Annotated in this window: 48 protein-coding genes and 1 tRNA gene (1 of these 49 running past the window's edge); 23 read left to right on the top strand and 26 right to left on the bottom strand. The window is 62.3% G+C overall.

The features are described 5' to 3' along the window. The first annotated feature begins 82 nt into the window (after positions 1–82). From ABFY71_RS10125 to ABFY71_RS10110, 4 genes are read left to right on the top strand one after another with little or no spacing between them, the layout of a single operon-like run. A complete protein-coding gene (locus ABFY71_RS10125) occupies positions 83–1,210 on the top strand; it encodes an MlaE family ABC transporter permease (RefSeq protein ID WP_347945858.1) in 1,128 nt (375 codons plus the stop codon). 2 nt (positions 1,211–1,212) lie between these two features. Next, positions 1,213–1,992: an ABC transporter ATP-binding protein gene (locus ABFY71_RS10120; protein WP_305578888.1), complete on the top strand. Its 780-nt coding sequence runs from the start codon at positions 1,213–1,215 to the stop codon at positions 1,990–1,992. Between the two features lie 3 nt (positions 1,993–1,995). Further along, positions 1,996–3,591 (top strand): MlaD family protein, encoded by a 1,596-nt coding sequence (locus tag ABFY71_RS10115; RefSeq protein ID WP_347945857.1) that lies wholly within the window; start codon positions 1,996–1,998, stop codon positions 3,589–3,591. A 5-nt stretch (positions 3,592–3,596) separates the two neighbouring features. Next, a complete protein-coding gene (locus tag ABFY71_RS10110) occupies positions 3,597–4,187 on the top strand; it encodes an ABC-type transport auxiliary lipoprotein family protein (protein ID WP_347945856.1) in 591 nt (196 codons plus the stop codon). 164 nt (positions 4,188–4,351) lie between these two features. Here ABFY71_RS10110 and ABFY71_RS10105 read toward each other — a convergent pair whose 3' ends face one another. Next, positions 4,352–5,242, bottom strand: coding sequence for a branched-chain amino acid aminotransferase (locus ABFY71_RS10105; protein ID WP_347945882.1), 891 nt, complete (start codon positions 5,240–5,242; stop codon positions 4,352–4,354). 134 nt (positions 5,243–5,376) lie between these two features. Between ABFY71_RS10105 and ABFY71_RS10100 the strand changes: the two genes are divergently transcribed. Then, complete coding sequence (locus ABFY71_RS10100; RefSeq protein ID WP_347945855.1) at positions 5,377–5,895, top strand: MarR family winged helix-turn-helix transcriptional regulator; 519 nt, start codon at positions 5,377–5,379, stop codon at positions 5,893–5,895. 324 nt (positions 5,896–6,219) lie between these two features. Here the strand turns inward: ABFY71_RS10100 and ABFY71_RS10095 are convergent, their stop codons facing one another. Further along, positions 6,220–6,564, bottom strand: a complete 345-nt coding sequence (locus ABFY71_RS10095; protein ID WP_347945854.1) for a hypothetical protein — start codon at positions 6,562–6,564, stop codon at positions 6,220–6,222. A gap of 260 nt (positions 6,565–6,824) precedes the next feature. Here ABFY71_RS10095 and ABFY71_RS10090 point away from each other — a divergent pair, with 260 nt between their 5' ends. The 4 genes from ABFY71_RS10090 to ABFY71_RS10075 all read left to right on the top strand — a co-directional run bounded on the left by ABFY71_RS10090 (position 6,825) and on the right by ABFY71_RS10075 (position 8,790). After that, complete coding sequence (locus ABFY71_RS10090) at positions 6,825–7,235, top strand: hypothetical protein (RefSeq protein ID WP_347945853.1); 411 nt, start codon at positions 6,825–6,827, stop codon at positions 7,233–7,235. 61 nt (positions 7,236–7,296) lie between these two features. Next, positions 7,297–7,683: an MliC family protein gene (locus ABFY71_RS10085; RefSeq protein WP_347945852.1), complete on the top strand. Its 387-nt coding sequence runs from the start codon at positions 7,297–7,299 to the stop codon at positions 7,681–7,683. Between the two features lie 4 nt (positions 7,684–7,687). Next, positions 7,688–8,275 carry a hypothetical protein gene (locus ABFY71_RS10080; RefSeq protein ID WP_347945851.1) on the top strand — a complete coding sequence of 196 codons (588 nt, stop codon included), beginning with the start codon at positions 7,688–7,690 and terminating at the stop codon, positions 8,273–8,275. 83 nt (positions 8,276–8,358) lie between these two features. Beyond that, complete coding sequence (locus tag ABFY71_RS10075) at positions 8,359–8,790, top strand: DUF3995 domain-containing protein (RefSeq protein ID WP_305581862.1); 432 nt, start codon at positions 8,359–8,361, stop codon at positions 8,788–8,790. Between the two features lie 57 nt (positions 8,791–8,847). Here ABFY71_RS10075 and ABFY71_RS10070 read toward each other — a convergent pair whose 3' ends face one another. From ABFY71_RS10070 to ABFY71_RS10035, 8 genes are all read right to left on the bottom strand, one after another. After that, positions 8,848–9,579 (bottom strand): metallophosphoesterase, encoded by a 732-nt coding sequence (locus ABFY71_RS10070; RefSeq protein WP_347945850.1) that lies wholly within the window; start codon positions 9,577–9,579, stop codon positions 8,848–8,850. Beyond that, the gene (gene glgX, locus ABFY71_RS10065; protein WP_347945849.1) at positions 9,576–11,585 is read right to left on the bottom strand and encodes a glycogen debranching protein GlgX; all 2,010 of its coding nucleotides are present in this window, start codon (positions 11,583–11,585) and stop codon (positions 9,576–9,578) included. The genes ABFY71_RS10070 and glgX overlap by 4 nt, the downstream gene beginning before the upstream one ends. Positions 11,586–11,598: 13 nt before the next feature. After that, on the bottom strand, positions 11,599–13,233 hold the full coding sequence (locus ABFY71_RS10060) for an alpha-D-glucose phosphate-specific phosphoglucomutase (protein ID WP_347945848.1): 1,635 nt from the start codon (positions 13,231–13,233) through the stop codon (positions 11,599–11,601). After that, positions 13,214–14,674: a glycogen synthase GlgA gene (glgA, locus tag ABFY71_RS10055; RefSeq protein ID WP_347945881.1), complete on the bottom strand. Its 1,461-nt coding sequence runs from the start codon at positions 14,672–14,674 to the stop codon at positions 13,214–13,216. Before glgA ends, ABFY71_RS10060 begins: the two co-directional genes overlap by 20 nt. Beyond that, positions 14,674–15,945: a glucose-1-phosphate adenylyltransferase gene (gene glgC, locus ABFY71_RS10050; protein WP_305581869.1), complete on the bottom strand. Its 1,272-nt coding sequence runs from the start codon at positions 15,943–15,945 to the stop codon at positions 14,674–14,676. The genes glgA and glgC overlap by 1 nt, the downstream gene beginning before the upstream one ends. A gap of 53 nt (positions 15,946–15,998) precedes the next feature. Next, the gene (glgB, locus tag ABFY71_RS10045; protein ID WP_347945847.1) at positions 15,999–18,194 is read right to left on the bottom strand and encodes a 1,4-alpha-glucan branching protein GlgB; all 2,196 of its coding nucleotides are present in this window, start codon (positions 18,192–18,194) and stop codon (positions 15,999–16,001) included. 106 nt (positions 18,195–18,300) lie between these two features. Then, positions 18,301–20,778 (bottom strand): glycogen/starch/alpha-glucan phosphorylase, encoded by a 2,478-nt coding sequence (locus tag ABFY71_RS10040; protein ID WP_347945846.1) that lies wholly within the window; start codon positions 20,776–20,778, stop codon positions 18,301–18,303. Positions 20,779–20,871: 93 nt separating this feature from the next. After that, positions 20,872–22,725 carry a monovalent cation:proton antiporter-2 (CPA2) family protein gene (locus ABFY71_RS10035; RefSeq protein WP_347945880.1) on the bottom strand — a complete coding sequence of 618 codons (1,854 nt, stop codon included), beginning with the start codon at positions 22,723–22,725 and terminating at the stop codon, positions 20,872–20,874. A gap of 197 nt (positions 22,726–22,922) precedes the next feature. Between ABFY71_RS10035 and ABFY71_RS10030 the strand changes: the two genes are divergently transcribed. The 3 genes from ABFY71_RS10030 (at position 22,923) to ABFY71_RS10020 (ending at position 26,435) form a co-directional block, all read left to right on the top strand. After that, positions 22,923–23,864: a nucleoside hydrolase gene (locus tag ABFY71_RS10030; protein WP_347945878.1), complete on the top strand. Its 942-nt coding sequence runs from the start codon at positions 22,923–22,925 to the stop codon at positions 23,862–23,864. 588 nt (positions 23,865–24,452) lie between these two features. Beyond that, positions 24,453–25,064 carry a LysE family translocator gene (locus ABFY71_RS10025; RefSeq protein ID WP_347945845.1) on the top strand — a complete coding sequence of 204 codons (612 nt, stop codon included), beginning with the start codon at positions 24,453–24,455 and terminating at the stop codon, positions 25,062–25,064. A 135-nt stretch (positions 25,065–25,199) separates the two neighbouring features. After that, positions 25,200–26,435: an MFS transporter gene (locus ABFY71_RS10020; RefSeq protein ID WP_347945844.1), complete on the top strand. Its 1,236-nt coding sequence runs from the start codon at positions 25,200–25,202 to the stop codon at positions 26,433–26,435. A gap of 96 nt (positions 26,436–26,531) precedes the next feature. Here the strand turns inward: ABFY71_RS10020 and ABFY71_RS10015 are convergent, their stop codons facing one another. From ABFY71_RS10015 to ABFY71_RS09960, 12 genes are all read right to left on the bottom strand, one after another. After that, the gene (locus ABFY71_RS10015; RefSeq protein ID WP_347945843.1) at positions 26,532–26,930 is read right to left on the bottom strand and encodes a GreA/GreB family elongation factor; all 399 of its coding nucleotides are present in this window, start codon (positions 26,928–26,930) and stop codon (positions 26,532–26,534) included. A 45-nt stretch (positions 26,931–26,975) separates the two neighbouring features. Continuing rightward, complete coding sequence (locus tag ABFY71_RS10010) at positions 26,976–27,503, bottom strand: GreA/GreB family elongation factor (protein ID WP_347945842.1); 528 nt, start codon at positions 27,501–27,503, stop codon at positions 26,976–26,978. 126 nt (positions 27,504–27,629) lie between these two features. Next, positions 27,630–28,034 (bottom strand): nucleoside diphosphate kinase regulator, encoded by a 405-nt coding sequence (rnk, locus tag ABFY71_RS10005; protein WP_347945841.1) that lies wholly within the window; start codon positions 28,032–28,034, stop codon positions 27,630–27,632. Positions 28,035–28,316: 282 nt separating this feature from the next. Continuing rightward, the gene (locus ABFY71_RS10000) at positions 28,317–29,582 is read right to left on the bottom strand and encodes an MFS transporter (RefSeq protein WP_347945840.1); all 1,266 of its coding nucleotides are present in this window, start codon (positions 29,580–29,582) and stop codon (positions 28,317–28,319) included. 145 nt (positions 29,583–29,727) lie between these two features. Then, positions 29,728–30,471 (bottom strand): GntR family transcriptional regulator, encoded by a 744-nt coding sequence (locus ABFY71_RS09995; RefSeq protein ID WP_305579837.1) that lies wholly within the window; start codon positions 30,469–30,471, stop codon positions 29,728–29,730. Beyond that, complete coding sequence (locus ABFY71_RS09990; protein ID WP_305579838.1) at positions 30,440–31,315, bottom strand: isocitrate lyase/PEP mutase family protein; 876 nt, start codon at positions 31,313–31,315, stop codon at positions 30,440–30,442. The genes ABFY71_RS09995 and ABFY71_RS09990 overlap by 32 nt, the downstream gene beginning before the upstream one ends. Positions 31,316–31,319: 4 nt before the next feature. Continuing rightward, positions 31,320–32,843: an MmgE/PrpD family protein gene (locus ABFY71_RS09985; RefSeq protein ID WP_347945839.1), complete on the bottom strand. Its 1,524-nt coding sequence runs from the start codon at positions 32,841–32,843 to the stop codon at positions 31,320–31,322. 55 nt (positions 32,844–32,898) lie between these two features. Next, complete coding sequence (locus tag ABFY71_RS09980; protein ID WP_347945837.1) at positions 32,899–34,386, bottom strand: tripartite tricarboxylate transporter permease; 1,488 nt, start codon at positions 34,384–34,386, stop codon at positions 32,899–32,901. Between the two features lies 1 nt (position 34,387). Beyond that, positions 34,388–34,918, bottom strand: a complete 531-nt coding sequence (locus ABFY71_RS09975) for a tripartite tricarboxylate transporter TctB family protein (RefSeq protein WP_347945836.1) — start codon at positions 34,916–34,918, stop codon at positions 34,388–34,390. Next, on the bottom strand, positions 34,908–35,861 hold the full coding sequence (locus ABFY71_RS09970) for a tripartite tricarboxylate transporter substrate binding protein (RefSeq protein ID WP_347945835.1): 954 nt from the start codon (positions 35,859–35,861) through the stop codon (positions 34,908–34,910). Before ABFY71_RS09970 ends, ABFY71_RS09975 begins: the two co-directional genes overlap by 11 nt. A 593-nt stretch (positions 35,862–36,454) precedes the next feature. After that, the gene (locus tag ABFY71_RS09965) at positions 36,455–37,957 is read right to left on the bottom strand and encodes a catalase (RefSeq protein ID WP_347945834.1); all 1,503 of its coding nucleotides are present in this window, start codon (positions 37,955–37,957) and stop codon (positions 36,455–36,457) included. Between the two features lie 284 nt (positions 37,958–38,241). Beyond that, positions 38,242–40,929 carry a cation-translocating P-type ATPase gene (locus ABFY71_RS09960; RefSeq protein WP_347945833.1) on the bottom strand — a complete coding sequence of 896 codons (2,688 nt, stop codon included), beginning with the start codon at positions 40,927–40,929 and terminating at the stop codon, positions 38,242–38,244. A gap of 448 nt (positions 40,930–41,377) precedes the next feature. On the opposite strand from ABFY71_RS09960, the gene ABFY71_RS09955 reads away from it, so the two are divergent. From ABFY71_RS09955 to ABFY71_RS09935, 5 genes are all read left to right on the top strand, one after another. Next, complete coding sequence (locus ABFY71_RS09955; protein ID WP_347945832.1) at positions 41,378–42,517, top strand: efflux RND transporter periplasmic adaptor subunit; 1,140 nt, start codon at positions 41,378–41,380, stop codon at positions 42,515–42,517. 19 nt (positions 42,518–42,536) lie between these two features. After that, positions 42,537–45,650 (top strand): efflux RND transporter permease subunit, encoded by a 3,114-nt coding sequence (locus tag ABFY71_RS09950; RefSeq protein WP_347945831.1) that lies wholly within the window; start codon positions 42,537–42,539, stop codon positions 45,648–45,650. 351 nt (positions 45,651–46,001) lie between these two features. Next, the gene (cpaB, locus tag ABFY71_RS09945) at positions 46,002–46,967 is read left to right on the top strand and encodes a Flp pilus assembly protein CpaB (protein WP_347945830.1); all 966 of its coding nucleotides are present in this window, start codon (positions 46,002–46,004) and stop codon (positions 46,965–46,967) included. Positions 46,968–47,038: 71 nt separating this feature from the next. After that, on the top strand, positions 47,039–48,439 hold the full coding sequence (locus tag ABFY71_RS09940; RefSeq protein ID WP_347945829.1) for a type II and III secretion system protein family protein: 1,401 nt from the start codon (positions 47,039–47,041) through the stop codon (positions 48,437–48,439). Then, the gene (locus tag ABFY71_RS09935; protein ID WP_347945828.1) at positions 48,436–48,684 is read left to right on the top strand and encodes a hypothetical protein; all 249 of its coding nucleotides are present in this window, start codon (positions 48,436–48,438) and stop codon (positions 48,682–48,684) included. The genes ABFY71_RS09940 and ABFY71_RS09935 overlap by 4 nt, the downstream gene beginning before the upstream one ends. Before the next feature lie 168 nt (positions 48,685–48,852). On the opposite strand, the gene ABFY71_RS09930 is transcribed toward ABFY71_RS09935, so the two are convergent. The 4 genes from ABFY71_RS09930 to ABFY71_RS09915 all read right to left on the bottom strand — a co-directional run bounded on the left by ABFY71_RS09930 (position 48,853) and on the right by ABFY71_RS09915 (position 51,544). Further along, positions 48,853–49,368, bottom strand: a complete 516-nt coding sequence (locus ABFY71_RS09930) for a tetratricopeptide repeat protein (RefSeq protein WP_347945827.1) — start codon at positions 49,366–49,368, stop codon at positions 48,853–48,855. 519 nt (positions 49,369–49,887) lie between these two features. Continuing rightward, positions 49,888–50,337, bottom strand: coding sequence for a DUF6389 family protein (locus tag ABFY71_RS09925; RefSeq protein WP_347945826.1), 450 nt, complete (start codon positions 50,335–50,337; stop codon positions 49,888–49,890). 198 nt (positions 50,338–50,535) lie between these two features. Then, positions 50,536–50,611 (bottom strand) — tRNA-Ile (locus tag ABFY71_RS09920). Between the two features lie 183 nt (positions 50,612–50,794). Then, a complete protein-coding gene (locus tag ABFY71_RS09915) occupies positions 50,795–51,544 on the bottom strand; it encodes a 2-keto-4-pentenoate hydratase (RefSeq protein WP_347945825.1) in 750 nt (249 codons plus the stop codon). A 172-nt stretch (positions 51,545–51,716) separates the two neighbouring features. Between ABFY71_RS09915 and ABFY71_RS09910 the strand changes: the two genes are divergently transcribed. The 6 genes from ABFY71_RS09910 to phoU all read left to right on the top strand — a co-directional run. Further along, positions 51,717–52,472, top strand: a complete 756-nt coding sequence (locus ABFY71_RS09910) for an IclR family transcriptional regulator domain-containing protein (protein ID WP_347945823.1) — start codon at positions 51,717–51,719, stop codon at positions 52,470–52,472. Between the two features lie 330 nt (positions 52,473–52,802). Then, positions 52,803–53,840, top strand: a complete 1,038-nt coding sequence (locus tag ABFY71_RS09905) for a substrate-binding domain-containing protein (RefSeq protein ID WP_347945822.1) — start codon at positions 52,803–52,805, stop codon at positions 53,838–53,840. A 63-nt stretch (positions 53,841–53,903) separates the two neighbouring features. After that, the gene (gene pstC, locus ABFY71_RS09900) at positions 53,904–55,283 is read left to right on the top strand and encodes a phosphate ABC transporter permease subunit PstC (protein ID WP_347945821.1); all 1,380 of its coding nucleotides are present in this window, start codon (positions 53,904–53,906) and stop codon (positions 55,281–55,283) included. An 8-nt stretch (positions 55,284–55,291) separates the two neighbouring features. After that, positions 55,292–56,575, top strand: coding sequence for a phosphate ABC transporter permease PstA (pstA, locus tag ABFY71_RS09895; RefSeq protein ID WP_347945820.1), 1,284 nt, complete (start codon positions 55,292–55,294; stop codon positions 56,573–56,575). 101 nt (positions 56,576–56,676) lie between these two features. After that, a complete protein-coding gene (pstB, locus tag ABFY71_RS09890) occupies positions 56,677–57,459 on the top strand; it encodes a phosphate ABC transporter ATP-binding protein PstB (protein WP_347945819.1) in 783 nt (260 codons plus the stop codon). A gap of 29 nt (positions 57,460–57,488) precedes the next feature. Then, positions 57,489–57,671, top strand: partial view of a phosphate signaling complex protein PhoU gene (phoU, locus tag ABFY71_RS09885; protein ID WP_305579858.1) — the 5' portion only. Its footprint extends 528 nt past the window's final position; only the first 183 of its 711 coding nucleotides appear in the window; its start codon is at positions 57,489–57,491; the stop codon falls past the right edge of the window.

The raw sequence follows: 57,671 nt of genomic DNA, 5'->3' as shown, positions 1-57,671 counted from the left end.
ATTATTTTGGCCGCGAACCAACCTGCCAATTGTGGCCAGAACGTGCTAATGAAGCGACTGCATTTGTGGCATTGAAGGTCTCATGGGTCGCTATATCGAGTTATCCACGACGCAGGACACGAACCTGGTGGTCCGCTGTTCGGGAGATTGGACCTCAGCCAATGCGCGCGCGCTTGAGCTCGATGTCGTCGCCACAGAGCCTTCACTCGCCAAAAGTACCAACACTGTCATAGACATAGCAGCCGTAGATGCACTCGACACCATCGGTGCCTGGCTGCTCACCCGCCTGCGCCGCCAGGGTGCAGGCCCCTCCGGCGGTTTTACTGGCGCCTCGGGCAAACACCAGAGCCTGCTCGAGCGAATCGACAATTATGACCCCGAAGAGGCGCCCGCCCCGCCGCGCGAAAACTGGTTTACCGCCCCCTTCGACACGCTCGGGCGCACCATTATGGGTGGCAGTGGCGATATTTACGCCATCAACACCACGCTGGGCCATCTGCTGTCGGCATTCGGGCAAACCATGATCGGGCGGGCGCCGCTGCGCCTGGCCAGCTTCGTGCAGCAGTTTGAACAGATCATCCTGCGCGCCATTCCCATTGTGGCGCTGATCTCGCTCGTCGTCGGCGCCATCATCACCCAGCAGACCATTCTGCAATTGCGCAATTTTGGCGCTTCCATCCTGGTTGTCGATCTGGCGGCCATCCTGATGTTCCGCGAGATCGGCGTGCTGCTGGCGGCCATCATGGTTGCCGGCCGATCCGGCTCGGCCATCACCGCCGAAATCGGCTCGATGCGGATCCGTGAGGAATTTGACGCCCTGCGGGTCATGGGGGTTGATCCCTATCAGGCCCTCATGCTGCCGCGCACCCTGGCGCTGATTGTCGGCCTGCCGCTGCTAGCCTTCGTCGGCTCGATGGCCGGCATGGCCGGGGCGATCCTGGTCGCCAGGGTCTATGGCGATATCCCGGTGGACGTGTTCATCATCCGCCTGCGGGATGCCATGACCATGACCAGCATCATGGCCGGCCTGATCAAGGCGCCCTTCATGGGCTTGCTGATCGGGCTGCTCGCTTCGCTCGAAGGCATGAAGGTGCAGGGCTCCTCCGAATCGCTGGGCCGCCGCACCACCTCCTCGGTCGTCAAAGCCATCTTCGTCGTCATCGTGGCCGATGGCCTGTTTGCCGTCTTCTACGCGGCGATCGGATTTTAGCCATGGACACCGCCCCCACCCCGGCAGCCCCTGCCGCCATGACCGTGCATGATCTGAACGTCGGCTTTGGCAATGTCACCGTGATTGACGGGTTGAGCTTTGAACTGCGCACCGGCGAAATTCTTGGCCTGATTGGTCCCTCCGGCTCCGGCAAGACGGTCACCATGCGCGCCATGGCGGGTCTGGTGCCGCATCGCCGCGGCGAAATCACCATTTTTGGTCGCCCCTTCTCCGAGCTGACAATACGCGAACGTGAACTGCTCCGCCGCGACTGGGGTGTATTGTTTCAGCAGGGCGCCCTGTTCTCCTCGCTCAGCGTGCTGGAAAATATCGAGTTCCCCATGCGCGAGCACCTCGACCTGTCGCCAAAACTGCGCCGCGAAATCGCCCATGTGAAGCTCGACCTGGTCGGCCTGCCGCCCAGTGCGGCGCAAACCTTTCCGGCCCAGCTTTCTGGTGGCATGATCAAGCGGGCGGCACTCGCCCGCGCACTGGCACTGGACCCCAAAATTCTGTTTCTCGACGAACCCACCGCTGGCCTCGACCCGATTGGCGCGGGCAAGTTCGACGAGTTGATCGTCACCTTGAGCAAGACCCTGGGATTGACGGTGCTCATGGTCACCCATGATCTGGACAGTCTTGAGGCGGCCTGCGACCGGATTGTGGCCCTGGCCGATGGCAAGCTGCTCAAGGCTGGGACCTTGACGCAGATGCGTGCCGCCACCGAGCCCTGGCTCAGAGATTATTTCCACGGCCCCCGCGCCCACAACCTCGAAGGCTAGACCATGGAAAACAAAGCAAATTATACCATCGTTGGGGCCATCGCCACCGCCGTTCTGGTTGCCTTTGTCGGCTTTGTCTTCTGGTTTGCCGGACCCTCGAGCAACACCGCGACCGCCAGCTACGAGGTGATTTTCACCGGCACTGTTTCCGGTCTCAGCGCCGGCACCGAAGTGCAGTTCAACGGCATCAAGATCGGCCAGGTCAAAGCCGTCGCGCTCGATCCAGCCGATATCAACCGCGTCATTGCGGGCATCGAAATCGACGCCTCGATCCCCATAAAGGCCGATACCAAGGCGCTGATGGGCTTTCAGGGTCTGACTGGCGTTGGCTCGCTGCAATTGTCCGGTGGCACCGAGCAGGCCGGACCACCACCGATCGAACCGGGCCGCAGCGTGCCCACGCTCTATGCCAAGGTCTCCGATTTCCAGTCGATCCTGGATGGCCTGTCGACCACCATCAATGGCACGGCCACCGCGGTTGATCGTCTCAATGGCTTTCTTGACGCCAATGATGCCAAGCTCAACGAGACCATCAGCAATGTTGCCGCGTTCAGTGATGCGCTGGCCGCCAATGCCGATGGGGTCAAGGATGCACTGGCCAGCATTGCCGATGCCGGCAAGCAGGTTGGCCCGATGGCCGAGCAGATCGGCGACCTGTCCACCAAATTGGGTGAACTGGCCGAGGCCATTCCCCCGGAAAAAGTCACCGAGGTCGTCAACAACATCGCCGATTTCAGCGACACGCTGTCCCGCAATTCCGGCAAGGTGGACGAGTTCTTCACCGCAGCATCCACCCTGGCTGACGACGTCACCAAAATGAGCGCAACCTTGTCGCAAAGCGTCGACCGCATCGACGCAGTGACTGCAGCCGTGGATCCGGAGGCAGTCAGCCGCATCGTCGCCAATGCCGACACCTTCTCGGGTGAAATCACCACAGTAACCGCCGACCTCAAGGACATCCTGGCCGCCCTGCCGCCGGAAAAAATCACTACTGTCGTCGACGACATTGCCACCTTCACGGACAGCCTGGCGCGCAACTCTGATCAAATTGACAGCCTGTTTGCGGCCACTGAGACCTTGGCCGAGGGCCTCACTGTCATGGTGGCCGATCTCGACCCGGTCGTTGCCAAGATCAATCAGGTCGCTGCTGGTATCGACCCGGACCTGGTCAGCCGCGTCCTGGACAATATCGATGAATTCGCCACCAAGCTCGGCGACAATTCGACCAATGTCGATACCATTGTGGCCAATGCGACTGAAATCTCCCAGTCGCTGACCGGCTCGGCCACCAAGGTCGACGAAATCCTGGCCAAACTCGACGCTTCAGTCAGCAATGCGGAAGGCGAAGGGCTATTTGCCCAGATCGGCGATGCTGCCGTTTCGATCCAGCAATTGGCCGACCAGCTCAATACCAGCACGGCCAGCATTGCTGTCGGATTGAACAATTTCACTTCCAGCGGATTACCTGGTTATGCTGCCCTGGCGTCAGAAGCGCGGGCGACACTGGCGCGGTTTGACCGCGTGGTCCGCAATCTGGAAAGCAATCCGCAGGGCCTGATTTTTGGCGGCGAAACCGTTCGCGAATACAACAAGAGGTAGGCTCGATGTCCACCACACGACGCGCATTCATGGTTATTGGGGCATCCGCGCTGACCCTTGGTCTGGCCGGCTGCTTCACCACCACGCCGCCCATAACCTATGACCTCACCAGCGCCAGCCAGATACCGATGCGCCGGCGCTCGTCGCGGGTGGTGGTGATCACCCTGCCCGTCGCTGTGCAGACCTACGACAGTCAGCGGGTCGTCGTCCGGGACGTCGGCAATATGCTCAGCTATCTGCCGGAAGCTCAGCTGTCGGACACCCTGCCGCGTCTGCTGCAGACCCGTCTGCTGCAGACCTTTCAGGCCTCCAACTTCCCCAATATCGGTCGCCCGGACGATCAGCTCAGCGTCGACATCACCCTGGCCACCGAGATACAGGCTTTCGAGATCGACGTCAGCAAGGGCAATCTGGCCACCGTCACCATCAACGCCAAGCTGGTCGACGAACGACGCGGCATGATCTTCGCGAGCAAGACGTTCTCGTCGTCTCAGCCCTCCACCACCGAGCCGGCCGCCGCCGCCATCGGGGGTCTGGACATCGCCTTGCGGCAGGTCATGTCCGAAATTCTGCAATGGACCGCGCAAACCGCCTGACCGGCCCTGGGCGGTCTATGCAGAAGCGGCGCCACTTCTGCTGAAAACGCGACCAGTCAAGAACTTGAAGCGATTTGCCCGTTTCAGCGAAACGGTGACCTGCGCCGGGCTCAACGAAAAGCCGGGCCCTTCGGCCCGGCTTCGTCATTGCAGCAATGCCGAAATTACTCGGCTGCAGCGCGCTTGGGCTGAACCTCTGCCGAATAGGCATCGATCAGCGTGCGGCAACCCACGCTCGGGGTGAATTTGTACTCCCCGATCTCGCTGACAGGCGTCACCTCGGCGGCCGTACCGGTCAGGAAGCACTCATCGAACTGGCTCAGCTCTTCGGGCATGATGTGACGCTCGGTAACCGTAAAGCCATTGCGCTTGGCCAGCTCGATCAGCGTCTGGCGTGTAATGCCGTTGAGGAAGCAATCGGGGGTTGGTGTGGTGATCTCTTTGCCCTTGATGAAGAACACATTGGCGCCGGTCGCTTCAGCCACATAGCCGCGATAGTCCAGCATCAGCGCATCGGCATAGCCATTGGCCATCGCCGCGTCCTTGCTCAGCGTGCAGATCATGTAGAGGCCGGCCGCCTTGGCCGAAGAAGGGATCGTCTCGGGCGACGGACGCTTCCACTTGCTCCACTCCAGGCGAATGCCCTTGAGCTTTTCCTCAACGGAAAAATAGCTCGGCCACACCCAGGCGGCGATCGCCAGATGCACGGTGTTGTTGCGCGCCGGCACACTCAGCTCTTCCGAACCGCGCCAGGCGACGGGACGCACATAGGCATCGACCAGATTGTTCTTTTCCAGAACTGCGCGCTTGGCCTCTTCGATCTGCTCGACCGACCAGGGCATTGGCATGTCCAGCGTGGCCGCCGAGCGGATCAACCGCTCCGTATGCTCGCGCGATTTGAAGATCTGTCCGCCATAGGCGCGCTCGCCTTCAAACACCGAACTGGCATAGTGCAGCCCATGCGTCAGCACGTGAATTTTTGCGTCTTTCCAAGGTTTGAATTCGCCATCAAACCAGATCCAGCCTTCACGCTGGTCCATCGGCACGCCGGCCATGGTAGTCTCCTGAAAATGCCTGCGGGCGCCACGCGGGCTGCCCATTTTGGCGCCGATCATGCCCCAGCTCCCAGCCCTTGGCAAACGACAAAGGCTGAGGGATAAGTCATCAACGACGTCCTGATGGGAAAACAATGGCAGCGTACGAAAACAATGTCAACAAGGCTGACATAAATTACGCTGGTCCCGACGGCGAAACCCTCCCCCTCGATATTATGGGCCTGTTTTTCTTCGCCTATCGCGACTTCACCGGCGATGCCGACGCCATGCTGGGGCACCAGGGTTTTGGCCGGGCCCATCACCGCGTGCTGTATTTTGTCTGTCTGCGCCCCGGCATGCCGGTGGCCGATTTGCTCGACATTCTCAAGATCACCAAGCAGAGCCTGGCGCGCGTCCTGCGCCAATTGATCGACAATGGCTATATCGAACAGAAGACGGGCCGGTCAGACCGGCGCCAGCGCCTGTTGTTTGCTACCGACAAGGGGCGGGATTTCTTCGGAACGCTGTCGACGACCCAGGCCAGCCGGATCAATGATGCCCTTGCGGGCCTGCCCCCAGAATCCCGCAAGACCATTCTCCATTTCCTGGTGGGCATGGTGGACCCTGCCGACCGCGCCACCCTTGAGCGGTTGAACCTGATGATCGGCCTCTGACGCGCCTTCAATGCGCGCCAACAAAAAAAGGACGCGAAACCGAAGTTTCGCGTCCCACGGGGCCACCACAAAGGAGCGTCAACCTCTGCGGCAACCGCCGACCGTTTGGCAGCTCAAACAATCAGAGCGCCAAAACTCTTGCCCCTGGCCTTGATGATGCCGTGGGGGTTGCTCGAACAACGGCGCGCCGCCATGAGGGTTCCAGCGCAAGCAAACTGTGATCGAGTAGTTTGTCCTGAACGGCACCAGGCGGCTCCCCGCCTTCGCTCATTTGCGAAAAAAACGCCCGGCCGAAGCCGGGCGTCTCAGAAAGAGGCCGTCGAATTAGTTGGCAGCAGGAACGTCGGTGTCCTCGGGCAACAGACCGGCATCCACACAATCCTGCGCGGTGATATCGTCAATGGTCTTGCTCTCGGAACTGTTCGTGTCCGTTGCAGTCGAATCTTCTGGGGTCGCGTTTTCCGGGGTCGAATCATCCTGATCCGACTCCTGATCCGCATCAACGGCCGGTGTAGGAGCTTCTGCCAGCTGCATGCAGAGTTCTTGAACCTTTGGCAGATCAACATCAGTAACATTGATGCCGCCAACAAGTGTATCAGCAGATGCCGAACCAGAAAAACCAATTGCAGCAGCAAAGGCAGCGGAGGCGATAATATTGGTGAAACGCATTTTTCTATACCCTTGTGGTTACAGTGCTAGAGCGTTTGCTCACGAGGGAAATGGCCAGAAAGAAGAATGGTTGCGCGAAAATCTACATGACTTGATCACGTTTTTACCCGAAACGCCGCGTCGCAAGCATCGCGGTTCCTTCGCCGCAGGATGACACCCCCCGTCAGCCATCCCCAGCAAATCATCGGAATCTGGACTAACCCTGTGCGGCGGTCGAAATTGTCCATAAAAGAACGCGCACACCCGCAATGGAGCCCACCATGACCACCCAGGCCGAAACCACGCTGCTCGCCGAACTCACCGCCATTGTCTCTGATCTGCATTCGAGCGGCATGGAGGATGGCGAGGCGATGTTCATGCTGGGCGCCGGCGCTGATCGGCTGTGCACCATGCGCAAGAGCCAGAACTGGGCCGGTTTCAAGGCCTCGCTGGGCGCGCCTGACATCATCGCTCTGCTCCAGCAGATTGACGCCGAGGGCAATGCTTCGGTCCAGGCCGAGCAGGGCAGCCAGGCCTATGCGCTGCGGGCCCTGGCCCTGTCGCTGGCCACCATCAACGCCCGGCAGGACGTCACCAAGGCCGGGGCGGCGCTCCTCGACACCGTGATCGAGGCTGCACTGGACAATTATCGCACCAAGGCCAAACCCGCCCAGGGGACCGTCCCAAACTGAGCAACGTTGCCGTACGCTGCCGATGCTGTCATCGTCCTGCTGTCACAATGGAGCCCTCATCATGCCAACCAGACTGATTGCCGCCCCCCTCATCCTGGCCACGATGCTGTCCGCGCCCGCCCTGGCCACCGAAACGGCCCTGCAACTGACCATCACCACGCAGTCGGGCGACTTTGATCAGCGGGTCATGCGCTACGATTGCGCGACCGAGGCGCCTGTGCAGGTTACCTATATCAATGCCGCGCCCAACTTCCTGGCTGTCGTGCCGATCGCTGACGAGCCCGCGCCATTGATCCTGGCTGCGGTCATGTCCGGGTCCGGCGTCCGCTATGCCGCCGGCAAATGGGTCTGGTGGACTAAGGGGGCTGACGCCAGCCTGTATGACGCCACGCTCGGCGAGGATGCCGAACCTGTGCTCACCTGCTCTGAAATCAACAACATCCCCTGAGCCCATGCAAACCCAGTTGGCGCCCGAAATCTTCCCCCATATCCGCATCGTCATGGGCATGGTGATCGGTCTTGGCATAACCCGCCTGCTGACCGGCGTGGCCGGTCTGGTGCAACACCCCAAGCGCGCCAGCCTCTCGAGCATCCATCTGCTCTGGGTAACCTCGATGCTGCTCGAATTGATCCACTTCTGGTGGTGGCAATTCGCCCTGTTCCATCTCAATGACTGGACCTTTGGCGTCTTCTTCTTCCTTATTGCCTACACCACCGTGCTGTTCCTGCTCGCGGCCCTGCTGTTCCCCGACAACATCTCCGAATATGCCGGTTATGAGGACTTCTTCCTTCAGCGCCGCCAATGGTTTTTCGGCCTGTTTGCCGCCAGTTTCGTGCTGGATCTCATCGACACCCTGATCAAGGGCCAGGCCAATTGGGACCGGTACGGCATCGAGTATTATTTTCAGACGCCCATTGGCATTGCCGTATGCGTGCTGGCCATGTGGACGGCAAATCGCAAGGTGCACCTGGTTCTGGTCTGCGCGCATCTTGTCTATCAACTGTCGTGGATATTCCGGCTTTTCAACACGGTAACATGACCGCTTGAGATAGGGTCGCGCGTCCAAGCGGCGCCACGGCTCTGATCCATGCCGCTCTCAACCGACAACAGGATTTTCTGCCCATGAGCATTCCACTGGCCTCCCTGATGTTCGTGCTGCTGCTCGCCGTCTCGGTCGCCCATCTGCTGTGGTCGATGGGCCAGACCTGGCCGATCCGCGATGAGAAACTGCTGGCGCAAACGGTGATCGGCTTCCGCGATATCGAGCGCATGCCACCAAGGCTGACTTCCTTCGCCGTAGCCCTGGCAACTCTTGCCGCCGGCGTTCTGGCGCTGTCGCTGGCCGATCACGATAGCGGCGGCCCGCTGCTGACCCTGGTCGGCGTATTGCTGGCCGCCATCTTCCTGGCCCGCGGCATCATCGGCTACACCGCCTGGTGGGCCGACAAGACCCCGCAGCCCAATTTCCGGCTCAATGACCGCCGGGTCTATTCCCCGCTCTGCCTGCTGCTCGGCACCGGCTATGTCGTGCTGGTCATCATGCGGCTGTTGTGACGCCGTGAGCCTGGCCGTCTGTGCCGGGCTGGTGCGACACGCCACAGGGCCCCGCTGCTAGCCCACCATCACCACGTGACTGACCAGCCGCCCATCGTGAAAATGGTGCAGCAGCAATCCCGGCGGATCGCTTATTGCCGGCTCCCTGCCGTCCAGCGCCAGCCGGTTGGCCCGCGCCACCGACGGCGCCATCGTCGCCGGCAGCCCGGCAAAGCGGGTGAACATCGCTCGATGCACATGCCCGCAAGTCACCCCCAAAACGGGGTCCTGTGCCGCGGCGATCACCCGCGAGAGCGCGTGCCCATTGCGGCAGATATTGCGGTCCTTGCCATCGATGCCACACAGAAAGGGATGCTGGTGCTGAAAAATCAGCGCCGGCGGGCCGTCCGAATTGAGCTCGGCCGTCAGCCAGTCCAGCACCGGCGCGGCATCGCCATGATGCGCCCCGGCCACCGTCACATCCAGCCCGATCACCCGTAGCTGATCCCCCACACGCCCGACACTGTTGAAGGGCCGCGCTCCGCTCCAGCCCATTTGCTTCCCAAATGTCTGATACAGCCCATGATGGTCATCGACATTGCCCGGCACCACGAAGAACGGCGATCCCGTCGCGCTAAGGCGGGCATGGATCGCCTGATAGCTGGCATCGTGTTCATGTTCTGCCAGGTCGCCGCTGACGATGATCGCATCAGGTGCCATTGGCCTGAGCCAGTCCAGCACGCGATCGAAGCGCTCCAGCGCCGCGTCCGAGCCATTGGCATGAATATCGCTGAGCTGGGCGATGATCATTCTTGTTGGCTCGCACGAACCAGCGCCAGCACCGAACGCGGCGTCAGCGTCGCCGTCCCCTCGGCAAGCGACGCCTGGGCCGTGTTGTCCGATTCAATACCAATGGCCCAATCGCCCTCCGGCAGGCGGGCCACCACCGGTTCTGTACGGCGATTGAACCAGACCAGCACGTCGTCGTCCTTGTGGCGCAAGTGCATACCCAGCACTGACGCGCCAGACGCACTCCAGTCTTCATCGTTCATTTCGCGCCCATCGGGGTGCAACCAGACCACGTCGCGCACGCCGTTCTTGCCGTGACCGGTCAGGAAATGGTCATGGGTCAACGCCGGGTGGTCCTTGCGGAACCGGGTCATGGCGGCGACAAAATCCACCAGCTCCCCGTCGCCACTTTCCCAGTCCAGCCAGGTGATCTCATTGTCCTGCGCATAGGCATTATTGTTGCCCATCTGGGTGCGATACATCTCGTCGCCCTGTTGCAACAGCGGCACCCCGCGCGAGACAAACAGCGTCGCCAGCAGTGCGCGCACATCGCGTTTGCGGGCGGCATTGATCGCCTCGTCTTCCGTCTCGCCTTCAACACCACAGTTCCACGAGGCATTGTGACTATGGCCGTCGCGGTTTTCCTCGCCATTGGCCTCGTTGTGTTTCTCGCTGTAGCTCACCAGATCGCGCAGGGTGAACCCGTCATGCACCGCCAGCATGTTGACGCCGTGACTGGGCTTGCGGCCGGCCGAGTCAAAGATCTCCGCCGAACCGGTCACCTTGCCCGCCAGCGCGCCGATCTTGCCGTCCTCGCCGCGCCAGAAGGCGCGCACTTCGTCGCGATAGGTGTCGTTGTGCTCCTTGAACTCCTTTCCAAACTGGCCCAGCGCATAACCGCCCGGACCTGGATCCCAGGGTTCAGCAATCAGAATGCACTGGCTCAGCACCGGGTCGGCCTTGATCTTTTCCAGCATTTCCGCCTCCGGATTGAACCCCGGGTCGCGCGCCAGCACGGTGGCCAGATCGAAGCGGAAGCCGGAGACCCCCATTTCCTCGACCCAGTAACGCAGGCTCTCGATCACCAGCCGCTGCGTCGCCGGATGGTCGCAGCGCAGCGTATTGCCGGTCCCGGTATCGTTCACCAGATGCTGTTTGCCGTCCACCTCGACAAACCGGTAATAGGTCTTGGCATCCAGCCCCATCAGGCTGAGCATCGGCCCGTTGGCGTCGCTTTCACCGGTGTGGTTATACACCACGTCCAGGATCACCGAGATGCCGTTCTTGCGATAGAGGTCCGTCATGTTGCGCAGCTCTTGCGGCCCGCGCGGCGCCAGGCGGGGATCAATGGCTGAATACGCCACCGGATTATAGCCCCAGGCATTGGTCAGGCCGAGCACCGGCAGGTGTCCCTCATCGATCCAGGCCGCCGTCGGCATCAATTGCAGCGTATCAACACCGATATATTTCAGGTGGTCGATGACGCGCTGCGTCGTCAACCCGGCAAGAGTCCCGCGCAGCGGCCCCTGCACGCTGGGATGGCGCATGGTGTAGCCGCGCACATTCATTTCGTAGAACAGGCCCGGCGCCTTTTTGCGCGGCAGAATGCTCTCGTTTCCCATCTCCCCCACGATCGCCTTGGGGATCAGGGGCGCGGTGTCGACGGCTTCCGAGCGGTCCAGCCGCAGGCGCGGCGAGCGCACGAAGGTCCGGTCCAGCCGCTTGGCATAGGGGTCAACCAGCAGCTTCATCGGGTCAAAAAACAGCCCCTGGTCGGGATTGTATTCCCCGTCTGCCCGGAGCCCGTAGCGGGTGCCGGCACCCAGCCCTGAAATCAGGCCGGCACGGATGTGATCCTGGTGCACGTCCAGCTCGAACCGGTCCGTCTCATGGTCCTGTTCGTCAAAGATCGACACCCAGATAGCGGTGGCGGTTTCCGAATAGACGGCGAAGTTGACGCCCTGCGCGGTGATTGTCGCGCCGAGTTGGGCAATACTGCCCCCATTGGGGACCAGCATGGGTTTCATGGGATTTCCGATATCAGGTAATGACGCTGGGTTCATCGCGCCCGGTGCGCTGCTTGATTCCGGCGAGCCGTTCAGAGAGCGCGATGAGCGGTCCAAGGGCGACTTGGGTATCGAGATCGTGTCGTCCATCGGCAGCCTCATATCGTTCAAGATAGAGCCGCAACGTGGCGCCGACTGTGCCGGTTCCAGATAGTCTCAGCACTATTCGCGAACCGTCGGTAAAGCCGATGCGAATGCCCTGCTTGGCGCTGGTCGAGCCGTCCACCGGGTCGTGATATTTGAAGTCATCGGCATAGGCGACCTGCAGGTCCTCGCTGAAATTCTGCCCCACCAGGCCGGACAGTTGCGCGCGCAGGTCATCGACCAGCGTGCTAGCAATAGTGGCATCGACCTCCTCATAGTCGTGCCTTGTGTAGTAATTGCGCCCATAGCTGGCCCAGTGCTCGCGCACGATCTGGTCAACGCTCTGCTGACGCACCGCGATGATGTTGAGCCAGAGCAGCACCGCCCACAGCCCGTCCTTTTCACGCACATGGTCTGATCCGGTGCCCGCGCTCTCCTCGCCACAAATGGTCACCCGGCCTGCATCCAGCAGATTGCCGAAGAACTTCCATCCCGTCGGGGTCTCGTGCATTTCAATACCGAGCTTTTCTGCCACGCGGTCGGCAGCCGCGCTGGTCGGCATCGAGCGGGCGATGCCGACAATGCCACCGCGGTAGCCGGGCGCCAGATGCGCATTGGCAGCCAGCAGCGCCAGGGAGTCCGAGGGTGTCACGAAGCGATTCTTGCCGATGATCAGGTTGCGGTCGCCGTCGCCGTCCGAGGCGGCGCCGAAATCGGGGCCTTCGGGCGTCATCAACAGGTCGAACATGTCCTTGCAGTACACCAGATTGGGGTCGGGATGGCCTTTGCCAAAGTCCGGCAGGGGCGTGCCATCCTTCACCGTTCCCTTGGGTGCCCCCAGCCGTTCTTCCAGAATGGCGTGCGCATAGGGCCCGGTAATGGCGTTCATGGCGTCGAATGTCATGGTGAAGCCGGACGCGAACAGCTTGGCGATTGCCTCGAAGTCGAACAGCGTTTCCATCAACGCCGCATAGTCGGTCACCGGATCGATCACCTCGACCACCATGTCGCCCGACATCTGCGTGCCAATCTGATGCAGCGCCACATCGGGTGCATCGAGGGTCTTGTAGCGCTCGATCACCTTGGACCGCTCATACACGGCCTCGGTAATCGCCTCGGGCGCGGGTCCGCCCTTGCCGATATTGTACTTGATGCCGAAATCGCCGTCCGGGCCGCCCGGATTATGGCTGGCTGACAGCACCAGGCCGCCAAACGCCTTGTAGTGGCGGATCACATGGCTCGCCGCCGGGGTGGATAGCAGGCCATTCTGGCCCACCATGACCTTGCCGAAGCCATTCGCCGCCGCCATGCGGATCGCGGTCTGGATGACCACGTCATTGTAATACCGGCCGTCGCCGCCGATCACCAGCGTTTGCCCGGCAATGCCGTCCAGGCTGTCAAAGATCGCCTGCAGGAAATTCTCGATATAGTGCGGCTGCTTGAAGACGGTCACCCGCTTGCGCAGGCCCGAGGTACCCGGCTTCTGGTCGCTATAGGGGGTGGTCTTAATTGTCTGGATCATCATTGCTCTTGAGCCCGGTAATGCTGGCGTAAAGGTCGGCATAGCGCGCGGCGCTGGTGTCCCAGGACACGTCGGACTTCATGCCCCGCCGCTGCATCTTCTTCCAGATCCTGCTGTCATTGTAGAGCGCTGTTGCCTTGCGCAGCGCATCATAGAGCGCCTGGCTGCTATTGGGCTCAAAGACCACCCCGGTGGCCACTTCGGCCGCCAGGGCTGCCGGATTGGCGTCGACCACCGTATCGGCCAGCCCGCCAATGCGGCTCACCACCGGCACGCAGCCATAGCGCAGGCCATACAATTGGGTCAGCCCGCATGGCTCGAACCGCGACGGGATCACGATCGCGTCGGCCCCGCCCTGCATCAAATGGCTGAGCGTCTCATTGTAGCCATTGACGATGCTGACCTTGCCGGGATGGATCGAGCTCTGGTGCCGGAAGCCGTCCTCCAGATAGCCCTCGCCCGAACCCAGCACGATCAGGCGGCCGCCCAGATCAACCAGGCCGTCCACCACCTGCAGCAACAGGTCCATGCCCTTCTGGTCGGTCAACCGGCTCACCACGCAAAACAGCGGGCCATCCTCGCCGTCGAGCCCGAACTGCTCCACCAGCGCCTGTTTGTTGGCACGACGCAGATTGGTCGTATTGGCAGAAAAGTTCTGCACCAGTGCCTTGTCCGTTGCCGGGTCCCAGGCCGCCACGTCGATGCCATTGAGGATGCCGCTGACCGTTTCGGCCCGCCCGTTGAGCAGTCCTTCAAGCCCCATGCCGAATTCGGGCGTGCGGATTTCGTCCGCATAATTGGGGCTGACCGTGGTCACAAAGTCCGCGCACTCCATCCCCGCCTTGAGAAAGGACACGCCGCCGTAATACTCGATCCCGCCCACCTGGAAGGCTTCCGGCGGCAGGCGCAACTGGCCGAACACATCGGCGCTGAAAAACCCCTTGAAGGCGATATTGTGGATCGTCATCACCGTCTTGACGGTCGATGCGGGTCCAAACTTGATATAGGCCGGCGCCAGGCCCGCCTGCCAGTCATGGCAGTGAAGCACCTGCGGGCGATAGCCTTCCACCATGCCCATGCCCAGTTCCGCTGCGACCCAGCCCAGCGCCGCGAAGCGCTTCCAATTGTCCGGCCAGTCCCAGCCATCCGGGCTCACATAGGGATTGCCCGGGCGGTCATACAGCGCCGGAGCGTCGATCACGATCACGTCGAGCCCTGCAATGCGGGCCGCAATCAGCTTGGCGGGCACCCCGAACAGGTCGTCGAATTGCTTGACCACCCGGCCGCCACTGAGCTTTTCCATCACCGAGGGATAGCCCGGCACGAGTGTCCGCATGGTGACGCCGTGAGCGTGCAGGACGCCTGGCAGCGCGCCGGTCACGTCAGCGAGCCCGCCGGTCTTGATCAGCGGATAGACCTCGGATGCAACCGAGAGAACTTCAATCATCGTCCCGCCAGATATTTATTGATCATTGCCTGGGTGATCAGCGTCACCCCTTCGTCGCTGCGGCGGAACCACTTACCGTCGAACTCGGCATCCTCTCCGACCACCAGACCCTCGGGAATGTTGACGCCGCGATCGACCACCACCTTCTTCAGCCGGACATTGCGGCCAATATCGACATGGGGCAACACCACCGCCTCCTCGAGCACCGAATAGGAATGCACCCGCGAGCCGGTTGAAAGCAGCGTGCGGTTCAGGTGTCCGCCCGAGATAATGCAGTCCCCCGATACCAGCGAGTTCACTGCCGAACCGCGACGGCCATCGAAATCATGCACGAACTTGGCCGGTGGCGTGATCTCGGCATAGGTCCAGATCGGCCAGTCGCGGTCATACAGGTCCAGTTGCGGCTTGATGTCGGTGAGGTCGATGGAAGCCTTCCAATAGGCATCGATCGTGCCGACATCGCGCCAATAGCTGACCTCTTCATTGCTCGACCGCACGCAGGAGCGCGGGAAACGGTGGGCCCAGGCCGAGCCGTTCTTGACGATATAGGGGATGATGTCCTTGCCGAAATCGCGGTTGGACCCTTCGGTGGCGGCATCGCGCCGCAGCTGCTCCATCAGGAAGCGGGTTTCGAACACATAGATGCCCATCGAGGCCAGCGCCATGTCTGGCCTGTCCGGAATGCCCGGCGGGTCCTTGGGCTTCTCGACAAAATCGACCACCCGATCCCGCCCGTCGACATGCATCACGCCAAAGCCGACGGCCTCCATGCGCGGCACTTCCAGGCACCCGATAGTGACGTCGGCACCGGTATCGACATGCTGGCGCAGCATGATTTCATAGTCCATCTTGTAGATGTGGTCGCCCGCCAGGATGACGATGTAGCGCGCACCCGAATCCTCGATGATATCCATGTTCTGGTACACGGCGTCAGCGGTCCCGGCATACCACATGTCCTCGCGCACCCGCTGGCTGGCCGGCAGCACGTCAAAGCTCTCATTGCGCTCGGGCCGCAGGAAGTTCCAGCCGCGCGACATGTGGCGGATCAGGCTGTGCGCCTGATACTGGGTCGCCACCGAAATGCGGCGAATGCCAGAATTGATGGCATTGCTGAGCGCAAAATCGATGATCCGCGACTTGCCGCCGAAATACACCGCCGGCTTGGCGCGCCGGTCGGTCAGTTCCATAAGCCGCGTGCCGCGCCCACCGGCCAGTACATAGGCCATGGCCTCACGGGCCAGTGGCGATGGTGCCCTGTAGTCTGCCATTTTCTAATCCCTCCACTAGCGCCCGTTTCCCGGGATTTATGCGTTTGCCTGGTTCAAGCCTGATCCAGTTTCAAAAACAGGGTCGAGAGCGGCGGCAGGTAGATTTCTGCCTCTGCCGGCCAGTGCCGGCCCTCCACCGCATAGGCCTCCACCACACCCTGGTTGCCCGTATTGGAACCGGCATACCAGCCTGCGTCAGTGTTGATCCGCTCAACCCATTTGCCCGCCATCGGCATGGGTATCTTGTACCCGCTCCGTGGCATTGGCGTGAAATTGGAGACCACCAGAATGGGATCGCCCCCCGGCGCCTTGCGCAGCCAGGCCAGAACCGAATTGGCGTGATCATTGCCGATCACCCATTCAAACCCCTCGGGCTCGCAGTCGCGCTCGTGCAGCGCCGGCAATTCGCGATAGGCCAGATTGAGGTCGGCAATCAGCCGCCGCATGCCCTCATGCATGCTGGCATCGAGCAGATACCAGTCCAGCGATTTGGCGTCGGCCCACTCCTCGCGCTGGGCAAATTCCTGTCCCATGAACAGCAGCTTCTTGCCCGGCTGCCCCCACATGAACCCGAAATAGGCGCGCAGATTGGCAAATTTCTGCCAGTCGTCACCGGGCATTTTCTCCAGCAACGAACCCTTGCCATGCACCACTTCGTCATGGCTCAGCGGCAGCACGAAATTCTCCGAGAACGCATAGACCGTGCCGAAGGTCATGTCGTTGTGGTGGAATTTCCGATGCACCGGCTCGCGGCTCATGAACCGCAGCGTGTCGTTCATGAAGCCCATATTCCACTTGAAGCCGAAGCCCAGCCCCCCGGCATCGACCGGCTTGCTGACGCCGGGCCAGGAGGTGGATTCCTCGGCGATCATGAAGGTGCCGGGATGCAGCCGATAGGCTTCGGTATTGACCCGGCGCAGGAACTCGACCGCCTCCAGGTTTTGATTGCCACCGAATTTGTTGGGCACCCATTCGCCCTGCTGGCGCGAATAGTCGAGATAGAGCATCGACGCCACCGCATCGACACGCAGCCCGTCGATGTGGAATTTCTCCAGCCAGTACAGCGCATTGTTGACCAGGAAGCTGACAACTTCCTTGCGGCCGAAATTATAGATGGCCGTGTTCCAGTCCGGGTGGAAACCCTGGCGCGGATCAGCATGCTCATACAGCGCCGTGCCGTCAAAATTGGCCAACCCATGCGCGTCGGTCGGAAAGTGCGCCGGCACCCAGTCGAGAATGACCCCGAGGCCGGCCTCATGGGCCGCGTCGACAAACCGGGCAAATCCGGCCGGATCGCCAAACCGCGCCGTTGGCGCATACAGCCCCGTCGGCTGATAGCCCCAGCTTGGGTCATAGGGATGCTCGCTGATCGGCAGCAATTCGATGTGGGTGTAGCCCATATCGGCAACATAGGGGACCAGTTGCTCGGCCAGTTGGTCATAGCTCAGAAAGCCGCCATCCGGGCGTCGCCGCCAGCTCCCCAGATGCACCTCATAGATCGACATCGGCGTGCGCCGCCAATCGCGCGTGGCCCGCTCGGCCAGATATTTCTCGTCGGTCCAGGTGAACGGGGTGGGATCGGGCACGACGGACGCCGTCTTGGGGCGCATTTCCGACTGCCGCGCAAACGGGTCCGCCTTGAGCGGCAGCGTCACCCCATCGGGGCCGACGATCTCGAATTTATAGAGCGTGCCCGTTCCCAGCACCGGGATGAACACTTCCCAGATGCCGTTCTCGAACCGGTTCCGCATCGGATTGCGGCGGCCATCCCAGTCATTGAACGGGCCAACCACGCTGACGCGCTGCGCATTGGGGGCCCACACCGCAAAATGGGTACCGTGGATGCCCTCAAACGCCATCTCATGGGCGCCAAGCTTGTCGAACAGCCGCAAGTGACTGCCTTCCCCCATGTAGTAATCGTCCATCGGCCCGAGCACTGGCCCAAACGAGTAGGGGTCGTGCACGTCCCATTCGCCTCCGGCATTCTTGGCGCGATAGCGAATGGGCTGCCGCTTGTCGATAGCAACCTTGCCTTCAAAAAACCCATCGGCACGGCGCGGGATCAGATGCCCCAGGGCGGTGCCATCCAGGGTGAAAGCACTGAGCAGCTCGGCATGGGGAATGAACGCCCGCAACACCCACTGCCCGCGTACTTCCTGCAGGCCCAGAAATCCGAATGGGTTGGGGTGCCGGCCGCTGACAATGGCCTCCACCTCCGCTGAATCGGCTTGCCAGTCTTCCTTGCTCACACGCACACTCCCCCGGCAGCAGCCATCGACAGATCGACCGCTGCGCCCAAACAAAAATACTCAGCAGGCCCGACGGCGATCGTCGGCCGGGGCACACTGCAAGCTGTCATCTCGACGGCACCGTCACGCCCCAGATATCCTGGGCATATTGCCCGATTGTGCGGTCGGACGAGAAGAACCCGACCCTGGCCGTATTGCGGATCGCCATGGCGTTCCACTGCGTCTTGTCCCGCCAGATGGCATCAACTTCGTTCTGCGCCTTGGCATAGGCGTCGAAATCCCGCGTCACCATGAACCAGTCGTGCTCGTAAAGCCCGCCGATCAGGTCACGATAGCGGTCCGGATCGTCCGGTGAGAACACCCCGGTGGCAATGGTCTCGAGCACTTCATGCAGTCGCGGTGAGGCGTCGATCATCTGTTTGGGCGTCGTGCGCTCGGCCCGCATGTCTTCCACTTCCTGGGCGGTCATGCCGAAGATGACGATATTGTCGGCCCCGACTTCCTCGTGCATTTCCACATTCGCCCCGTCCATCGTCCCGATGGTGATGGCGCCATTGGCCATGAACTTCATATTGCCCGTGCCCGAGGCTTCCATGCCGGCCGTTGAAATCTGTTCGCTCAGATCAGCTGCCGGCACGATAACCTCCGCAAGGCTCACATTGTAGTTGGGCAGGAACACCACCTTGAGCAAACCGCGCACCGCAGGATCATTATTGATCACCTTGGCCACGTCATTGATCAGCTTGATGATCAGTTTGGCGTTCCAGTAGCCCGGCGCCGCCTTGCCTGCGAAGATCTTAACGCGCGGCACCCAGTCGCGTTCCGGATGGGCGCGGATCTCATCATACATGGCCACGGCATGGATGATGTTGAGCAGTTGGCGCTTGTATTCGTGAATGCGCTTGATCTGCACGTCGAACATGGCGTCCGGCGATACCTTGATCCCCAGTCGATCTTGGATCAGTTGGGCCAGCTTGCGCTTGTTCTCCAGCTTGACCTGCGCGAAGCGTGCCTGAAAGCCGGCATCCTCGGCAAAGCCATCCAGATCCTTGAGCCGGTCGATATCGTCCAGAAACGCTGGGCCGATCGTATCGGCGATCAGCTGCGTCAGGCCCGGATTGCACTGCATCAGCCAGCGGCGGGGGGTAATGCCATTGGTCTTGTTGTTGATGCGGTCCGGATAGAGCTTGTGCAGATCCGAGAACACGGTCTGCTTCATCAGCTGGGTATGCAGCGCCGAAACGCCGTTGATCGAGTGCGAACCGACAAAGGCCAGCTGCCCCATCCGCACGCGTCGCCCGCCGGCCTCATCGATCAGCGAGACATTGGCGATCTGTGCATCGGAAAAATTGGCGCGGTCGCGCGCATCGGCCAGCACATCGGCATTGATCTGATAGACGATCTGCATATGGCGCGGCAGCAGCCGCTCCAGCAGGAACACCGGCCAGCTCTCCAGCGCCTCTGGCAGCAGGGTGTGGTTGGTATAGCCGAATGTCCCCTTGGTCAGCTTCCACGCCTCGTCCCATTTCAGCCCGTTCTCATCGACAAGAATGCGCATCAGCTCGGCAATCGAAATGGCCGGGTGGGTATCGTTGAGCTGCACGGCAACCTTGTCAGCCAGCGAACCGAGGTCGCCATATTGCTGCAAATGCCGCCGCACAATGTCCTGCAGCGAGGCTGACGAGAAGAAGAACTCCTGCCGCAGCCGCAATTCCTGTCCCGCCGCAGTCGAATCCGCCGGATACAATACCCGGGTGATGGCTTCGGCTTTGGCGCTTTCTTCCAGCGCGCCGATATGGTCGCCGGCATTGAACTTGTCGAGCAGGATCGGGTCGATCGGCTGCGCGCTCCACAGCCGCAACGTGTTCACCCGCGCGCCCCGCCAGCCGACAATCGGGGTATCGAACGCCACCGCCATCAGGTGATCATTGGGGCGCCATTCCTGGCGCACTTCCCCATCGGGATCAGTGACCGATTCAACATGGCCGCCAAACCCGACTTCATAGGCGCTTTCACGCCGTTCGAATTCCCAGGGATTGCCGTGCGCCAGCCATTCTTCGGGCAGCTCGACCTGCCAGCCTTCGCTCATTTCCTGGCGGAACAGGCCGTGCACATAGCGAATGCCATAGCCATAGGCCGGAATCTTCAGCGTCGACATCGATTCAAGGAAACAGGCGGCCAGCCGCCCCAGGCCACCATTGCCCAAGGCGGCATCGGGCTCCAGATTGATCAGGTCCCCCAGATCGACATTGAGATTTTTCAGCGCCTCGCGCACCGGCTCCATCAGCCCGACATTGCTCATCGCGTCGCGCATCAGCCGGCCGATCAGAAACTCCAGGCTGAGATAGTAGACGCGCTTGTGCGACGTCCGCCACGTCTCGCGTGAGGACTCCATCCAGCGATCCATCACATGGTCGCGCACCGTCATGATGGTCGCGGCCAGCCAGTCGTGGGGCCGGGCGACTATCGGGTCTTTGCCGATGGAATAGATCAGCCTGGCAAGGATTTCTGCCTGGATGGATTCAGCGGTTGCGGCACGCAATTCTGGCGTGGGGACGTCGTAGGCGATCGGCTTTTGCGGCATGTCGCAATCCAGATTTCATGACGATGTATTCCCCTCAATAGACTTTAGTCTGGCACTTAATTTGAGCACACGAAAGCCCTAAGCGACAAACCTCTATCCATGTGATGCGGGATGGGTGCTTTGCTCGGCGGCACTCTCCGCCGCCTCCTTCTCCACACTGACGCCGCTCTCGCGCGCCTGGTCCTGCGCATTGCTGATCAGCAGCTGGCTGAGGTTCCGCCAGTCCTCTCCTGCCAGTTGCCGATCGAAACGCTGCCCATCCCGCCCCCGCACGCCCTCCAGCACTTCGGCGGTGTCCTCCTCGCTCGCCCCCAGCAAGCTGATCGCCTTGCCGCCAAACAACAGCGCCGATTCGAATACCTCGCGGATCTGGAATTCCACGCCCGCCCGCACCAGTTCGATGGCATGGGCCCGATCGAATGACCGGGCCATCACCCGCACCAGGGGAAACTCGTCCCGCAACAGTTCGGCGATGTGCGTGGTCTGGTTTCGCTGGTCCGTGCAGACCAGGATGAGGTCGGCGGTACCGGCGCCGGCAGCCCGCAGGATATCGAGCCGCGTTCCATCGCCATAATAGACCTTGAAGCCGATCTGCGCGGCGGCCCGTATCATGTCCGTGTCGTTGTCGATGATCGACACCGAATGGCGCATGGCCAGGAGCGGCTGGCTGGCGATCTGCCCGAACCGGCCGAAACCGATGATCAGGATGCGGCCCGACAGTCCATTGGCCTGCTCGACGCCGTCCATTGACGGCTCATTTGCCTGCGTCGTGACGAAGCGCAGGCCGATGATCAGGAATGGCGTCAGCACCATCGATACGATCACCGTTGCGGTAAAGATCGCATTGGTGGGGCCATCGATAATGCCGGCAGCCGCTGCGGTCGTGTACAGCACGAAGGCGAATTCGCCGCCCTGCCCCATCAGCACCGCCCGCTCCATTGCCTCGCCATGGCTCGATCGCAGCAGCCGCGCAATAGCATAGATCGCCACGCCCTTGACCACCATGTAGACCCCGACGCTGAGCCCGATGATCTGCCAGTTCTGGCCCACGGTCCCCACGTCCAGCGTCATCCCGACCGCCAGGAAGAACAGGCCCAGCAATATGCCGCGAAACGGCTCGACATCGGCCTCGATCTGCCGCCGGAAGGTGGAGGTGGAGAGCAGGACGCCGGCCAGAAAGGCGCCCATCGCCATGGACAACCCGCTGGCCTCAAACAGCAACGCCGCCCCCAGCACCACCAGCAGCGCCCCCGCCGTCATCACCTCACGCAGCTTGCTGGCGGCCAGCAGTCCAAAGAACGGGTTCATGATCCTCTGACCAAGAAAGATCATCAGCACCACGGCCCCGATCGGCGTGGCAATGCTGATCACCCGGGTAATCAGGTCGATGTCGTCGCTGCCCGAAGCCGGCGCCAGGATCGCCACCAGGGCCAGCAGGGGAACGATGGCCAGGTCCTCCAGCAGCAGAATGGAAACTATGCGCTGCCCATGTGGCGTGGAAAGCTCCCCCCGTTCGCCCAGGATTTGCATGACGATGGCGGTGGACGTCATGACGAACCCCATGCCGAAGATGAAGGCGACGATCGGTTCAAAACCGAGCAGCACGCCGACCCCGGTCAGCAGCACGCCGCAGCAGCCCACCTGCATCACGCCCAAGCCGAATATCTGCTTGCGCAGGGCCCAGAGCTTGGCCGGCTCCATCTCCAGTCCGATGATGAAGAGAAACATCACCACGCCCAGTTCGGCCGTGGTGAGGATCGATTGCGGGTCGCTGATCAAGGCGATGCCCGAGGGCCCCAGCAACAGGCCCGCTGCCAGATAGCCGAGTACCGAACCCAGGCTGAGACGCTTGAACAGCGGCACCGCCAGGACTGCCGCGCCGAGCAGCACCACGATCGGCACCAGGTCGATGCCGTGCCCGGCAGCCTCAGCCGCATGTCCCGCCATCTCGCTTGCCACCGTACTCTCCACCTTGATTCAGGCAGCAAGTTTTTCTCTCCGGTGACGGCACGTCAAGCGCCATGCCTCGTGGGATGGCCTCGCGCAGCGAGCTTTCCGTTCAGCGCCCGCGCCGCACCCAGTCGACCACCTCGATTTCCACCGCTAATGTGCGCGCGGATTCGTTTCTCGCCCAAGGTTCCTCCATGCGCCGCAAGATCATCATCGACACTGACCCCGGTCAGGACGACGCCATCGCCATTCTGTTGGCTCTGGCCTCACCAGAAGAGCTCGATGTGCTGGCGATCGTCGCCGTGGCGGGCAATGTGGGCCTGCATCACAACGCCACCAATGCCCGCAAGATCATCGAACTGGCCGGACGCCCCGAAGTCCCGGTCTATGCCGGTTGCGCGCGGCCCATTCGCCGCCCCCTGGTCACGGCCGAACACGTGCATGGCGAAACCGGGCTGGACGGCCCTGAGCTCCCCGCGCCCGGTGTTCAGCTGCAGGCGCAGCACGGGGTCGACTATATAATCGACACCCTGATGGCAGCCGACCCCGGCACCATCACCCTGTGCACCCTGGGCCCTTTGACCAATATCGCCATGGCGCTGATCAAGCAGCCGGCCATCGCCCCCCGCATCGCTGAAATTGTCATGATGGGTGGCGCCTATTTTGAAGTTGGCAACATCACTCCGGCCGCCGAATTCAATATCTATGTCGATCCCGAGGCCGCCGATATCGTCATGCGCTGCGGCGCCCCCATCACCATGCTGCCGCTCGACGTCACCCACCAGATGCAGTCCACGCCCGAGCGGCTGGCCGCCCTGTTGGCGCTGGGCAACAACACTAGCAAGGCAGCCCATGCCATGCTGACCTTTTCGGAAGCCTTCGACCTGGCCAAATATGGCTGGGCGGGTGCGCCCCTGCATGACCCCACCGTCATCGCCTGGCTGCTCCGCCCCGAGCTGTTCTCGGGCCGCCATTGCAATGTCAAAATCGAGCTGGCGAGCGCATTGACCGCCGGCATGACCGTGGCCGACTACTGGCATGTCACCGGCCGCGACCGGAACGTCAACTATCTGCGCCATGGCGATGCGGCGGGCTTCTACACCCTGCTGCTCGAACGCCTCGCCCGCCTGCCCTGATCCATCGCAGGACCTCGCCCGCAAAACGCCGCCGCCTTCCGAGGGCGAGAGTGCCGGCCCGGCACGATGAGCGCCCACGAGTGGAGACACCCCTCCCCCTTGAGGGGGAGGCGGCGTGCGGACGACCAGAGCCCCCAACACCACGCCTGTCCAGAAGGCGGTTAAGTCACTGCCCCGGCAAGCAATTTCCCCGCGCGGAAAATCTTGTCCCCGCCCCCAAAACCGCCCGCGTACTTGTCCCGTTCCCGCCAACACGCGGCCCCGACGCAGGGCTGGGCGGGAAGACCGTGGGAGAGGGGCGTTTTTCCAGTCAGGATGGAGGTTCGGCAGCGGGGCCTGCAATACTGGTACCGCCTGAACCGGAGCTCGCCAAAAAAGCGGATCGTGATGGGCGGCCCTTGGTCCGTTCTATATCGACAGTTTCTGGTCCAATGGCCGCCCATTACCCGTGTAACCGCAAGCTGAAAGGCCGGGCGGCATTTCGGCACGCCAGAACGCCCATGGTCAAACCCCGATGCCCGGATCTGCTCTCTTGGCAATCGCTGCCGGACGGCCTAGTGTCCGGCCTCCCTATTCGAGACCACGACCATGGATGCCTTCACCCTCCTGACCTTCACTATTGCCTATGCCGTCGCCGTCCTGGTTCCCGGGCCCGGCGTTGCTGCAGTGGTGGCGCGGGCCCTGGGTGGCGGCTTCAAGGGCGCCTTTCCCATGGTCCTGGGGATTCTGGCGGGCGATCTGGCCTATTTCATTTTCGCCGTCTTCGGGCTGGCGACCATCGCCACCTATTTCGGGCCGATCTTCGTCGTCGTGCGCTGGGCCGGTGCCGCCTACCTGCTCTACGTCGCCTACAAATTCTGGACGGCACGCCCCGGCGCCGAACAGATGAAACCCAGGAACGAGGCCTGGCTCAAGACCTTCCTCGCCGGCTTCTCCCTGACCATGGGCAACCCCAAGACCATCGTGTTTTACCTCGCCATTCTGCCCACGGTTATTCCGCTCGACCAGATGAACCTGGTCGCCTTCAGCGAGCTGACCGCCATTGTGGTGATTGTCCTGCTGGCCATTGGCTGCGGTTATGCCTGGCTGGCCTCGGCTGCCCGCGACATGTTCCGCAGCGAGCGCGCCCTGGGTCGTCTCAACAAGGCCGCCGGGGCCATGATGGCGACCGCCGCCAGTCTGGTCGTCTTCCAGCACTGACGTCACCCCCCAGGCGATGGCGCGCGCGGCGCCGCCGCAGCGTATAGGCGGGAGTTCCTCGCCAGAGTAGCGGCACTGCGCGTGCCACCACACTTCGAAACACCGCCGGATCCGGCAGCTACCGCATGGAAGAATATGCAAGTCTCACAAGCCAAAATCGCCGGACCGTCCTACGCGATCATCTTCATGGTCAGCGGCGCCCATCTGATCAATGACCTTATCCAGTTCCTGCTTCCGGCGCTCTTCCCGCTGCTGAAAATGAACTATGATCTGGACTACTTCCAGCTTGGCCTGCTGACACTGGCGCAGCAGATCACCGCCAGCATACTGCAGCCACTGATGGGGCTCTATGGCGACATGCGGCCCAAGCCCTATACGATTGCCGTCTCCCTGCTGATTGTCGCATTGGGCATCGTTCTGCTGGCCATCGCCAACTCGTTCTTCCTGTTGCTCGTCGCGGCTGCAGTCATGGGCGTTGGCTCGGCCCTGTTTCATCCCGAAGCGTCGCGTATAGCCCGCATGGCATCAGGCGGGCGGCTGGGCTTTGCGCAATCCAGCTTCCAGGTTGGCGGCAATACCGGCACGGCCCTGGGGCCGCTGGCGGCAGCATTGATCGTCTTGCCGCTGGGGCAGATCAGCACGGTATGGTTCGGGCTGCTGGCCGTGCTCGGTGCCCTGCTGCTGATTCAGGTGGCACGCTGGTACACCAACCACCAGATTTCGATCAGAAACGCGGGCGCGCCCGCGCCGGTTCGCTCCCCGGTGCCGCGGAAACAACTGATCGTGGCATTTGCCGTTATCGGTGCCTTGCTGCTGAGCAAATACGTCTACATCGAGACGTTCAAGAACTACTATGCCTTCTTCCTGATCGAGAAGTTCAATCTGCCGGTGCAGGAAGCGCAGGGCTATCTGTTTGCGTTTCTCGCAGCCATCGCCGTCGGCACCTTCTTCGGGGGCCCGATCGGCGATCGCATTGGCCGCATCAAGGTCATCTGGGGGTCGATCCTGGGCGCCCTGCCCTTTGCCCTGCTGCTGCCGCACATGGACCTGATGGGCACCGCCATTCTGAGCATCTTCGTCGGACTGATCCTGTCGTCCGCCTTCTCTGCCATCGTGGTATATGCCCAGGAACTCCTGCCGCAAAAAGTGGGCATGGTGGCTGGGTTCGTGTTCGGATTCGCCTTTGGGATTGGTGCCCTTGGCGCGGCAGTTCTGGGCGCCGTCGCGGACCAGGTCGGCATCGAATACGTCTTCAATGCCTGCTCGCTCCTGCTTGTGCTGGGCTTTCTGACCATTCTGCTGCCGAACACCGAAACCACGGTACCGCCGCTCAACCTGACCAAGGGAACAAGAAAAGTGCAGCCGGGTTAGGGGTGCTGCCGCCCTTGTCCATCGAGCACCCGGCAAGGCACAGGGCCAGTGCCCCCAGGGTGTTGGCAAGCTGCCATCGCCACTACTCAGAACGGCTCAGGCATGTTCCCCGTCACTGACGGAATACACCGTGACCTCGTGCGGTTTTCCGTCCCGATCGGTCCATTTGATGGTCTGGCCGCGGCGCAGCCCCAGCAGCGCGGTGCCAATCGCCGAGAAGATGGATACCCTGTTGTTCCCCTGCTCGCGTGGGTAGGAGAGCCGCAATATCTGCGGCTCGCCGCCGTCGATACCGACCAGGACGCTCGATCCCATCCGCACTACGTCAGGCGGAAGCTGCTGATCATCAACGACCCTGGCGCGCCCCAGTTCGTGCAGTAGATTGTCGGCCTCGTCAGCGCTGTGACCAGCGCCACCCATGGCCAGAACCAGCAGATCGTGCCGATCCGACTCCGCCACCACGATCGAAGGAAGGTTGACCGAAAAGAAGCCCACAATAGTCTCCCGAGCATGCGTTCAATTGCTACAACACGGAACCGTTCAGGCGGCGCTTGGTCCTGGATCATCATCGCCCCCGAATGGGGCGACGGGTTGGCGTGAACGAGCCGACGAGAATAATCTGGCGGGCTCCGGCAGGTCTCGCCCCGAAATGACCTGCAGGTCCAGGCGGGAGCGCCGCTGCTCGGGCTGATAGGGCACCGCTTCAATGCGGATCATTTCCTCTGATCCATCCGGCAGTTGGGCCGGCACCGTCTGGCCGGCCGCCGCCCCGATCAGCGCCAGACCCCTGGGCGAGGTCACCAGCAGGGTGGGACCGTAGGCCGCGTCGTCGGGTCCGCCAATCAACGTGCATTCTTCTGCCGTCGCCCCATCCACGCAGAACCGGACACGGCTCCTGAGCGTGACCACATTGGCGGGAACATCGGTCGGAAACACGACAATGGCTGCATCAAGCTTGCGGCGGACAATTTCGGCAGCGCCGGCAAACGGCGCCTCATGCTGCTGCAACAGACTTTCAAGAAGCGCGAAGCCTCTGGCGGTGAGGACGACTGGAAGCTCGGTGGTCATGGAAAACTCCTGGAACATGAAAGGTTGCCGACAGCGACACCCCCTGATCCAGAGGCAGTTAGCCTACCGGACCAGGGGAAAACGCCTGTGTTGTGTTTGCCGAAAGGCTGGAGAGCAGCGTTTCAATTATGCCTCCACGGCTGCTTGTGCAGGCTGGACCACCGACAGGACCGTCAGCACGTTCTTGCGCCCGTCGCGCGCTTCCCATGTGATGGACTGGCCTGTCCGCAGACCGATGAGAGCGGCTCCCACGGGCGTCAGCACCGACACCTTGCCTTGGGCGATATCGGCATCAGCTGGATAGACCAGCGTAACATCGACCAGATCATCGCGATCCGTCCGATACTGTATGCGTGACCCCATGCGGACGACGTCTTCGGGCAGCTTGGCATCGGGCACCACGCGGGCGCGCTCCATTTCTATCAGCAGGCTATCGGCCGCCGATGCACTGCCGGCCGCGGCCAGAGCAAGAAGCTGTTGATGCTCTGATTGAGCAACACGAATTTGGGGTCTGAGAGTATGCGTGCGCATCGTGGTCTCCGCGTGTACGACTAATAGTTGCAGGCGGACATCATGATCCGGCTGACTACAACTGACTGGAAATAGGGGAAGTCCCAAAATCCCTAAACTTGGCATGCAGGCGCATAGCGAAGTTTAGGGCAACTATCCTTCGACCGGACTGGTCCGGCGTTTTACTGCTCTGAGGATGTTGAAATTCGGGCTCATGCTCACAAAGGTAAGCCCGAAAAAATTAAAGTCAAGCCAGCCTGGATGACATCAGGGTGTGCCGATGCCGTGCTGCGTCCTGGCCCTCTAGGCCAGTTTACGCAATGCCCAGAACGCCATCGCTCCCGACACACTCAACAGACCGAGAAAGATCAGCACGCCGCCTGCACCAAATCCAGTGTTCACCGGCGCCGAAAGCGCCTGGATAATGGCAGCACCGGCAAAAAAGGCCAGGTTTACCGCGGAAAGCGCCTTGCCGGCATGTTGGCCCGACACGGCAGCACGGCCCAGCGCAAACAGCAGGGGCTGAACCGAGATGAATGCTCCAAAGGCGATGATCAGCGCCACATCGTAGCCCGCAGAGAAACTGTCAACGCCGAACAACCCTGCGAGCAGACCACCATTGGCTCCTGCTGGCAGCAGGATCAGCGTGACGCCTGCCAGGACATGGCCGATGGCCAGCAGGAGGCGCGGCCGGCCCATGCGCTTGTCGATCAACCCGACAACCATGGGCATCACGATCAGCACCAGGGTTAGCCCCAGCAGAACGTTTCCTGTCGCCAGTCTGGACAGGCCCTTGGCGTCCATCAGCCACGGCCCGCCCCACATGCCACGCACCCCGATCATCACCGCAAACGACACAAAGGCGAGAACGACGACGCCACGCAGCGCGGGGGAAAGCCCGATCCTGGCAACTTCCTTGATCTCGGGCCAGACATTGGCAGGCATGTGTGTCGTCGGCCGGGCCGGCTTGATAACCAATTGCACAATGATGAGGACGATGACCGCAAACAGCGCCGGCAGTCCATAGGCAAGCCGCCAGCCATGGTGCTCGACGACCCAGGCCATCGGACTGGCCGACACCACCATGCCGCTATTTCCCACTGCCAGAATGAAGGCAGACCAAAGCGCGAACTGGCGCGGATCAGTCGTGCGGGCCGCATAGGTCAGTGGACAGAGCAGCATGCCGCAGCACCCGATACCAAGCACCGTTTGAGTGAGTATGAAGCTTGCAGGACCCTGCACCAAGGCCGCCAGCACCGAGCCGACGGCGACCAGGGCGAGCAGCACCGAAACCACTGACTTGACGCTATAGCGGTCAAGCGCCACGCCCACCGGGATCTGGCCCAGCGCGAAAGCCAGATGATAGAAACCGGTCATGGCGGCGATATCGCCCGCTGATACCGCCAGGTCCTGCGCCACCACATCGGCCGAAATGGCCGGCAGCGTCCGGATCAGGTTCGAAATGGTATGCCCCAGTGCCAGCACGGCCAGCGGCAAAGCGAACAGCCAGATAGTCGGTAGCGGCAGTTTCTTGTCTGCCGCTATGACGGTATCGACCGGGGATTTCATGGAACAATACTCACTTGAAAACACAACGTCGACGCTAGGGCTGCGCACGGCAACCGGCCTCGAACTGGCGCACTAACGCTGCCCCGACACCAATACCCATCCGAACCGCATAATCACAGTCCAACTACCCGGCAAAATGTCACATTCACAAGCCGTGGCGAATTTCGTTGCTCTCGATCCCGACACGGGCCGACGCAATGTGGCGGCGCATCAGCAGTTCGGCCAGGTCGGCGTCGGCATCTTCTATGGCATCGACAATCCGGACATGCTCGATCAAGGCGCGCTTGGCACGACCGGGCACAATGCGATGTCGCATGCGAAACAGCCGGAACAGGGTGTAATATTCGCCACACAGCAACTCGAACAGATGCTGGCTGCGCGACATTCTGGCAATCTTGAAGTGGAAATCCGAATTGGCCGTGGCCTGCCAGTAGATCATGGCATCGGGCCCCGCGAGTGCCTCGGCATGCGCGGCCAGCATGTTGCGCAGTTCGGCAACCTCTTCCGGCGTGGCGTTTCGGGCGGCCTCGCGCGCCGCCAGGCCCTCGAGGACCTCGCGGATACGGAACAGTTCACCTGCCATTGCGCTGGAGGGCACGATGACCCGCACCCCCTGACGGGGGAGGCGCGTCACCAGCTTGCGTTCCTCCAATCGCCGAATGGCCTCGCGCAGCGGTCCGCGGCTGACCCCGTATCGGCTGGCCAGACGGGGCTCGCTCAGCTTGCTTCCCGGGGCGAATTTCCCCGTAACAATGGCCTCGCTCAACCGCTCAAACAATGAGTCGGCAAGCGATGTGCTCTCGCTATCGATTCCGGCATCGCGCTGGGTGGGTTCAACCAGCTCGCCCAGTTTGGCTTCAAGAACTGACGTAGCGCTTCTCCAATTCATCAAACAGGGGCTTGTTGACCAGGCGCTGCCGCTCCTTGAAGCTGGCAACCGGGCCATCTTCATCCAGGCTGCCCTTGCTCTTGAGCTCGCCGAGCGCCGCCTGCATGCCGTAAACCGCCCCCTGCAGCGCGACATTGGCGTAGAGCACCAGCGAGAAGCCCAGTTTGTCGAGCGTCTCAAGCGGCATGATCGGGGTGCGGCCGCCCACCACCAGATTGACCAATTGCGGTGTGTTCTTGAGCCGTGCCGGGATATCGCGGATTTCATCGACGCTCTCGGGCGCTTCCACGAAGGTGATGTCGGCGCCGTCCTCGATAAACGCCTGCGCCCGTTCGATGGCCGCCGCAAAGCCCTGGGTGGCGCGGGCATCGGTGCGGGCAACGATCAGCAGATTGGGGTCCTGCCGGGCATCGACCGCCGCCTTGATACGGCCGCGTGCTTCCCCCAGGTCCACCACGTCCTTGCCCGAAAAGTGACCGCAGCGCTTCGGACTGACCTGGTCTTCGAGCTGAATGGCGCTGGCACCGGCCCGCTCCAGGGTCCGGATGGTGTGCCGGACATTGAGTGCATTGCCAAAGCCGGTATCGGCATCCACCACAATCGGCAGATCGGTCGAGTCACGGATCGTGGCGGTATGTTGGGCAATCTCGGGCAGGCTGATAAAGCCCAGGTCGGGCATGCCGAGATAGGTATTGGTCAGCCCGGCGCCCGACAGATAGATCGCCTCAAATCCCAGATCGGCAATGACGCGGGCGGCCAGCGCATTGGCGGCCCCCGGCATCAGAATCGCGCCGCCCCGGTTGAGCCGGGCACGGAAGGCTTTGTTGATCTCATGGTTGAGCATGATGCTACTCCAGTCCGCGATCGAAAATGCCCTGGCCAGTGGGCTTGGACGGGGTAACCGCGCCGGTCGGCAGCGCCGGGATCAGGCCGTCCAGCGCCTTGCTCGACAGACCGGCAAAGCCCTTGGCCGCAGCCAGAAAGCTCTGCCGTTCCCCATCGCCCAACGCGCCACGGTTCAGCGTCTCGAACTTGCCGACATAGTCGGGCCAGGCCCAGGGATGCGCCCCGTTGGGGTGGGCATCGGCAACCGCGCGTTCGCCGGTTACGGTAGTTCCATCGGCCAGCGTCACGATAATCTTGCCACCAAAAGCGCGTTTGGCCGGATCAGCGTCGAGATAGCGTCGCGTCCATTCCGGGTCTTCCACCGTGCGGATCTTGTGCCATAGCGCCACGGTCGAAGGGGTGCGGGCGCGCTCGCGCGTATAGCTGTCGACATGGTGCCATTTGCGATCTTCAAGAGCGACAGCCAGAATGTACATGATCGAGTGATCAAGGGTTTCGCGGCTGGCTTCCGGATCGCTCTTCTGCGGGTCGTTGGCGCCCGTTCCGATCACGTTGTGGGTGTGATGGCTGGTCTCGAGCAGGATCGATTTCACCTTGCTCAGATCGCCAATCTGCGCCGAAAGCTCGATTGCCAGATCGATCAGCGCCTGTGCCTGATATTCGGCCGAGTGGGCCTTGGTATAGGTTTCCAGAATGCCGCGCGGCGCTTCCCCATCGGCCGGCAGATAGACGTCATAGCGACTGTCAGGACCGCCCAGCATCCAGGCGAGAACGGACTCTTCACCCTCGTAGATTGGCGATGGCGAGGCTTCCCCCCGCATGGCGCGGTCGATGCACTCGATGGCCAGCTTGCCCGAGAACCCCGGCACATAGGCCTTCCACGAGCTGATTTCGCCTTTGCGCGACTGACGCGTCGAGAACGACAGATGCACCGCCTGATTGACCGCCTGGAAAATGGTCTCGGTGGGCAGTCCAAGCATCGCCCCGATACCGGCAGTGGTGGCCGGACAGAGATGGGCGACATGGTCCTTCTTGTATTGGTGCAACGAGATGGCTTTGACCAGCGCCACGTGGATCTCGTAGGACACCGCGATGCCCCGGGCCAGCGCCGCGCCATCAAGCCCCATCTGCTGCGCCACCGCGATCAGGGGGGAGATGGCATCGCCCGGATGGGAATAGTCGGCGGCCAGGAATGTATCGTGAAAGTCCAGTTCGCGCACCGCCGTGGCATTGGCCCAGGCAGCCCATTCGGCATCGACCCGCACCTGGGCTGGCAGGCCATAGACCGTGCCGCCACCCTTGCGCGGATGCGCCAGCGCCATGGCGCGCGCCGCGGCGACCGGCGCCCGGTTGATCGCCGCCAGCGCCACGCTGGCATTGTCCACGATGCGGCAGGCAATCATCTCCACCACATCGGCATCGAGCTGACCGCAATTGGCAGCAAAACTGGCAATATGCCAAGCCAGTTGATTTTCGCGCGGCAGGTTGTCGGCGGAGGGATGAACTCGAACAGTATGCTTCTTCATCGCAGAGTGGTCTTTCATAAATCAGGCAGTGAAGCTGGCCCGCGGGCCAGCTCGATTAAGCGTTGGCCTTGAGGCGGTTGAGCACGATGGGGGCCAGCAGGAACAGCGCCGCGATGACCAGCATGATGGCCGACAGCGGGGTTGAAACCAGCACTACCGGATTACCCTGCGCAGCCGCCAGCGCCGTGCGCAGCTGCACCTCGGCCATGGGCCCCAGGATCAGCCCGATCAACACCGGTGCGATGGGAAAGTCATAGACGCGCATGACATAGCCGACGATGCCGACCGTCACCATGACGATCAGATCGATGACCTGTCCTGACAGGCCCCAGATGCCGATCATGGCGAACACCAGTATGCCGGCATAGAGCTGCGGTCGCGGGATCAGCAACAGCTTCACCCAGATGCCGACCAGCGGCAGGTTCAACACCAGCAACATGACATTGCCGATATACAGCGAAGCGATCAGGCCCCAGATCAGCTCGGGGTTGGATGTGAACAGGAATGGTCCCGGTTGCAGGCCATAATTCTGGAACGCCGCCAGCAGCACGGCGGCAGTGGCCGACGTCGGCAGCCCCAGTGTCAACAACGGCACCAGCATGCCGGCCGCGGCGGCATTATTGGCCGCCTCCGGGCCCGCCACCCCTTCAATCGCGCCGTGTCCGAATTCCTCGCTGTGCTTGGAGAGTTTGCGCTCCAGCGTATAGGAAAGCATGGTGGGAATTTCAGAGCCGCCAGCAGGCAGGGCACCCATCGGAAAGCCGAGGGCGGTGCCACGCAACCAGGGCTTCCAGGACCGCTTCCAGTCCTGCTTGGTCATCCACGTCTGTCCCTTGAGCGCCGTCGTATCCCCGGCGCCGCGCCGATAGCGGCTGGCGACATAGAGAATTTCGCCAACAGCAAAGAGCGACACCAGCACCACGGTGAGTTCGATGCCGTCGAAAAGCCCGGGCACGCCAAAGGTCAGTCGCGCCGCGCCGGTCATCTTGTCGATGCCGACCACGCCAAGCGCCAGCCCGATGAACAGCGAGATAAACCCGCGCACCCGCGAGCTTCCCATCACCACCGCCACCGAGGTAAACGCCAGAATGATCAGCGCAAAATAGTCGGCAGGCTTGAAGTAGAAGGCAATTTCCGCGATCACCGGCGCTGCAAAGGTCAGGAGCAGCGTGGCAATGGTGCCCGCCACGAAGGAGCCAATGGCTGCCGTGGCAAGGGCTGCGGCGCCCCGACCCGAGCGGGCCATCTTGTTGCCCTCCAGCGCCGTCATCATTGAGCCGGACTCGCCCGGCGTGTTGATCAGGATGGATGTGGTGGAGCCGCCATACATGGCGCCGTACAGCACGCCGGCAAACATGATGAAAGCCGACGTTGGCGCAACCGAAATGGTCACGGGCAGCAATAGCGCAATGGTCAGCGCCGGACCGATCCCCGGCAGGACGCCGATCGCCGTGCCGAGTACCGAACCGAGCAGCGCCCACATCAGATTGGTTGGTTGCAGCGCAACCGAGAAGCCCTGCAGCAGGAGTTCAAAGGATTGCATGTCAGAACCCCGCCATCGGCAGAAATGCCCCGAGCTGCAGCCCGAGACCGGAGAACAGGAACCAGGCTGCCGTACCCAGAATCGCGCCGTAAACAAGGTCGAGCAGCGGCTTGCGCGACGAAAATGATCGCGCCACCAGCGTGAAAGACAGCATGGCCGTGATCGGCAGGCCCAAGGTCTCTATGGTAAAAATGGGCAGCAGGACCGCAGCCAGGGCCGTGCCGAGCGCGACGGGATTGGCCTTCAGGTCGCCCGCGGCATCTTCTGCGTCCTGCGGCTCGAATTGTTCGCCGCGGGCAATCTGCACCAGCAGCATCACCCCCAGGATGACCAGCCCGCCGCCCGCAATCGTGACAAACAGGCCCGGACCGATCGAGGAATAGCGCGCACTTTGCGCCAGGGAGGTCGAGCCATAAAGGCAGACGCCGCCAAGCGCGATGACCGCAAGCCCCAGCCACCACGGACGGGAGACGGCGCGAGCGCCGCCTCCCTTCCCGGTTTCGGGCAAGCCGGAACCTGGATTAGTCGACAAGTCCGACATCCTTCAGCACCGCCCCGATACGCACCGTCTCATCAGCGATGAACTGGCCGAATTCGGCGCCGCCGAGATAGTTCTGGGCCCAACCCTGGGTTTCCAGAACCTTGTGCCACTGCTCGCTCTCGTTCAGCTTCTTGAAGTTCTCGACCCAGAGCGCGTAATTGTCGTCCGGCATGTTGGGCGAGCCCAGTACACCACGCCAGTTACCCACTTCCACGTCATACCCGGCTTCCTTGAAAGTCGGGGCATCAATACCGGCCAGCCGCTCAGGCGCCGTGACACCAAGGATGCGAATGCGTCCCTGCTCGGCGAACTGCGCGAACTCGGACACGCCGGAGAACCCTGCCACCAGCGTACCATTGATGATGCCGGTTACGGTTTCAGCACCGCTGGCCTGCGGAATATAGTTGAGATCGTTCACCGGCACGTCGCCGGCCTGCGCCAGCAGCGCCAGCGCGATCTGGTCCACGCCACCGGCCGAACCGCCACCAACAGCCGTGGCGCCGGGGTCGGCCTTGAGGGCAGCCACGAATTCAGCCAGCGTCTGGTACGGTGAATCCGCCTTGACCGCGATCACATCATATTCGGTGGTCAGCCGGGCAATCGGCCGGAAGTCGGCAAGCGAGATCGGCGACTTGTTCATGTCGATGGCGCCGACTGTGATGGCGCCGAAAATCGCCAGCGCATCGGCCTTGCCGGACTGCGAGTTCTTGAATTCGGCCAGCCCGATAGTGCCGCCAGCGCCGCCCGTATTGGTGAAGTTCACCCCGCCGCTATAGATGCCGGCGTCAATCATCGCCTGCATCGCCTGACGGCCCGTGCCGTCCCAGCCGCCGCCTGGATTGGCTGGCAGCATGACATTGACCTGTGCCTGGGCGGCACCAGTCGCGAGTGCCGCAAACATAGCCAGCGGCAAAAGAGCTTTTTTGAAGTTCATTGGTTTCTCCTCTTTGAGACCATCGACACAATCTCATCGTTATCGATGACGTTTTTGTCGACAGAAACACGCCCCAACTACGAACATGTGGCGATTTCAATGTCAACATCGATGATTATGCTGACAGAAAATACACCGACGAACCTCCACGCGAGCTGTGCCCCGACGCGCGCATCGCCAAGCAAGGCGAACCCGAACGCGATCTGGCGGAGCTCCCTTCGAACAGGGTTTCGTCCGTCAGAATCGCGCTCGTCAGCCGGCAAACTGGCCGACAAATCTCAATCGGGGTGCAAATAGCGCAGTCGGTCCGACCACCAGCGAGATAGTGGCGGTGGTACGGGCGTGGGCGCTCATCTCAAGCGTGGCACCAGACACGACTGTGCTGGCGACAGAAACGAATTTGGCGGGCCGGGGCGCGGACGCGCCGCCAGTAAACGCACAACAGCAAGTGATCACTGCCAGCACTGCACCACCGCCCCGGCTCTGGCGCATGACGGTCGACAGGGCTGTCTTTACCGACACCCCCTGAAACTAGCGTGCCCGCCGGTCCGGTCGCATGGACACAGACCGGCGGGCAAGAGGTTTGGCTGGGACTAGCCGCCTTCGCCCATGCCCTCTGCCGGCTCAGGCGCGTTGCCGGAGCGAACCTTGTCCTCGATGCGTTGACCGGTGGCAGCGTCGACGCTCTTCCAGTAGGCGAAGGCGCGGCTCAGCACCGGCTCCCGAACGCCGCCCAACAGGCTTCCCGCCACCTGATCGACAAACTGATCGCGCTGCGCATCGTTCCAGACTTCGCGCACCATTGTGCCGGGCTGACTGAAATCGTCGTCTTCGGCGTGCAGGCTATAGGCGCTGCGCACCATCTCGCCGTCGACTTCCCAGCCTTCGGCCACCGGGCCGGTCTCGTCGGCCCATGGGCGCCCGCCACTATTGGTGGCGTAAACCGGCGCGCTGCCGCTGTGCTGATACGCCATCTGGCCGTCGAACATGTAGCTGTTCACCGGCACCTTGGGCTGGTTGACCGGCAGTTGGTGGAAGTTTGTGCCGATGCGGTTCCGCTGCGCATCATTATAGGCAAAGGCCCGGCCCAGCAGCATTTTGTCGGGCGACAGCCCAATGCCGGGAACCGTGTTGCCGGGAGAAAACGCCGCCTGCTCGATCTGCGCGAAGAAGTTCTCCGGGTTGCGATTGAGCGTCATGGTGCCGACCCTGATCAGCGGATAGTCGGCATGCGGCCACACCTTGGTCAGGTCGAACGGGTTGAAGCGATAACCCTTGGCTTCGGCATAGGGCATGACCTGCACCGACAGCGTCCAGCTCGGATGCTCACCACGGGCGATGGCCTCGAACAGATCACGGCGATGGATATCGGCATCGCTGCCGGCCACTGCGGACGCTTCGGCATTGTTGTAGAACGCCATGCCCTGATTGGTGTGGAAGTGGTACTTCACCCAGAATTTCTCGCCGGCAGCGTTGATCCACATATAGGTGTGCGAACCATAGCCGTTCATCTGGCGCCAGGTGCGCGGCAGGCCGCGCTCACCCATCAGATAGGTCACCTGGTGGGCGCTTTCAGGGTTATTGGTCCAGAAGTCCCACTGCATGTTGTTGTCGCGCAGGCCGGAATCCGGCAGGCGCTTCTGGCTGCGGATGAAGTGGGGGAACTTCATCGGATCGCGCACGAAGAACACCGGTGTGTTGTTCCCGACCAGATCGTAATTGCCCTCGTCGGTATAGAATTTGAGCGAGAAGCCGCGCACGTCGCGCCAGGTGTCGGGGCTGCCCATTTCGCCGGCAACCGTCGAGAAGCGCGCCAGCATGTCGGTCGAGGCGCCCTTCTGGAACAGCGACGCCTTGGTATAGGCCGACACGTCCTCGGTGACGCTCAGCACGCCGAACGCACCGGCGCCCTTGGCATGGGGCTGCCGCTCCGGCACCTTTTCGCGGTTGAAATGGGCCATCTGTTCGAGAAAGTGCACATCGTGCAGCAGAATGGGGCCGTCCGAACCGACGGTGAGCGTGTTACGGTCGCTCGGTGCGGGGGCACCTGCACCAGTGGTGGAGCCAACGCTCTCCTTCTTATCCCAGGCGGTCATACTGTCATTCCTTTCCGGACCGCTTCCGGCCCGTTGCAAACTATCTTCGAACTTTGTGGACTTGGGTCCGCGATGATCTAACGTCAAGTGGACCGTGCAGGACGCAGGATTGGGCCCATGCCCAGTGTCCGCTGTCACCAATCAAGTCAGCTTGGCAGATTAAGGCGCGTTGGCACGCAGGTCTAATGATATTTGCGGCAACACGGCGTCAGCGCACCGGGTTCAGCGGCCCTCGCCAGCAAGCCACCAATCGGCGACACGCCATCCGCCCCCCTCTGGCAATGTCACAGCCGGGCCGATCTTAGAACGATAAAGATCTGCCCGATGAGCAGGGGACCAAGACTTGCCCCCATCGCCAGCAGCAAGCCGGCGCCGCCGGGGTCGGGCAGTTTGAGGATGGCCGACAGGCCCGGCACCCAGAGCGCCGCAGCGATCAGACCGAGGCACAGCGCTATGGCCCCCCATACCCAGGGGTTGCAGGTCACCGCATTCACGAAAAGCCGCCCGCCCGGCGCCCGCACATTGAACACGTTCCACAACTGCGCCAGCGCCAGCGTCAGGAAGGCCACCGTAACCGATGGCCCCAGGTCCAGCAGCAACCAATGCAGCGCCAGCCAGAATGCGGCCAGCGTCGCCAGGGTGATCGCACCGCCCAGCACGGCAATGGTAATCCAGCGGATGCGGTCGATGATCGGCTCGGTCGGGTCACGCGGCGGCTGGTTCATGACCGTGTCATCGCCTGCACCAAGCCCAAGGGCAAAGGCGGGGAAAACATCCGTCACAAGGTTCAGAAACAGGATTTGCAGCGGCAGCAGGGGCATGGGCAGACCCGCGCCGACGGCCAGGCCGACGATCAGCACTTCGCTGACATTGCATGACATCAGATAGATGACGAACTTGCGGATATTGTCGAAAATCACGCGTCCCTGCCGCATGGCAGCGATGATCGTGCCAAAGGAATCATCCGTCAGCACCATGGCTGCCGCTTCGCGCGCCACCTCGGTGCCGCGCTGACCCATGGCGATGCCGATATCGGCCTTCTTGAGGGCGGGAGCGTCATTCACCCCGTCACCGGTCATCGCTACAATGTGGCCGCTGTTTTGATGGAGCGTTGCAAGGTTCAGCTTGGTTGCCGGGGTTACACGGGCAAAGACGTCGGCGGCAAGAATTCGGTCACGCAGCGCCCCGTCAACCGTTTCCGGATCCAGGCCGGTCAGTTCATCCCCCTCGATCACCGTCAGCACGTGGCCATCCGCGCCCAGTCCGGCCTGGCGCGCGATGGCGGCGGCGGTATCGGCGTGATCGCCGGTCATCATCACGATACGCACACCGGCGGCGCGGGCAGCGGCGATGGCCTCGGCAACATCGCCGCGCAAGGGATCGCGCAGGCAGACCATGCCGACCAGTGTCAGGTTCTCATAGGGAACGACATCGTCGCGATCTGTGCGCTTCATCGCCAGGGCGAGCAGGCGCAGCCCGTCACTGGCTGCAGCCCCGCTGCGCGCCAGCCAATCGGCGCGCACCGCAGCGTCCATATCCTCCATACCGTCCGGGCCAAGAACCTGGGTGCAGCTGTCGATCACCGCCTCGGGCGCGCCCTTGATCGCGTAGAATATCCCCTCGCTGTCCCGATGCACGCTCGCCATCATCTTGCTGGCTTGATCAAAGGCGTGCTCACCAATCTTTTCGCATTCGGGCAACAGTGTCTCGCGCCCCTGCCCGGCCAGCGCCGCGACCCGCAGCAGCGCCAGTTCCATCGGATCACCCGACGAAGTATCGTCGGCTTGCCCCAGCGACGCGCCGTTGCACAGCGCGCCAATCCGCAGCAACGCCCCAAGGCGCGCGTCCTGCCCGGGATCAAGCATGTGCCCGTCGCGTTCGAACTGCACGGCGGAGCCCTGCCGGGTCAGGTCCAGCGTCGTGTCGGAGACAAGATATTGCACAACCGTCATGCGGTTTTCGGTCAGCGTGCCCGTCTTGTCGGTGAGGATGACCGTGGTCGCGCCCAGTGTCTCCACCGATGACAGGCGCGAGATGATCGCATTGCGCGCCGCCATGCGCCACATGCCACGGGCCAGACTCAGTGTGGCGACCACCGGCAATCCTTCGGGCACTGCCGCAACGGCCAGGGCAATGCCGGTCTGGATCATTATTGCCATTTCGAGGCCGCGCAGAGTGCCCGCGCCGATCACCAATGCGGCAAGCCCCAGCGTCAGCCAGACCAGTCGATGACCCAACCGGTCGAGGCGCTGCTCCAGCGGCGAGGCCGTGGATTGGGCGGTCTGCACCAGATGGCTGATATGGCCAAGTTCGGTTGCCATCCCGGTGGCGGTGACGATTCCGGTGCCGGTCCCCTGGGTGATCGCCGTACCCTTGAAGACCATGCAGGCCCGGTCCCCGATCGCCGCATCCGGTGACACCGGCTCGGTCTGCTTCGCCACGGGCACCGATTCCCCGGTCAGCACGGATTCGTCACATTGCAGGTTCGAGGCCTGCACCAGCCGCAAATCGGCGGTCACCATATCCCCCGCATCAAGCAGGACAATATCGCCCGGCACCAGCTCCTGTGCGTCGATGCGCACTGTCTTGCCCGCGCGCCGGACCCGGGTCGTGGTCGTGGCGATATTCAACAATGCTTCCATTGTGCGGGCGGCGCGCAGTTCGGTGGCAAAACCGATCAGGGCGTTGATCACCAGGACCACAATGATCGCGCTGCCCTCGGCAATGTCATCAAAATAGAACGACAGTGCCGCGGCAAACGCCAGCAACCAGACGATTACGCCCTTGAACTGATGTGCCAGAATAACGAAGACGTTCTGCCGGGCATGGGCGCGCAGCTGGTTCGGGCCATGGCGGGTGCGTCGCTCGGCTATGGCTTGCTCATCCAGTCCAAATTCCGGATCGACCGCCAGTCCTTGCGCCACAATGTCGGCCCGCTCGGCAAAGGCCACGGTTGCGTTCACGTCATTCATGAAAGCCTGGTCTCCTTCGAGCGCATTCCGCAATGGTTTAGCCACCTGACACCTGACCGCCCTGTCTGCAAGCCGGCGCTTATGCCGGTTCTGTCGCGAATCTGGTGGAAACCAGTCGGTGGCCTGCGCGGTACAGGGGGATTTGGGCCTGATCATGCTCCGAGGTCAACGCTGATCAGGGCATTGTGCCGGCCCCATCTCCGCCCGCCCGCATTCGGCCCCATTGCCAGGGGCCCGGTGCAGCCAATGGGAGGGACGCCGTGCCAGTTGCCGGGGGCCGATCAGGGCACGGCATGCTCGCGGCCTTACCGCATTGTAATGTTTGGCGGGCTTTCTTCATTGTGAATGAGGGCGTCGCTCTGGTAATTCATCCATAGCCGCTAGCCGGCAACGCTTCGCGCTTTGGACAGTCTGGGGTTTGGATTTGATACGGCAACTTTTGGCGTCCATGGTAGTTTTGGCCATCGCAGTTGCGGCCTGGATCGTTTTTGTTCCCAGCGCCACGCTTACCCTCGCCAACTATGGCATCGCCCTGCCTTTCGGCGCTTCGCCCGCTCAGGAAACGCGGCCCGGCGGCGCGCCAGCCAATGGCGGCGGCAGAGCTGCCGGCGGTCGACAGACCAATGTCGTGACGACGCCGGCGACCCTGGCGACCATCAACGCCACCCTCACCGCCATCGGCGAGGGAACGGCCGCGCGCTCGGTTACCATCTCCTCCCCCGCTGGCGATTATCTTGCCGAAGTGCTGGTTCGCCCCGGCCAGATCGTCGCTGCGGGTGAGGTTCTGGCGCGACTGGAGTCCGAGAACGAGCAGATTGACTATGATCGCGCCGTACTCGCTGCAGAAGATGCCAGCGCGACCCTGGCCCGCACGCAGGGCCTCGCCAGTTCCAGCCTGGTGGCCACCACCGCAGTGGCCGCTGCCGAGCTGGCCTCCGCCAATGCCGATCTGGCCCTGCGCAACGCCGAAGTCGCCCTGGCCCGCCGCACCATTACCAGCCCGATCGCCGGAACGATTGGCCTGATCAGCGTAACGCCGGGTAACTATGTCACCGCACAGACGCCGATCACCACCATCGATGACGCCTCCTCGATCCTGATCGACTTCTGGGTGCCGGAGCGTTACGCGCCGGCCATCGCGCTCGACGCCCCCGTCACCGTGGCCGCAACCGCCCTGGCGGGCCGTCAGTTCCCGGGCGCGATCCGCGCCATCGACAGCCGTATTGACCCCGCCAGCCGCACCTTGCAGGTGCAGGCCGAGATCCCCAATGCCGACGGCGCGCTGCGCGCGGGCATGTCCTTCTCGGTCGCCCTGAGCTTTCCCGGAGAGCAGTATCCGGCGGTCAATCCTCTGGCGATCCTGTGGTCTGCCGAGGGCTCATATGTGTGGAAATATGTTGACGGGGAGGCGGTCCGCGTACCCGCCGAAATCGTGCAACGCAACAGCGATGGCGTTCTGGTCAGGGCCGATCTCGCAGCCGGCGACGCCATCATAACCGAGGGCATATTGCAGCTGAGCGATGGCGCCAGGGTGACCTTGCTCAGTGGTCCTGATGGCACTGCCGAAACGGCCATCCCCCAACCCTGAGTCCCGAGGAGCGCCGGCCATGTCCATTGCCCAGAAAAATGAGCGCGGCGGCACGCTGGCATCGCTTTTCGTGCGCCGTCCGATACTGGCCGCCGTGGTCAATGCGCTGATTGTGGTTACTGGCCTTGCCGCGCTGCTGGGGGCCGAGGTGCGCGAACTGCCCAGCGTCGAGCAGCCGGTATTGTCGATATCGACTGAATTCAGTGGCGCGGCAGCCGAGACCGTCGACCGCGAAGTGACCGCGATCATTGAGGGTGCCGTCGCGCGCGTGCAGGGCGTGTCCTCGATTTCGTCAAGTTCATCGACGGGCCGCAGCCGCGTCACGCTGGAATTTACCGACGGCACCAATCTTGATGTGGCCACCTCCGATGTGCGCGATGCGCTCAGCCGTACCGGCCGCAGCCTTCCCGATGGTGTCGACGACCCGGTCATTTACAAGGCCGACAGCGACGCCCAGGCGATCATCCGGCTCGCCGTGACGTCAGACACCATGTCGATTGCCGAGATGAGCGAAGTGGTCGAAGCGGTGATTTCCGAGCGCCTCAGTGCGGTAGCCGGCGTCTCCGAAGTTCAGGTCTACGGCACGCGCGACACTGCCTTCGAAGTCGATATCGATCCGCTCAAGCTGGCCAGTCGCGGGCTGACGGTGGCCGATGTGCGCAATGCACTGTCCACCATCGCCTTTGACGCGCCGGCGGGCTCCATCAACGGCCCCAACCAGAACATCACCGTTCGGGCGATCTCCGAGATCACCACGACGCGCGACTTTGAAGACATCATCATCGAAGGGCGCACGCGTCTGGGCGATGTGGCCACGGTGGTATTCGACGCCGCCGGCAGCACCTCCGCGCTGCGTTCGGATGGCAAGCCCGGCATCGGTCTGGGCATCGTGCGGCAGGCGCAGTCCAACACCATTGAGATATCGAAGGGCATCCATGCCGCGGTGGATGGGCTCAACGACACCCTCCCCGAGGGTATCGAGATCAAGGTCTCCAGCGACGATGCGGTGTTCATTGAGGGGGCGCTGCATGAGGTTCAGGTGGCACTGGCTGTGTCACTGGCCGTTGTCGTTGCCGTGATCTTCCTGTTCCTGCTCGATTGGCGCGCCACCATCGTGCCTGCTATTGCCATGCCTATCGCCTTGCTTGGTGCGGTGGCCGGCATTTACCTGGCCGGGTTCTCCCTCAATATCATCACCCTGCTGGCGCTGGTCCTGGCGACCGGCCTGGTCGTGGATGACGCTATCGTGGTGCTGGAAAACATCGTGCGGCGGAAGAACATGGGAATGGGCCCCCGCGCCGCCGCTGTGCTGGGTACCCAGGAAGTGTTCTTTGCCGTTGTGGCCACGACCCTGACGCTGGCCGCCGTGTTCGTTCCGCTGTCTTTCCTGCAGGGCCAGACCGGGCGCCTGTTCCGGGAGTTTGGTTTCACCCTGGCCATCGCGGTGCTCATTTCATCGGTTGTTGCGCTGTCGATGGGCCCGATGATCGCCTCACGCTTCCTCAAGGCTCAGGACGCCCGTCAGCACGGTGGCATTATTGGCGCCATAGGGCGCGGCATGGCGCGCTTCTACCGGGTCACCCTGCGGGTCGCGCTGGCCAATCCTTTCGTCGTGGTGCTGATCGCCCTGGTGTTCGCCGCCTCGTCCTATTTCGTGTTTGGCAATCTGCGGCAGGAAATCACGCCCCCTGAAGATCGCTCCCAGCTTGCCCTGAGCATCTCGGCGCCCAACACCGCTAGTCTTGATTACGTTCGCACCGAGATGACGCGGGTGGAAGCCATGTTGCAGCCCTATCTCGACAATGGCGAAGTGCAGTCGATCTTTGTGCTTTCCGGCTTTGGCACGGGCGGCTTCATGGTCCTCACCCTCGCGCCATGGGGCGAGCGGGACCGCACCCAGGCGGAAATCGCCAACGAGATCAATGCGCTGATGACACAGGTTCCCGGCATCCGGGCCTCGGTCCGGCAAGGCAACAGCCTGGGCATTCGCGGCGGCGGCGCCGGCCTGCAGTTCGCCGTGGTCGGATCGGACTACACGGTGCTCGCCGACACGGCCCAGCAAATCGCAGATCTGCTGGACCAGGACGGTCGCTTTGGCCGCGTCAGCGTGAATTTCGATACCACCCAGCCGCAACTGACGCTGACGGTCGACCGGGCCAAGGCCGACGCCCTGGGCATCGACATCAATGGCCTGGCCACCACACTGCAGGCCATGATCGACGGCAGCGACATCGGCAATGTCTTCATCAATGACACCAGCTATACCGTCCGCCTGGTCTCGACCAGCAACCCGATCAACGATCCACGCGACCTCGAAAGCCTGTTCATCAAGACCGGCGACGGGCGGTTTGTGCCCATGTCGACCATCGCCAGCATTGTCGAGTCAGCGGTGCCGCCCTCGCTGCGCCGGGAACAGCAGCGCCGTGCCGTGCCGGTGACTGCGAGCCTGGATGGCGGCATCGCGCTTGGCGACGCCTATTATCAGACGCTGGAGCTGGCCCGCCCCCTGCTGCCGGAGGGGGTCTCGATCATTCCCTTGGCCGAGGCGCGCACCATTGGTGAGGCCAATAATGGCCTGCTCATAACCTTCGGCTTTGCCCTGGTCATCATTCTGCTGGTCCTGGCGGCGCAGTTCGAGAGCCTGTGGAGCGCAATCATCGTCATGACCACCGTGCCGTTCGGCGTCGCCGCGGCGCTCTATGCCTTGCTGGTGACCGGGGGGAGTCTCAATATCTTCAGCCAGATCGGACTGGTGCTGGTCGTCGGCATCATGGCCAAGAACGGTATTCTCATCGTCGAATTCGCCAACCAGTTGCGCGACAGAGGGTTGCCCGTGCGCGAAGCCATCGAGCAGGCCTCCAATATTCGGTTGCGGCCGGTAATGATGACCATGATTGCCACCATTCTCGGTGGTCTGCCGCTGGTATTGGCCAGCGGCGCGGGCGCAGAGGCGCGCTCGGCGCTGGGCTGGGTAATGGTCGGTGGCCTCAGCTTTGCCGCGATCTCCACGCTCTACCTGACCCCGGCGGCCTATCTGCTGCTCGCCAGATTTTCGCAGCCCAGAACCCAGGAAGAAGCACGGCTTGAGCAGGAACTGGACGCAGCCAGCGCCAAGCCGGAACCGGCCGAATAGGACAATCCCTCGCTCCGCCCGGACTCGAACCTGACCAAGCCCTTAAGATCGAAACGACAATTTATGCCCGTTTTAAAAGGCAACGGTGATTGCTCATCGCTAGGCTAGTGGGGCGACGGTCCATTTTGCGGTCAATCCCAACCAGCCGATCGCATCTGCGAGGCTGTTTTGCTCAGGCGTGTTTCACTTGATGCCGCAACGGACAATGCGCGAGCTGCGCCAGCGCCCGCTACTGGCCAGCCGGGCGCCCAGGCGCCTGAGCTGACCGGGATTGAGCGGCGCCGGCATCCACGGGTCAGTCTTACGGACTCAGATAACGGCGGATCCGGCCAGATGCGCGAAGAGCGCCGCATGGGCGATCGTCGTGTGGCAAATTCCGACACCTATTCCGGACCCGAGCGCCTCATTGGCGAGCGCCGGAATTTTGATGAACTGCGCAATGGCCTGCAATGGGGTGCTGCCGCTGAACACAAGAGCAGGTTTTTCTTGCCGCGCGGCTCGATGTTCAAACCGGCCCGGCTGGTGCTGCTGGTCATTGCGCTGGCCGCAGGCGGCCTCGCCGCCCTTCTGGTTTCCAGCCCAGCGCCCGAGCAGGTCGTGCCCAGCGTTGTCGCCGACGTCGCACCACCGCCAACGGGCACCCGCATTCTCGTCGCCACGCAAGCCATCGGCATTGGCCAGCAACTTTCGGAAACCACGGTCGCCTGGGAATACTGGCCCACTGACTCGATCAACGCCCACTATGTCACCGAAGACGATGCGCCCCAGGCCATAGCCGAGATGACGGGCACGCTGGCCCGCTTTGAGATCTTCGCCGGCGACCCAATTCGCGAGGACAAGCTGGCCCGCAATGCCCAGGGCTATCTGTCGGCGGTTCTGGCAAGCGGCATGCGCGGCGTCTCCGTAACGGTGTCGGCCCAAGCCGCCTCCGGCGGTTTCATCGTGCCCAATGATCATGTCGACGTCATTCTGACCCGCCCTTCATCTGCCGGTCAGACCTCGGAAACGGTCCTGCGCAATGCCCGTGTCCTGGCGATCAACACACGGCTGGGCGAAACCGGCCAGACCGGCGCCCCCGCCGATCCGGACAATCCACGCGCCGAGATCTTTGCCGATCATGCCATTGCCACGCTGGAACTCGATGAGGAGCAAGCCGAAATCCTGGTCAATGCGTCCTCGCTCGGGCCGCTGACCCTGGCCCTGCGCGCGATGACAGATTTCGCCGAACCGGACGCCATCGCCGAGCTCAACACCAATCAGTCCATCCGGATCACCAGCCCGTTCTGGAACCCGGGCAGTGCCCGAGAGCCGCGGTGACCCCATTAAGGCGGCACTGATCAAGGCCAGATAGGCTCCGATCAACCGACGAACCACAACGAAGCGAACAGATGACAAAAGCCCCAGGCAATCTGCGCACATTCATAGTGACCACCCTGCTGCGCGCCGCCGCAATACTGCTGCTTGCCGGCTCCAGCCATGCCATGGCGCAGACCGTGCATTACGATCTGTCCACCACCTCGGTGCTGCGCATCAACATGCCGGTCTCCCAGGCGGTGACGGTGACCGTCTCTGGCCCGGTCGACAAGATCGTGGCCGCTGACCCCACCATTGCCGACGCCCAACCCATCACCGACCGTTCGCTCTATCTGGTGGGCAAGACCTTTGGCACCACCACCGTCAATCTCTACTCCAGCACCGGCGTGCCGATCGGTCTGCTCGCTGTCGAAGTAGGCGCCGACACCGCCGATATCGCCCAATCCATTCGTGCGGCGGTGCCAAGCTCCAGCATCCAGGTCTCCACCGTCAACGGTCGGGTTCGCCTCGCCGGAACGGTCCCGGACTCCCTGTCGATGGACAAGGCCCTCGAGATCGTCGCCCAATATGGCAGCCCCGCCGTGGTCAACACCATAACGCTGGTGGGCGGCCAACAGGTCAATCTCGAGGTGCGCATTCTCGAAGCCCAGCGCGACGCGGGCCGTGAGCTGGGGATCAATTGGGGCGGCTCGATCGGCGGCGTCCAGGCCAGCATTGGCGGGGGCGCCGGCGGTCCGGCAGCCAATGCCGGTTCATTCTCCTCATTCGCCACCAGTGTTCTGGCGGGCGTTTCGGGCATCAGCCTGAATGCCACGATCAAGGCGCTGGAAGGCAAGCGCCTGGTCCGCACCCTGGCCGAACCCAATCTGACCACCCTGTCGGGCGTCAAGGCGAGCTTTCTGGCCGGTGGCCAGGTCCCCATTCGCGTCGCCGATCCCAACGGCAATGTCACGCTCAACTACCGCGATTTCGGCGTCAGGCTGACCTTTACGCCCATGGTGCTGGGCGACCGCATCCAGATCCACCTGGCGCCCGAGGTCAGCGTTATCGGTGGCTATACCGCCGGCGGCGACCCCATCTTCAACACCCGCAATCTCGATGCCACTGTCGAGTTGCGCGACGGGCAGAGCTTTTCGGTTGCCGGCCTGATCCAGGCCGATACCAGCCTCAGCCAGGATCAGTTGCCCTGGATCGGCGACGTGCCCATTCTCGGCTCCCTGTTCAAGTCGTCGGGCTACAAGAAGCACGACACCGAACTTGTCGTCATCGTTACGCCGCGCCTGGTCCAGCCCTCCATTGCCGGCCAGACCCCCGCGTCGCCGCTGGACGCGACCCAGGCCGCCAATGACCTTGAGTTCTTCGCCCTCGGGCAAATGGAAGTGACCCGCAAGATGATCCGCAGCTTCCAGACCGGCGAGGGGATCGTCGGTCCCTATGGCTACATCATCGATCTTGGATCGGAGGGGACCAATTGAGCCCGCTGCACCCATCCCGCATGGCAGGGACTGTTGCCGTGCTCCTCACGGCGGCCCTGCTGCTCAGTGGCTGCACCTATGACTATCTGCAGCACACGGATCGCGTCGCCTTCAGCTCGGGCAATGCGGTCAAGGCCAATCTCGAGCGCGAGACGATCGACCCGGCCTCGATGAGGTCCACGGCCGGGCTTGGCAGGAATGGCTCGGTGATCCCGGCCGACTCGGTCGCCGCCCCCAGCCCCTGATCCAGACAACGCCCATCGCACATTTTCGCTGGCCGCCGGAAATGACCGCCAGCCGCACATGCTGACAGCCTGACACTGTTATGCGCTGGTCCGCGGGTGGCAAGACGCTGGATAGATCGCGTGCGCGTGGACTGGCCGCTCAGACCAGTCCGGGCGCCTGACCACGGGTCAGGCGCGCGACCTGGCCGATGAGTAGGCCAGCATCTGGATATTGTTGTCGATCACCGCATTATTGGGGTCGAGCGCCGCCGCCTTGCGGAAATTTGTCAGCGCACCAACGGCATTGCCGCGCAGCAGATAGGAGTAGCCCACATTGTTGTAGTATTGCGCGGTGCCACCGGAAATCTTATAGAGCGCCGCGTAGACGCGATCTGACAGGTCAAACCGCCCCAGCCGGTCATAGGAGGCGCTCAGCCCGATATAGCCCTGCGCATCATTTGGCGACAACTCGACAACCTTTTTGTAGAGCGCCGCTGAGTAGCCGAAATCATTGCCGTGAAAATGGCTGCGCGCCTCAGCCAGTGCGACATCGGCCGTATAGCTGGACCCGGCCCGCAATTCGGGGATGCTGGCACTGCTGGTGCCGAAACTGCTCAGGTTGGCTGTCGAGCAGCCCGTCAGTGACAGCATGGTCAATCCAACGGCCAGGACACCGGTATTCAACAATCCAGCAAATCGGCTCACGTCACTCACCTCAGTACCGACGCCATGTGGCGCTTCAGGTCCTCAGGATAGGCAGGCAGCTTAGTATGTTGGGTAAATGCCAAGCGATACCGTGCGCCAAAGTTAACGCCCGCTTACAAGGCGCAAGCCGCATCGGGTAGTGATGCCGGCGTCCTCGCGGCTCATCTGAGCAAACTCCGGCGGTCGTGTGTTGTCCCGAAAGTACTCGCATGGCTTGCGCGCCCACCCGGCGCGTCTCGGCACGATTTGCGCCCGACCATCTCAAAGCCAAGGGCAGATTTTGGACTTCACCAGGCCGGTGCGTGGGCTTGCTCAGCTCGCAAAACCCATGTGCCGTCCGTAAATGGAGGGCAAAATTATGCATTATCAATGTCGTGACCAAGGAATCGTGAATCGCTCAGACGCCGGCATTTCCTAGAGTCGCCAAAAAACGCTGAATCAGTTTTCCCAGGAATTGTGAATCGATTTCGACAACTTTCCAAGGAATCGTGAGTCGAATTGCATGTTTGGCAAGCAGCGTCATGCCGACATCTGAACAATCCCTTGGGTGCCATAATCCTCTTCACCGAAAACAGAGGCTGGTAGGCCCGCCTTTGTGCCACCGAACGTTTTCCATAGTTCCTGAACCCAGATTATTGCGGTGTCGACGATCACATCATTCACCTGGAAAGGCACGATTTCGGGATCGAAAAGTGGGACTTCGGTCTCAAGCTTGCCGTCGACATATCGCGCTTCGAACAAATAACGGCAGTTGCTGATCGCCTTGTTGAGAACGTAGAGGTCTGGGCCATTGAGATGTATCAAAACGGCAAACATTCCGCTGTCGTCCTGGTCAGGATGAACCATGATCTGGATAGCACGCGCCTTTTCCGGCAAAGCCGCATCGAAAGCTTGAAGCGTTTCAAGAGCTTTCGCAGAATTCATGCGAAGGATCGACAAGAGTTCATCCCGATAGTGCGCTTCATCCATATGTCAGTACTCCCAACCGATAAATGAGCGCCGTTCGTATCACGGGCTCCGATATTTTTTATGATCACTGACTGCGCTGGTCTGCCCGCGCCGTACGGCAGCTTCAAAGCTCGATCTCTAATGACAAAAGGGCCGATCGATTCACGATTCCTTGGAATCGATTCAGACCTAATTTGGTCCGACAATCAAGGGATTAAGTGGTGGGCCCACCAGGACTCGAACCTGGAACCAGACCGTTATGAGCGGTCGGCTCTAACCATTGAGCTATGGGCCCCATGCCGAGTTTTCGGCATTTTGTTGGCTGGTAGCACGCGCTAATGGCAGGGGTCAAATGCGCTCTTGGGCGTGCCGCGTCGCGCCAGCGCTTCCCATTTGACGCGGCCAGGGCCGCCGGTTTGCCGAGGACAGCGGTTTACGCTGTCCCGGCCCCAACCAAGGTCGCTCACGGCAGTTGCCGCTAGCGCAGCGTCACTTGCACCGGCGCCATGCCGGCCAGTTCGGCCTCGATGGCCAGCGGGCCCGTCGCCGGATATTTGAGGCGCGCCCCGGTGATGATGACATCGCCCGCATTCAGCGCCAGCCCGCGGCTGATGGCGTGATTGGCGAGCCAGGCAATGGCAGACACAATTTCCTGCCAGGAGGCGCCCTGCCCGGTCTGGGCCACGGCTGCTCCGCCATAGCGCAACTCGATCGGCAGGTTGGCAAAATCCAGTGTCGTCGGCGGGGTCAGCGGCGCCCCCACGATCACGGCGGCATTGCTTTGCAGATCGCCCATCTTGAGCAGCGATGGCGCCTCAGCGGCGTCCGTAAATGAACTGGCGCACATTTCCAGCGCCGGGTGCACCGACACAATCGCTGCCGCCGCGTCTTCGGGCGTATAGGGCGTGGCCTTGCGGGCCAGCGTCCGCCCCAGCTTGACGGCCACCTCCACCTCGCTCAGAAAGACCATCAGCCCGGCCTGATCAAGCGTGGCCCCATTGTCATGGTAACGCGATTTCGGGATCGGCGAGCACATCGGCTCGCCTTCGCCCCCTGCCAGCACCTTCCAGCCGCCCGCCGCGCCCTCATGGCGCATCACCGCATCCTGCAGACGATAGCTCTCCGCCAGCGTCTGGGGCACCCAGCTTGCCGGAAAAGCCGTGATCGGCCGGGATGCATGGCGGGCTTCAAACAGGGCGAGTGCGGCGTCTTCCAGAGCGTCGGACATGGTCATCCTCATGATCGGCGATGGTTCGCCAGGGACCGGCAACATGTCCCATCACGCCGCGCCGGCGCAAGTGATGTCTGGGCAGGCAACGTCATTGCCCCCTGCCGGTGCGCCGCCTATTGTGCGCCAGGCGCTCTGTGTTCGGTCAGCGCCCAATGTGACGGAAGCTCGCATGCGCGACGGCGACATCATCAACGGCTTGGTCAAGGGTCTGGCAGTCATCGAGTGCTTTGACGAGGAGCACGCCAGCCTGTCGATCACCGATGTCGCCCGCCGCACGGGCCTCGAACGGGCCACCGCCCGCCGCTGCCTGCTGACCCTCACCCATCTCGGCTACGCCAATTATGACGGCAAGTTCTTTCGCCTGACGCCGCGCATCCTCAATCTGGGTCACTCCTATCTGGCCGCCACGCCGCTGCCCCGGCTGATTCAACCCTATCTGGATGCCCTGTCCGCCCAGATCCACGAATCCTCCTCGGCCGCCGTTCTCGACAATACCGAGATTCTCTATATCGCCCGCGCCGCGCATCGCCGCGTCATGTCGATCAATCTGGGTGCAGGCGCTCATATGCCCGCCTACTGCACCTCGATGGGGCGCATCATGCTGGCCGCCCTGCCCGCCCCGCTTGCCGCCGATATTCTGGGCCGTTCCAACCTGATCGCCTACACCGCCAAGACTAAGGCCGATCTGGCGGCCATCACCACCGAACTGGCCGTCGTGGCCGCCCAGAGTTTTGCCGTCATTGATGAGGAGCTTGAGCTGGGCCTGTGTTCCATCGCCGTGCCGCTGCTCAATGCCGGGGGGCAGACCGTGGCTGCGCTCAATATTGGCGCCCAGACCGCGCGCGCCTCCACCTCGCACATGATCGCCAACTTCCTGCCGCTGATGCGCAAGGTGCAGGCCGAAGTGCGCCCCCTGCTGCGCTGAAGGCGCCGTCCAGCCCGCCGGGCCGGCCATAATAGCGCTGTCACAATCGGGGATTAGACTGGCGGCTGGACGGGACCGGCCCCTGGGCACTGAGTCTGCACGCCCCGCCGCGATTGTCACAATAGATCCGCCGCCAGCGCGGTAAATTTTGCCTCGTTCCTTAAATAACGCTTTGTTTTCAACGCTATAATCTGTCACAAACGCGTCATCTACATGCAATAAAACTGTCGCACGCCCCCCATATGGTCGGCCTCGTCAAAGGGCGGCCCGGGGGAATGATCTTCCGGATTGGCTCGTCAGGTTTGCACCGAATTCCGAAAGGGAAACTCCATGAAGACCGCACTCTACGCCAGTGCTGCAGTGATCGCGCTCGCCGCGTTCGGCACCCCAGCAGCTTTCGCCCAGTCGCGTGACCAGATCCGCATCGTCGGCTCGTCCACCGTTTTCCCATACACTCAGGCCGTGTCGGAGCAGTATGCCGCCATGACCGGCAACCCCGCTCCCGTCGTGGAATCGACTGGCACCGGCGGCGGCATGCAGATCTTCTGCGGCGGCGTCGGCACCGACCACCCCGATATCACTGGCGCCTCGCGCGCCATGAAGGAATCGGAATTCGAGCTGTGCAAGACCAATGGCGTGGATTCGGTCACCGAAGTGCTGATCGGCTATGACGGTCTGTCGGTTGCCCATTCCAACCAGGGCCCCGAGATCAACCTGACCAAGGCCCAGCTGTTCCAGGCGCTTGCCGCCCAGGTCGCCGTTGACGGCGAAATCGTCGACAATCCCTACACCAAGTGGTCCGAGATCGACGCTTCGCTGCCCGATACCGCCATCACCGTGTTCGGCCCCCCGCCGACCTCGGGCACCCGCGACGCCTTTGTCGAACTGGTCATGGCTGAAGGCTGCGAAGAGTTCGAAGCCATCGCCGCTCTCGAAGGCGATGCCAAGGACGACGTCTGCGAGCGCATGCGCCAGGACGGCCCCTTCATCGAGGCCGGTGAAAACGACAACCTGATCGTGCAGCGTCTCAATGCCGATACCAATGCCCTGGGCATCTTCGGCTACTCGTTCCTGTATGAGAACAGCGACACCCTCAAGGCCGTCGCCGTTGATGGCGTGCTGCCCGCCCCCGAGACCATTGCCGATGGTTCCTACGGCGTGTCGCGCCCACTGTTCTTCTACATCAAGAACGCACACCGCGGCGTGATCCCCGGCCTCGAAGAATTCGTCACCGAATACGTGTCGGAAGAATCCTTCGGTGAAGGTGGTTACCTCTCCGAGCGCGGCCTGATCCCGCTGCCTGCCGCTGAGCGCGACACCACCCGTGAAGCCGTCGCCTCGGGCACGCACTTCACCCGCTACGAGTAAGCTCTCTGGAAGCCGGGGTTCGCCCCGGCTTCCTCCCTCTTGTTTCGCTCCGGAGGCCTGGACGTGGTCGGATATCTGTTCCTGGCTATTGTGGTGTTTTCACTGGTGGCCTTTTTCGCGGGCCGGTCTGCCGGTACCCGTTTTGCCGCCGCCAATGGCGCCTCGACCCATTCGCTGCCCGGCTATCACGGCGCTTTCGTCGCCGTCTGGGTGGGTGTGCCGGCCCTGATGCTGCTCCTGCTCTGGATCATGGCGCAGGGCACGGTCATCGACAATCTCCTGTTGACCACCTTGCCACAGGCGACACTGGACGCCTCGAGCCCCGCTCAACAGAGCCTGCTGCTCTCCGAAATCAAGAACGTGGCTGCCGGCCGGCTGTTTGGTGAACCCTCCGCAGAGATCAGCGCCGCTGCCCAGACGCTGGTCCGCTGGCAGCAGATCGCGTCCTGGTTGATGGTCGTCGTCGTCGTGGCCGCCATGCTGCTGGCCATGTTCTTCGCCCATTCCCGCCTCAGCCCCCGCTTCCGGGCGCGCAATGGCGTGGAACGCTTCACGTCCGGCGTCATGATCGCCTGCTCGGTGGCCGCCATTCTGACCACCTTGGGCATCATCGCCTCGCTGGTCTATGAAAGCATCGAATTCTTCCGCCTGGTGCCGCTGCACGAATTCCTGTTTGGCCTGCGCTGGGAACCCCAGATCGCCATTCGCGCCGATCAGATTGCCGGCAATGGGGCCTTTGGCGCGGTCCCCGTCTTTCTGGGCACCATCGTCATCGCCACTATCGCCATGCTGGTGGCCACGCCGATCGGTTTGTTTACCGCCATCTACCTGACCGAGTACGCCTCCGAGCGCGTCCGCAATATCGTCAAGCCGATCCTGGAGATCCTGGCCGGTGTGCCCACCGTGGTCTATGGCTTCTTCGCCGTCCTGACCGTTGCCCCGGCCATCCGCAATGCTGGCAGTCTGCTGGGCATCGCAGCTTCGCCCAATTCGGCCTTGGCCGCCGGCGCGGTTATGGGCGTCATGATCATTCCCTTTATTTCCTCCCTCTCAGATGACGCCATCCGCGCCGTGCCGCGCTCATTGCGCGACGGCTCGCTGGCCATGGGTTCTACCCGCAGCGAAACCATGACCAAGGTTCTGCTGCCGGCAGCCCTGCCCGGCATTATGGGCGGCCTGCTATTGGCCCTGTCCCGCGCCATTGGCGAAACCATGATTGTCGTTATGGCCGCAGGCCTGATTGCCACGCTCAACGTCAATCCCCTCGACTCGGTGACCACCGTCACCGTGCAGATTGTTACCCTGCTGATCGGTGATACCGCGTTCGACAGCCCGAAGACCCTGGCGGCCTTCGCGCTTGGCCTCGTGCTCTTTCTGGTGACGCTCGGGCTCAATATCGTTGCGCTCACTATCGTGCGCAAATACCGCGAACAGTACGATTGAGGCCGAATATGTCCAACGCAACGATCTCGCCAAGTGTTCATAGTTCCAAGGCCGAATACGCCAGGCTGCGCGCGCGCCGGCACGCGGCCGATGCCCGGCTGCGCATCTATGGCATTGCGGCGATTACCAGTGCCATCGGGTTGCTCGGCATACTCCTGTTCACCTTGATCCTTGGTGGCTATTCCGCCTTTGTGCAGACACATATCCGCGTCGACTTCCCGATTTCCGCGGAACATGTCGATGCTGCCGATCCGGCGGCCGGCAATTACCGTGCCATAGTCAGCAGTGGCGTCAGCGCCCTGCTGCCTTCCGAGACCCCTGCCCAGGCCCGGCTGATTTCCCAGATACTGACCAACAACACCCAGTTTTTCGTGCGCGATGCCGTGGTCAAGGACCCTTCGGTGATCGGCGGCACGCTGACCATGGAAATCCCCGCTGCCGACATCTACGATCAGCTTCACAAGGGCAATATCAGCCGCGATACCATCGAGGAAAACCGCCGCGTCACCGATGAGCAGATCGTCTGGTTTGACACGCTGGACGAGATGGGCCGCGTCAGCACCCCGTTCAACTGGGGCCTGTTCTTCAACGCCGACAGCCGCTTTCCCGAAATCGCCGGCCTGGCTGGCGCCATCACCGGCTCCTTCTATGCGTTGCTGGTCTGCTTCCTGATCAGCTTCCCGATCGGCATCTTCGCGGCCATCTATCTGGAGGAGTTCGCTCCCAGAAACCACATCACCGATATCATTGAGGTCAACATCAACAACCTCGCCGCGGTGCCCTCCATTGTCTTCGGACTGCTCGGCCTGGCGGTTTTCCTGCAGATTTTCGGCCTGCCCCGATCGGCCCCGCTGGTCGGTGGCATGGTGCTGGCGCTGATGACCCTCCCCACCATCATCATCGTCACCCGCAACGCGCTCAAGGCCGTGCCACCCTCCATCCGCGAGGCCGGCTACGGCATGGGGGCCTCGCCCCAGCAGGTAATCTGGCACCACGTGCTGCCGCTTGCCCTCCCCGGCATTCTCACCGGCACCATTATCGGTCTGGCCCAGGCCCTGGGTGAGACGGCCCCACTGCTGCTGATTGGCATGAACGCTTTCATCACCAGCCCCCCAGGCGGCGTCTTGGACGCCTCTACCGCCCTGCCGACCCAGATCTATATCTGGGCTGACAGCCCCGAGCGCGGCTTTGTATCCCGTACCTCCGCAGGAATTCTGGTTTTGATGGGCTTCCTGCTCCTCATGAATGCAATTGCGATAGTTCTGCGTCAACGCCTTGAGCGGCGCTGGTAACAGTCGCCTCCGCCCCGTCGTCTGCACCTTCCGAAGGATCACTGATTATGGATATGCTCGCCGGCAAGGTTAAGAAAACAAATCAACCTCTGGATGCCACCATGAACCCCACCGATGTCCTTGATCGCCCGATCCGCCTCACCGCGCGCGACGTCACCGTGCATTATGGCGCCAAGCAGGCCCTGTTCGGCATCTCCATCGACATCCCCGATCGCGCGGTCACCTCGTTCATCGGCCCGTCGGGCTGTGGCAAGTCGACCTTCCTGCGCTGTTTCAACCGCATGAACGACACGATCGAAGGCGCCTCGGTCGGTGGAACCATCAAGCTCGACGGCGACAATATCTACGATCCCGATCTGGACGTTGTGGAATTGCGCGCCCGTATCGGCATGGTGTTCCAGAAGCCCAATCCCTTCCCCAAATCGATCTACGACAACGTCGCCTACGGCCCCAAGATTCACGGCCTCGCCCGCTCGCGGACCGATCTCGACGAGATCGTGGTCTCCTCGCTGCGCAAGGCGGGCCTGTTCGAAGAGGTCAAGGATCGCCTCAACGAGCCCGGCACCGGCCTGTCCGGCGGCCAGCAGCAGCGCCTCTGCATCGCCCGCGCCATCGCTGTCGGCCCCGAAGTCATCCTGATGGACGAGCCCTGCTCGGCGCTTGACCCCATCGCCACCGCCATCATCGAGGAACTGATCGACGAACTGCGCGAGAACTACACCATCGTCATCGTCACCCACTCGATGCAGCAGGCCGCCCGGGTTTCCCAGAAGACCGCGTTTTTCCATCTGGGCAAGCTGATCGAGGAAGGCGTCACCGAAGACATCTTCACCAACCCCGAGCACAAGCAGACCCAGGACTACATCATGGGCCGTATCGGCTGATCCCCGCACGGACATAAGAGGAGACTGCCATGCCCGCCACCGGCACCGACCATATCGTTACCGCCTATAGCGACGAGCTGATCCAGCTGGCCCAATCCATCGCCGAGATGGGCGGCCAGGTCGAACTCGCCATCGAGAACGGCACCAAGGCCCTGCTCAAGCTGGATCGCGAACTGGCAGATCTGACCATCATCGCCGATCAGCGCATTGAC

The organism is Devosia alba (assembly GCF_039938915.1).
GTDB lineage: Bacteria > Pseudomonadota > Alphaproteobacteria > Rhizobiales > Devosiaceae > Devosia > Devosia alba.
This window is presented reverse-complemented; position numbering and strand designations above follow the sequence as displayed.

Bases quoted from the DNA above. Each gene is read 5' to 3' on its own strand.
- ABFY71_RS10125 (WP_347945858.1), top strand. From the start codon at position 83: ATGGGTCGCTATATCGAGTTATCCACGACGCAGGACACGAACCTGGTG.
- ABFY71_RS10120 (WP_305578888.1), top strand. From the start codon at position 1,213: ATGGACACCGCCCCCACCCCGGCAGCCCCTGCCGCCATGACCGTGCAT.
- ABFY71_RS10115 (WP_347945857.1), top strand. From the start codon at position 1,996: ATGGAAAACAAAGCAAATTATACCATCGTTGGGGCCATCGCCACCGCC.
- ABFY71_RS10110 (WP_347945856.1), top strand. From the start codon at position 3,597: ATGTCCACCACACGACGCGCATTCATGGTTATTGGGGCATCCGCGCTG.
- ABFY71_RS10105 (WP_347945882.1), bottom strand. From the start codon at position 5,242: ATGGCCGGCGTGCCGATGGACCAGCGTGAAGGCTGGATCTGGTTTGAT.
- ABFY71_RS10100 (WP_347945855.1), top strand. From the start codon at position 5,377: ATGGCAGCGTACGAAAACAATGTCAACAAGGCTGACATAAATTACGCT.
- ABFY71_RS10095 (WP_347945854.1), bottom strand. From the start codon at position 6,564: ATGCGTTTCACCAATATTATCGCCTCCGCTGCCTTTGCTGCTGCAATT.
- ABFY71_RS10090 (WP_347945853.1), top strand. From the start codon at position 6,825: ATGACCACCCAGGCCGAAACCACGCTGCTCGCCGAACTCACCGCCATT.
- ABFY71_RS10085 (WP_347945852.1), top strand. From the start codon at position 7,297: ATGCCAACCAGACTGATTGCCGCCCCCCTCATCCTGGCCACGATGCTG.
- ABFY71_RS10080 (WP_347945851.1), top strand. From the start codon at position 7,688: ATGCAAACCCAGTTGGCGCCCGAAATCTTCCCCCATATCCGCATCGTC.
- ABFY71_RS10075 (WP_305581862.1), top strand. From the start codon at position 8,359: ATGAGCATTCCACTGGCCTCCCTGATGTTCGTGCTGCTGCTCGCCGTC.
- ABFY71_RS10070 (WP_347945850.1), bottom strand. From the start codon at position 9,579: ATGATCATCGCCCAGCTCAGCGATATTCATGCCAATGGCTCGGACGCG.
- glgX (WP_347945849.1), bottom strand. From the start codon at position 11,585: ATGAAACCCATGCTGGTCCCCAATGGGGGCAGTATTGCCCAACTCGGC.
- ABFY71_RS10060 (WP_347945848.1), bottom strand. From the start codon at position 13,233: ATGATGATCCAGACAATTAAGACCACCCCCTATAGCGACCAGAAGCCG.
- glgC (WP_305581869.1), bottom strand. From the start codon at position 15,945: ATGGCAGACTACAGGGCACCATCGCCACTGGCCCGTGAGGCCATGGCC.
- ABFY71_RS10040 (WP_347945846.1), bottom strand. From the start codon at position 20,778: ATGCCGCAAAAGCCGATCGCCTACGACGTCCCCACGCCAGAATTGCGT.
- ABFY71_RS10035 (WP_347945880.1), bottom strand. From the start codon at position 22,725: ATGGCGGGACATGCGGCTGAGGCTGCCGGGCACGGCATCGACCTGGTG.
- ABFY71_RS10030 (WP_347945878.1), top strand. From the start codon at position 22,923: ATGCGCCGCAAGATCATCATCGACACTGACCCCGGTCAGGACGACGCC.
- ABFY71_RS10025 (WP_347945845.1), top strand. From the start codon at position 24,453: ATGGATGCCTTCACCCTCCTGACCTTCACTATTGCCTATGCCGTCGCC.
- ABFY71_RS10020 (WP_347945844.1), top strand. From the start codon at position 25,200: ATGCAAGTCTCACAAGCCAAAATCGCCGGACCGTCCTACGCGATCATC.
- ABFY71_RS10010 (WP_347945842.1), bottom strand. From the start codon at position 27,503: ATGACCACCGAGCTTCCAGTCGTCCTCACCGCCAGAGGCTTCGCGCTT.
- rnk (WP_347945841.1), bottom strand. From the start codon at position 28,034: ATGCGCACGCATACTCTCAGACCCCAAATTCGTGTTGCTCAATCAGAG.
- ABFY71_RS10000 (WP_347945840.1), bottom strand. From the start codon at position 29,582: ATGAAATCCCCGGTCGATACCGTCATAGCGGCAGACAAGAAACTGCCG.
- ABFY71_RS09995 (WP_305579837.1), bottom strand. From the start codon at position 30,471: ATGAATTGGAGAAGCGCTACGTCAGTTCTTGAAGCCAAACTGGGCGAG.
- ABFY71_RS09990 (WP_305579838.1), bottom strand. From the start codon at position 31,315: ATGCTCAACCATGAGATCAACAAAGCCTTCCGTGCCCGGCTCAACCGG.
- ABFY71_RS09985 (WP_347945839.1), bottom strand. From the start codon at position 32,843: ATGAAGAAGCATACTGTTCGAGTTCATCCCTCCGCCGACAACCTGCCG.
- ABFY71_RS09980 (WP_347945837.1), bottom strand. From the start codon at position 34,386: ATGCAATCCTTTGAACTCCTGCTGCAGGGCTTCTCGGTTGCGCTGCAA.
- ABFY71_RS09970 (WP_347945835.1), bottom strand. From the start codon at position 35,861: ATGAACTTCAAAAAAGCTCTTTTGCCGCTGGCTATGTTTGCGGCACTC.
- ABFY71_RS09965 (WP_347945834.1), bottom strand. From the start codon at position 37,957: ATGACCGCCTGGGATAAGAAGGAGAGCGTTGGCTCCACCACTGGTGCA.
- ABFY71_RS09960 (WP_347945833.1), bottom strand. From the start codon at position 40,929: ATGAATGACGTGAACGCAACCGTGGCCTTTGCCGAGCGGGCCGACATT.
- ABFY71_RS09955 (WP_347945832.1), top strand. From the start codon at position 41,378: ATGGTAGTTTTGGCCATCGCAGTTGCGGCCTGGATCGTTTTTGTTCCC.
- ABFY71_RS09950 (WP_347945831.1), top strand. From the start codon at position 42,537: ATGTCCATTGCCCAGAAAAATGAGCGCGGCGGCACGCTGGCATCGCTT.
- cpaB (WP_347945830.1), top strand. From the start codon at position 46,002: ATGGGCGATCGTCGTGTGGCAAATTCCGACACCTATTCCGGACCCGAG.
- ABFY71_RS09940 (WP_347945829.1), top strand. From the start codon at position 47,039: ATGACAAAAGCCCCAGGCAATCTGCGCACATTCATAGTGACCACCCTG.
- ABFY71_RS09925 (WP_347945826.1), bottom strand. From the start codon at position 50,337: ATGGATGAAGCGCACTATCGGGATGAACTCTTGTCGATCCTTCGCATG.
- ABFY71_RS09915 (WP_347945825.1), bottom strand. From the start codon at position 51,544: ATGTCCGACGCTCTGGAAGACGCCGCACTCGCCCTGTTTGAAGCCCGC.
- ABFY71_RS09910 (WP_347945823.1), top strand. From the start codon at position 51,717: ATGCGCGACGGCGACATCATCAACGGCTTGGTCAAGGGTCTGGCAGTC.
- ABFY71_RS09905 (WP_347945822.1), top strand. From the start codon at position 52,803: ATGAAGACCGCACTCTACGCCAGTGCTGCAGTGATCGCGCTCGCCGCG.
- pstA (WP_347945820.1), top strand. From the start codon at position 55,292: ATGTCCAACGCAACGATCTCGCCAAGTGTTCATAGTTCCAAGGCCGAA.
- pstB (WP_347945819.1), top strand. From the start codon at position 56,677: ATGAACCCCACCGATGTCCTTGATCGCCCGATCCGCCTCACCGCGCGC.